55 protein-coding genes, 2 rRNA genes and 2 pseudogenes are annotated in these 54352 nt (G+C 40.5%); 17 read left to right on the top strand and 42 right to left on the bottom strand.

The genetic code is table 11. The annotated features are described in order from the left end of the window. Positions 1–804: 804 nt before the first annotated feature. From M3221_RS22285 to M3221_RS22270, 4 genes and pseudogenes are all read right to left on the bottom strand, one after another. Positions 805–1560, bottom strand: a pseudogene (locus M3221_RS22285) (DUF421 domain-containing protein); the annotation flags it as partial. 420 nt (positions 1561–1980) lie between these two features. Beyond that, a complete protein-coding gene (locus M3221_RS22280) occupies positions 1981–2403 on the bottom strand; it encodes an SPOR domain-containing protein (RefSeq protein ID WP_251273857.1) in 423 nt (140 codons plus the stop codon). A 7-nt stretch (positions 2404–2410) separates the two neighbouring features. Then, entirely contained in the window at positions 2411–2845 is a 435-nt protein-coding gene (locus M3221_RS22275) for a peptidoglycan-binding protein (protein ID WP_251273856.1), read from the bottom strand. Beyond that, complete coding sequence (locus M3221_RS22270; protein ID WP_251273854.1) at positions 2842–3150, bottom strand: phage holin family protein; 309 nt, start codon at positions 3148–3150, stop codon at positions 2842–2844. The genes M3221_RS22275 and M3221_RS22270 overlap by 4 nt, the downstream gene beginning before the upstream one ends. Before the next feature lie 829 nt (positions 3151–3979). Here M3221_RS22270 and tnpB (M3221_RS22265) point away from each other — a divergent pair. After that, positions 3980–5194 carry an IS200/IS605 family element RNA-guided endonuclease TnpB gene (tnpB, locus tag M3221_RS22265; protein ID WP_251273852.1) on the top strand — a complete coding sequence of 405 codons (1215 nt, stop codon included), beginning with the start codon at positions 3980–3982 and terminating at the stop codon, positions 5192–5194. Between the two features lie 108 nt (positions 5195–5302). Here the strand turns inward: tnpB (M3221_RS22265) and M3221_RS22260 are convergent, their stop codons facing one another. From M3221_RS22260 to M3221_RS22245, 4 genes are all read right to left on the bottom strand, one after another. Continuing rightward, the gene (locus tag M3221_RS22260; RefSeq protein ID WP_251273850.1) at positions 5303–5791 is read right to left on the bottom strand and encodes a hypothetical protein; all 489 of its coding nucleotides are present in this window, start codon (positions 5789–5791) and stop codon (positions 5303–5305) included. Between the two features lie 108 nt (positions 5792–5899). Then, positions 5900–6115 carry a hypothetical protein gene (locus tag M3221_RS22255; protein ID WP_251273849.1) on the bottom strand — a complete coding sequence of 72 codons (216 nt, stop codon included), beginning with the start codon at positions 6113–6115 and terminating at the stop codon, positions 5900–5902. 8 nt (positions 6116–6123) lie between these two features. After that, on the bottom strand, positions 6124–6357 hold the full coding sequence (locus M3221_RS22250) for a hypothetical protein (RefSeq protein WP_251273848.1): 234 nt from the start codon (positions 6355–6357) through the stop codon (positions 6124–6126). A gap of 94 nt (positions 6358–6451) precedes the next feature. Then, entirely contained in the window at positions 6452–7507 is a 1056-nt protein-coding gene (locus M3221_RS22245) for a RelA/SpoT domain-containing protein (protein WP_251273847.1), read from the bottom strand. Between the two features lie 373 nt (positions 7508–7880). Between M3221_RS22245 and M3221_RS22235 the strand changes: the two genes are divergently transcribed. Next, positions 7881–8003 carry a YjcZ family sporulation protein gene (locus M3221_RS22235; protein ID WP_311316162.1) on the top strand — a complete coding sequence of 41 codons (123 nt, stop codon included), beginning with the start codon at positions 7881–7883 and terminating at the stop codon, positions 8001–8003. A 533-nt stretch (positions 8004–8536) separates the two neighbouring features. Here M3221_RS22235 and M3221_RS22230 read toward each other — a convergent pair. Continuing rightward, a complete protein-coding gene (locus M3221_RS22230; protein WP_251273845.1) occupies positions 8537–9097 on the bottom strand; it encodes a DUF2238 domain-containing protein in 561 nt (186 codons plus the stop codon). 721 nt (positions 9098–9818) lie between these two features. Here M3221_RS22230 and M3221_RS22225 point away from each other — a divergent pair. Then, positions 9819–9989 (top strand): hypothetical protein, encoded by a 171-nt coding sequence (locus M3221_RS22225; protein ID WP_251273844.1) that lies wholly within the window; start codon positions 9819–9821, stop codon positions 9987–9989. A gap of 529 nt (positions 9990–10518) precedes the next feature. Here M3221_RS22225 and M3221_RS22220 read toward each other — a convergent pair. After that, positions 10519–11121: an HNH endonuclease gene (locus M3221_RS22220; RefSeq protein ID WP_251273843.1), complete on the bottom strand. Its 603-nt coding sequence runs from the start codon at positions 11119–11121 to the stop codon at positions 10519–10521. Between the two features lie 709 nt (positions 11122–11830). Here M3221_RS22220 and M3221_RS22215 point away from each other — a divergent pair. The 4 genes and pseudogenes from M3221_RS22215 to M3221_RS22205 all read left to right on the top strand — a co-directional run bounded on the left by M3221_RS22215 (position 11831) and on the right by M3221_RS22205 (position 14241). Next, positions 11831–12085, top strand: a complete 255-nt coding sequence (locus M3221_RS22215; RefSeq protein WP_251273842.1) for an Arm DNA-binding domain-containing protein — start codon at positions 11831–11833, stop codon at positions 12083–12085. 12 nt (positions 12086–12097) lie between these two features. After that, positions 12098–12265: pseudogene (locus M3221_RS26915) on the top strand (tyrosine-type recombinase/integrase); the annotation flags it as partial. A 291-nt stretch (positions 12266–12556) separates the two neighbouring features. After that, positions 12557–13771: an IS200/IS605 family element RNA-guided endonuclease TnpB gene (tnpB, locus tag M3221_RS22210; RefSeq protein ID WP_251273841.1), complete on the top strand. Its 1215-nt coding sequence runs from the start codon at positions 12557–12559 to the stop codon at positions 13769–13771. A 149-nt stretch (positions 13772–13920) separates the two neighbouring features. Beyond that, positions 13921–14241, top strand: a complete 321-nt coding sequence (locus M3221_RS22205) for a site-specific integrase (RefSeq protein ID WP_251273840.1) — start codon at positions 13921–13923, stop codon at positions 14239–14241. A gap of 172 nt (positions 14242–14413) precedes the next feature. Here M3221_RS22205 and M3221_RS22200 read toward each other — a convergent pair whose 3' ends face one another. From M3221_RS22200 to M3221_RS22190, 3 genes are all read right to left on the bottom strand, one after another. Further along, a complete protein-coding gene (locus M3221_RS22200) occupies positions 14414–16039 on the bottom strand; it encodes an amidohydrolase (RefSeq protein ID WP_251273839.1) in 1626 nt (541 codons plus the stop codon). 182 nt (positions 16040–16221) lie between these two features. Beyond that, the gene (locus M3221_RS22195) at positions 16222–16569 is read right to left on the bottom strand and encodes a hypothetical protein (RefSeq protein ID WP_251273838.1); all 348 of its coding nucleotides are present in this window, start codon (positions 16567–16569) and stop codon (positions 16222–16224) included. Positions 16570–16920: 351 nt separating this feature from the next. Continuing rightward, a complete protein-coding gene (locus M3221_RS22190) occupies positions 16921–18189 on the bottom strand; it encodes an ammonium transporter (RefSeq protein WP_251273876.1) in 1269 nt (422 codons plus the stop codon). A 756-nt stretch (positions 18190–18945) separates the two neighbouring features. Here M3221_RS22190 and M3221_RS22185 point away from each other — a divergent pair. The 5 genes from M3221_RS22185 to M3221_RS22165 all read left to right on the top strand — a co-directional run bounded on the left by M3221_RS22185 (position 18946) and on the right by M3221_RS22165 (position 22253). Next, positions 18946–19929 (top strand): heme-dependent oxidative N-demethylase family protein, encoded by a 984-nt coding sequence (locus tag M3221_RS22185; RefSeq protein ID WP_251273837.1) that lies wholly within the window; start codon positions 18946–18948, stop codon positions 19927–19929. After that, a complete protein-coding gene (locus M3221_RS22180; RefSeq protein ID WP_251273836.1) occupies positions 19926–20477 on the top strand; it encodes a dimethylamine monooxygenase subunit DmmA family protein in 552 nt (183 codons plus the stop codon). Before M3221_RS22185 ends, M3221_RS22180 begins: the two co-directional genes overlap by 4 nt. Positions 20478–20499: 22 nt before the next feature. Continuing rightward, positions 20500–21453: a PDR/VanB family oxidoreductase gene (locus tag M3221_RS22175; protein WP_251273835.1), complete on the top strand. Its 954-nt coding sequence runs from the start codon at positions 20500–20502 to the stop codon at positions 21451–21453. Positions 21454–21559: 106 nt separating this feature from the next. Then, on the top strand, positions 21560–21877 hold the full coding sequence (locus M3221_RS22170) for a DMT family transporter (RefSeq protein WP_251273834.1): 318 nt from the start codon (positions 21560–21562) through the stop codon (positions 21875–21877). Positions 21878–21890: 13 nt separating this feature from the next. Further along, on the top strand, positions 21891–22253 hold the full coding sequence (locus M3221_RS22165) for a DMT family transporter (protein WP_285881816.1): 363 nt from the start codon (positions 21891–21893) through the stop codon (positions 22251–22253). Between the two features lie 194 nt (positions 22254–22447). On the opposite strand, the gene M3221_RS22160 is transcribed toward M3221_RS22165, so the two are convergent. The 15 genes from M3221_RS22160 to M3221_RS22090 form a co-directional block, all read right to left on the bottom strand. Continuing rightward, positions 22448–22816, bottom strand: a complete 369-nt coding sequence (locus tag M3221_RS22160; RefSeq protein WP_251273833.1) for a winged helix-turn-helix transcriptional regulator — start codon at positions 22814–22816, stop codon at positions 22448–22450. Positions 22817–22958: 142 nt separating this feature from the next. Further along, entirely contained in the window at positions 22959–23537 is a 579-nt protein-coding gene (locus M3221_RS22155) for a hypothetical protein (RefSeq protein WP_251273832.1), read from the bottom strand. A 63-nt stretch (positions 23538–23600) separates the two neighbouring features. Further along, positions 23601–25571 carry a primary-amine oxidase gene (locus M3221_RS22150; protein ID WP_251273831.1) on the bottom strand — a complete coding sequence of 657 codons (1971 nt, stop codon included), beginning with the start codon at positions 25569–25571 and terminating at the stop codon, positions 23601–23603. Positions 25572–26047: 476 nt separating this feature from the next. Further along, the gene (locus M3221_RS22145; protein WP_251273830.1) at positions 26048–26323 is read right to left on the bottom strand and encodes a YciI family protein; all 276 of its coding nucleotides are present in this window, start codon (positions 26321–26323) and stop codon (positions 26048–26050) included. 11 nt (positions 26324–26334) lie between these two features. After that, positions 26335–27777: an aldehyde dehydrogenase family protein gene (locus M3221_RS22140; RefSeq protein WP_251273829.1), complete on the bottom strand. Its 1443-nt coding sequence runs from the start codon at positions 27775–27777 to the stop codon at positions 26335–26337. A gap of 30 nt (positions 27778–27807) precedes the next feature. Next, positions 27808–28107 (bottom strand): hypothetical protein, encoded by a 300-nt coding sequence (locus M3221_RS22135; protein ID WP_251273828.1) that lies wholly within the window; start codon positions 28105–28107, stop codon positions 27808–27810. Between the two features lie 10 nt (positions 28108–28117). Next, entirely contained in the window at positions 28118–28543 is a 426-nt protein-coding gene (locus M3221_RS22130) for a riboflavin kinase (protein WP_251273827.1), read from the bottom strand. Between the two features lie 12 nt (positions 28544–28555). Further along, a complete protein-coding gene (locus M3221_RS22125) occupies positions 28556–29104 on the bottom strand; it encodes an NADPH-dependent FMN reductase (protein ID WP_251273826.1) in 549 nt (182 codons plus the stop codon). 43 nt (positions 29105–29147) lie between these two features. After that, positions 29148–30668 (bottom strand): aldehyde dehydrogenase, encoded by a 1521-nt coding sequence (locus M3221_RS22120; RefSeq protein ID WP_251273825.1) that lies wholly within the window; start codon positions 30666–30668, stop codon positions 29148–29150. After that, positions 30625–31476 carry an alpha/beta fold hydrolase gene (locus M3221_RS22115; protein WP_251273824.1) on the bottom strand — a complete coding sequence of 284 codons (852 nt, stop codon included), beginning with the start codon at positions 31474–31476 and terminating at the stop codon, positions 30625–30627. The genes M3221_RS22120 and M3221_RS22115 overlap by 44 nt, the downstream gene beginning before the upstream one ends. Beyond that, positions 31476–32054, bottom strand: coding sequence for an amino acid synthesis family protein (locus M3221_RS22110; RefSeq protein ID WP_251273823.1), 579 nt, complete (start codon positions 32052–32054; stop codon positions 31476–31478). The genes M3221_RS22115 and M3221_RS22110 overlap by 1 nt, the downstream gene beginning before the upstream one ends. Beyond that, on the bottom strand, positions 32054–33205 hold the full coding sequence (locus M3221_RS22105) for an LLM class flavin-dependent oxidoreductase (protein WP_251273822.1): 1152 nt from the start codon (positions 33203–33205) through the stop codon (positions 32054–32056). Before M3221_RS22105 ends, M3221_RS22110 begins: the two co-directional genes overlap by 1 nt. Next, positions 33202–33888 carry a GntR family transcriptional regulator gene (locus M3221_RS22100; RefSeq protein WP_251273821.1) on the bottom strand — a complete coding sequence of 229 codons (687 nt, stop codon included), beginning with the start codon at positions 33886–33888 and terminating at the stop codon, positions 33202–33204. Before M3221_RS22100 ends, M3221_RS22105 begins: the two co-directional genes overlap by 4 nt. A 274-nt stretch (positions 33889–34162) precedes the next feature. After that, entirely contained in the window at positions 34163–34549 is a 387-nt protein-coding gene (gene pcaC, locus M3221_RS22095) for a 4-carboxymuconolactone decarboxylase (protein ID WP_251273820.1), read from the bottom strand. 109 nt (positions 34550–34658) lie between these two features. Next, positions 34659–36068 (bottom strand): purine-cytosine permease family protein, encoded by a 1410-nt coding sequence (locus M3221_RS22090; protein ID WP_251273819.1) that lies wholly within the window; start codon positions 36066–36068, stop codon positions 34659–34661. Between the two features lie 1335 nt (positions 36069–37403). Between M3221_RS22090 and M3221_RS22085 the strand changes: the two genes are divergently transcribed. Continuing rightward, entirely contained in the window at positions 37404–38222 is an 819-nt protein-coding gene (locus M3221_RS22085) for a helix-turn-helix transcriptional regulator (RefSeq protein ID WP_251273818.1), read from the top strand. Positions 38223–38372: 150 nt separating this feature from the next. On the opposite strand, the gene M3221_RS22080 is transcribed toward M3221_RS22085, so the two are convergent. Further along, positions 38373–39134 carry an IclR family transcriptional regulator gene (locus M3221_RS22080; RefSeq protein ID WP_251273817.1) on the bottom strand — a complete coding sequence of 254 codons (762 nt, stop codon included), beginning with the start codon at positions 39132–39134 and terminating at the stop codon, positions 38373–38375. A 334-nt stretch (positions 39135–39468) separates the two neighbouring features. Between M3221_RS22080 and M3221_RS22075 the strand changes: the two genes are divergently transcribed. After that, positions 39469–39900, top strand: a complete 432-nt coding sequence (locus M3221_RS22075) for a cupin domain-containing protein (RefSeq protein ID WP_311316163.1) — start codon at positions 39469–39471, stop codon at positions 39898–39900. A 516-nt stretch (positions 39901–40416) separates the two neighbouring features. Here the strand turns inward: M3221_RS22075 and ssuE are convergent. The 9 genes from ssuE to zwf form a co-directional block, all read right to left on the bottom strand. Beyond that, positions 40417–40977 (bottom strand): NADPH-dependent FMN reductase, encoded by a 561-nt coding sequence (gene ssuE / locus M3221_RS22070; protein WP_251273815.1) that lies wholly within the window; start codon positions 40975–40977, stop codon positions 40417–40419. An 83-nt stretch (positions 40978–41060) separates the two neighbouring features. Then, positions 41061–41849 (bottom strand): hypothetical protein, encoded by a 789-nt coding sequence (locus M3221_RS22065; RefSeq protein WP_251273814.1) that lies wholly within the window; start codon positions 41847–41849, stop codon positions 41061–41063. Positions 41850–41869: 20 nt separating this feature from the next. Further along, a complete protein-coding gene (locus M3221_RS22060) occupies positions 41870–42751 on the bottom strand; it encodes an FAD synthetase family protein (protein WP_251273813.1) in 882 nt (293 codons plus the stop codon). Positions 42752–42848: 97 nt separating this feature from the next. Next, positions 42849–44201 carry an ammonium transporter gene (locus tag M3221_RS22055; RefSeq protein ID WP_285881799.1) on the bottom strand — a complete coding sequence of 451 codons (1353 nt, stop codon included), beginning with the start codon at positions 44199–44201 and terminating at the stop codon, positions 42849–42851. Positions 44202–44368: 167 nt separating this feature from the next. Next, positions 44369–45589 (bottom strand): acyl-CoA dehydrogenase family protein, encoded by a 1221-nt coding sequence (locus M3221_RS22050; RefSeq protein ID WP_251273812.1) that lies wholly within the window; start codon positions 45587–45589, stop codon positions 44369–44371. Positions 45590–45680: 91 nt separating this feature from the next. Further along, entirely contained in the window at positions 45681–46094 is a 414-nt protein-coding gene (locus M3221_RS22045) for a cupin domain-containing protein (protein WP_251273811.1), read from the bottom strand. A 465-nt stretch (positions 46095–46559) separates the two neighbouring features. After that, positions 46560–47333 carry an IclR family transcriptional regulator gene (locus M3221_RS22040; protein ID WP_251273810.1) on the bottom strand — a complete coding sequence of 258 codons (774 nt, stop codon included), beginning with the start codon at positions 47331–47333 and terminating at the stop codon, positions 46560–46562. A 156-nt stretch (positions 47334–47489) separates the two neighbouring features. Beyond that, positions 47490–48389, bottom strand: a complete 900-nt coding sequence (gene gnd, locus M3221_RS22035) for a phosphogluconate dehydrogenase (NAD(+)-dependent, decarboxylating) (protein ID WP_251273808.1) — start codon at positions 48387–48389, stop codon at positions 47490–47492. Positions 48390–48422: 33 nt separating this feature from the next. Then, a complete protein-coding gene (zwf, locus tag M3221_RS22030; RefSeq protein WP_251273866.1) occupies positions 48423–49898 on the bottom strand; it encodes a glucose-6-phosphate dehydrogenase in 1476 nt (491 codons plus the stop codon). Positions 49899–50225: 327 nt separating this feature from the next. Here zwf and M3221_RS22025 point away from each other — a divergent pair, with 327 nt between their 5' ends. The 3 genes from M3221_RS22025 (at position 50226) to hxlB (ending at position 51950) form a co-directional block, all read left to right on the top strand. After that, positions 50226–50600: a winged helix-turn-helix transcriptional regulator gene (locus M3221_RS22025; protein ID WP_251273807.1), complete on the top strand. Its 375-nt coding sequence runs from the start codon at positions 50226–50228 to the stop codon at positions 50598–50600. Between the two features lie 148 nt (positions 50601–50748). Continuing rightward, positions 50749–51390, top strand: a complete 642-nt coding sequence (gene hxlA, locus M3221_RS22020) for a 3-hexulose-6-phosphate synthase (protein ID WP_251273806.1) — start codon at positions 50749–50751, stop codon at positions 51388–51390. A gap of 2 nt (positions 51391–51392) precedes the next feature. Continuing rightward, complete coding sequence (gene hxlB, locus M3221_RS22015; protein WP_251273805.1) at positions 51393–51950, top strand: 6-phospho-3-hexuloisomerase; 558 nt, start codon at positions 51393–51395, stop codon at positions 51948–51950. A 152-nt stretch (positions 51951–52102) separates the two neighbouring features. Here hxlB and M3221_RS22010 read toward each other — a convergent pair whose 3' ends face one another. From M3221_RS22010 to M3221_RS21995, 4 genes are all read right to left on the bottom strand, one after another. After that, positions 52103–52396: a MerR family transcriptional regulator gene (locus tag M3221_RS22010; protein ID WP_251273804.1), complete on the bottom strand. Its 294-nt coding sequence runs from the start codon at positions 52394–52396 to the stop codon at positions 52103–52105. Between the two features lie 288 nt (positions 52397–52684). Next, the gene (locus tag M3221_RS22005; RefSeq protein ID WP_251273803.1) at positions 52685–53479 is read right to left on the bottom strand and encodes an SDR family NAD(P)-dependent oxidoreductase; all 795 of its coding nucleotides are present in this window, start codon (positions 53477–53479) and stop codon (positions 52685–52687) included. Positions 53480–54048: 569 nt separating this feature from the next. Beyond that, a 5S ribosomal RNA gene (gene rrf / locus M3221_RS22000) occupies positions 54049–54164 on the bottom strand. Positions 54165–54238: 74 nt separating this feature from the next. Next, positions 54239–54352, bottom strand: a 23S ribosomal RNA gene (locus M3221_RS21995); the annotation flags it as partial.

Raw genomic sequence — 54352 nt, 5'->3', positions numbered from 1 at the left:
TAAGTAAGAATCGGCAATCGATGTAATAAAGAATATATAGAAGAACAAGGAGAATAAAGACCTTAGCGCCTAACCCCCACTAAATCGGAGATTTTGAAGGGGAATGCGGCGCTAATTTTTTGTTCAAGATGAATAACTGCCTGTGCTTTTCCGCAGATTCAAGAGATGCAAAAGACACTAGTCACTCGGAATGCAAACAAAAAAGCAATCACTTTGAACCAAGTGATTGCACAATTAAATATATGGGGACCAAAGGTTCTCTAATTCACCTTTGTAAGAAAAACTTATGTTTAAAAAAGTCAGCATATGTAACGGCTGCTAAATGAAAAAGAGCAGCCATAAATTACAGGCCACTCAAGCAAGGATAAAGAGAAATTCGGAGGCATGCTAAACCATTGTCTTAATCAGTATATGGCTTCTTATCTAAGCTGCTTGATTTGTTTGCCGTTAGTCATTTAAGTAATTTAAGGCACTTTGATCTGGGTGTTATTCCTATTTCAAAAGGTGTTTCGTTTACTCATATCCTGTTTTTAACTTAACCAGACTTTTTGTTTTTTTATGCACTGTACGATTTGATTTTTGGATTATAGCTTATGTTCACTGCAATAAACGCCCATTCTCCTTCTGCAGACTCAAGCGATATAAATATAAATGATCGTGCAGAACGCACAAAAAAAGCAATCACCTTCAACGAAGCGGTTGCTCAATTAAATGTATATATTAGCGGGAAAGTATAGAGGTAGGCTAATCGCCTTTGTACAATACAAGATATGCTTAACCAGGTCAAGTAATGTATACCTTGATTAACTTTAAATCTGCTTGGCATTTTTTCATTGTGGCAAGCAGCTAAGATTTTTACTGAGAAGTCGGGACCTTGCGTTTATCATCAAACAGATCCACTGTTAACTGCTTGTTAGAATCCACCTGTCCAAGAAAGACATCATTAATAGTAACTCCCTGCTTGTCTAACTCTGTTTTTAACCATCCTCTGTTTAAATTCATGGCTGACAGCGGCACATCGAGTATTTTTCCGTCCATAATGACTGTCTTTGGCTCTTTAGCTGGAGCTAATTTGATACCCAAGTCCTTTGCGGTTAGAGGCTTATTTTCTTTTTTAAGCAATACGCTTAAATCACTAGATGCTTCTAACACGGCAAATTCTACATCCGCTACTTGAAAGACATTTTTTTGTCGAAGTAATTCCAGCAATTCATCTGCTGTGTATCGTTCCTTTTTTAGATTCTCTTCCATGATCTTTCCATCTTCAATAAAAATAGTTCCTTTTCCTTCCATAAAATCACGGAATTTTTTGCTCTTTAACGAGAGTACCTCAGCTAAAAAGAAGATGACTGTAACAACAGCAATTGCCAGGATTCCATGTATAGCGGGTCCCTCAAGTCCCATTATCACTTCTGACGCAATGTCTCCGATCATAATACCTGAAACATATTCAAAAAAAGACAACTGGAAGATTTGTTTTTTGCCCAGTATTTTTGTCGCCACAAAAAGAACTATTAAATACATTAGGCTACGCACCGCGATTTCTAACCACTCTGGCACTGCTTTACACCTCCTACAAAAGAATTGCACTTTAAAGTGAATTTCTTCCTGCTCTGGTCCTCCAACTCGTCTCTTCAAATCGGTTATCATTTTACTGACTTTAATCATCGTTTCATGCTTGTACGCTTCGCTTTCTTACTCTGCGTTCGTGCTCTCAGTTCGATAAACTGGCTTCTACACCTTTTAAACTGAATAGCCTCCTCGACCAAGCAGGTCCAGCCACCGAGGACAAACGTTATCTATGCAATTCCTAACAATAGGTCTTTTTGTTTTCCTTTACTACTGAATTGCCTGATACGCCTACTGAACCAGCGTTAAGTACTTCCCTTCATTACTTAAAATTGCTGCACTACTTTCCATCCGTATGTTCTTTGATGGTTCTTAGTGTTTTAAATGCTAATAAATTCATTATTAATGTCTTTAGACGTGTAACCTTTCACTTGTAATATGATCTATTTTGATAAATTGAATACTGTCTTTTTCCTGACTAACTTCAGAATTTGAAGGAGCTGCGCGCATTAATAACTGAGCTTTAAGAGGCACTGCAGCAAGGTGATGAATAAAAAAGAAGCCCTGGACGCACATGCAACGGTTCCAAGGCTTTTTGTTATGCACTCTTGCTATATAATTTGATTTTTGGGTTGTAGCCATGTTCAACAGCAATAAGAGCCCCCGCGCTTCTTCTGCAGACTCGAGCGACGTAAACATACCCGTATATACCCGTGTGTCGTTTTCTCCCTTGAAGGCATTGAAGCCGATCTCTTTCGCTGCTTTTTCTGCCGCTTCTGGAAATCCGAATGTGCCTATATAGACACGGAATACGCCTGGCGTTCCGACAAGCAATTTCTTTTTAAGCAGCTCGTCGATCTTGGCCAGGGTTACTTCTCCTGCTACACCATCGATCGATCGTTAAGCCGGTACGGCGCTGCAAGATCCTGACGGCATTTGTTGTGCCTTTGCCATAAATACCATCGACGCCGTTTGTATCCAAGCCCAGCTTTGTGAGCTTTTCCTGCAGGGCAAGAATTTCTTCTTTGCTCATGACGTTGATCGGCGGTGCAGGTGCTATAGTCAGTGCCTTATCAGTGCCGTAACCTTTGTAATTGTATTGCAGGTGAGGAGCATCCCAGCCCCAGCGGTACCCGGATTCAAAGCCCAGCTTCTCAGCATATTGAATCGCCGCGTAAAAAGGGAATTTACCATAAGCCGCTTTAGCCCATTGTGCCTTGCCATCTTGGATTGGGACGAAATCCAAAGCTTGTCCCGTTAAGTGAAAACTTTTCAAGGTTTTTGAAGCGCCTTGGAAATATAGAAAAGGACGGTCCCTTTTGCTAATGCGCCATCTAAGCCCAGCACCTGGTCTGCAATATTGGCTGCAATAATCACGATGAACACGCCCACTTTCCTGGCATATCCATATAACGCTGTACGGCTGCGCAGACGCCCTTCTTTCCAGGCGCACATGATGCCTGTCACAATGTCACAGACCATCATTAAAAGCAGCAAATCAATAAATTGAGTGCCGCCAAACAAATAAATTTTTACTATCTCTAAACCTTCGCCACGGACTAACACATGAAATCCCTCCATTTTGTTGTCAGCTCCTTCCAGTGAGATGACCCCCTGCAGAATATTTTCTCTATAAAAAAATGCCGCCCGGAGGCGACACTTATCTTGCTATGCTTTTTATTTAATCGTCACGCCGCCTAAAACCAGTTGCATAGAAAGCGGTCCGGGGGCTGAAGATTGATATAAGTATTTTAGGTATTTACCTTTGATGAAAAAGCCCCTTGCATTGTTTTTGTATGCATATAATCCGACACTTTTTTCAACGCCCCGGTTTGGAAGTCGCCTATTATAAACGAGTTGTTAGTCATTGAATAGACTTCATTATCCGCTAGATTAAGCCCTAACTCGCCGCTAGATAAAGTCATATAACTAACTACAGCAGCCGGTAACGTACCCAGCTGCGTCTAGGAGCTCGAACCGGAAAGGACGTCATACACACGAATCGGATTTCCTTCGCCGTTTGTTTTGGAACAAAGAAAAAGCACCTTTTGGGTGCTTATAAAAAACGAAATTAAATTCATGTCATACGTATAACTTCTAATTTATCTTTACTTATATTCAATTTCTTGCTTAACGCCTTCTGGTCCTGATTCATAACGCCGTACGGCGTTCATTTTGTCTTCTATTGAAAACCTAACCATAAAAAATACACCTCCAATTGTTAGATGGTGTCTAACAATTGGGGTGCACTTCAGAGGATTAATTTTATCATCTTCGGTGAGAACACCCCCACTTCAAGCTTGCTAAGTGGGGGATGAATCGCTGCTCTTTCAGTCATTCTTTTTCCTTGAACGCACTATTGCTAAAATGGTATAATTAGGTATAGAACAAACGTTCAGGGGTGGGGAAAATGATGAAAACCAAAACAGATGAAACAAAGAACCTTCATTTTAAAGCCTTTCGGTTTAAAATCCATCCAAGTGACGAGCAAAAACAACTGATTAACCAAACGATCGGCTGCTGCCGGTTTGTCTACAATTATATATTAAATGAAAACATCAAGAGTTTCGAAAAAACAAAAAAACGGTATACAGAAACAGCCGCTAAAAAGCTCCTTCCTGGGCTAAAAGAAACGTTCAAATGGTTGTCTGTTTCTGACAGTATTGCTCTTCAGGCAAGCATCGAATATCAGTACGAAGGATTCAAAAAATATAAGGATCAGCCAAAAAAAGAATTGAAAAAGCGAGCCGCTAAAAAATGTGCAGAAGGCTATACGCCAACGGCGTATGATTTTAAAGGCCATCCGACATTCAAAAGTAAGAAAAACCCAGTCCAGAGCTATACGACCAAAATGACAAACAATAATATTAAAATTACAGACAACCGCATTCAGCTGCCGAAACTCGGCTGGATTCGTTTTTCCAAGTCCCGAAACATCGAAGGCGACATTAAGCGTGTCACGGTGCGCCGCAGCAGTACCGGCCGGTATTCTATTTCGGTCATTTGCGAGATGCCTTATTCCCCGTACAAACCAAGCACCAACGATGCCGTTGGCATTGATCTGGGATTAAAAGAGTTTGCCGTGCTCTCCAACGGTGAATCCATTGCCAACCCGAAATACTATCAAAAATACGAAAAGCGATTAGCCTTTCTTCAGCGTGCGTTTGCACGTAAAAAAGAAGGTTCGAAATCGTGGGGAAAAAATAAAGCCCAGATTGCTAAACTGCACGAAAAAATCAAACACACAAGAGAAGATTTTCTTCACAAGCTGACGACCAGGCTCGTTCATGAAAACCAAGTGATCGCAGTGGAGAATTTGTCAGTGAAGAATCTCGTCCAAAACAAAAAGCTAAGCAAGGGGATTCACGATGTGTCATGGTCGAGGTTCAACGAAATGCTCGCTTACAAAGCGAAGTGGTACGGACGGACGATCATAAAAGTCGATCCGTTCTTCCCATCAAGCCAGCTCTGCTCAAGATGCGGGCATCAGCATAAGGATGTAAAAAATCTCGCTGTACGGGTGTGGGAGTGTCCTTCCTGCGGCGTACATCACGACCGGGACCTGAATGCGAGCTTGAATATTAAAAAAGAAGCCCTTCGACTTCTTTCACTTCAGTCTAGTTAAGCTTGGTCATAAAACCGTTGGAATACGGGGTTAGCCTGATTACTGGGGGTCGAAGATCCCCTTGCCCAGGAATCCCCCACTTCAACCGTCAGGTAAGTGGGTGGTAGTTCAATTGAATAATTGATCTATTACATCTTTAGGATTTGCAAACCTTCTACCATCTGCTCTTATTGTAAGGTAAACAAATGGGTTTTCATAATTTTCTGTATTACGCATAGCAGCTTCAATCTCTTTTTGTAGCCTTATAATTTCTCGATCTGCTTCACCATCAGGAAGTCCATAGCCACTATGGGTAAAGTGATTATAGCTTGCGTAAATAGACCATTTTTGTTGTCCATTTTCTTCAATACTTATATTATTCTCTTGTCTTCTAATTAAAAATCCATGATTTTTATACTTTGCAGTTATTCCATCATTGGTTTTATTAACTTTAAAATCTTGTTCTTTAAAAAATTCAACTAATTCTTCAATGAATTCCTTTGTTAATTCAACTGCTTTTGGTTCTATATTTTTTTTAAATAACTCTTTATTTTTTTGCTTCAAATCACTTAATTCTTCTTTTAAATCTTCAATCTGTCTAATTTTTTTGAAATCCATTCAAATTCCCCCCTCTTACTTTTAATTTCGACAATTTTTGAAATTATTCTTCTATTTTCTTGAAAATAAAACAATATTTATCAAATAAATTATCTATAAAATTGTATGTTAAGAAACAAGAAAAAGACTTCTTCTCTTCTGGTTTTCAATTTTCCGCTCCGCTCGTTCTAAGTATGTCTGTACAGAAGATTTAGTAATCCCAAGTAATTTTGGCACAACCGCCTCAATTAGCTTCGGATCTAACGTATAAGTCCCTGTCCGATCTGCTCCACGCCGTGCCTCAGGATTCCGCCCCGACACCATCCATTGAATCGCAAATTGCATTTCGCTGATCATGCTGTTAATGAGCGTCTTATCTTGGAGGTTTTGCTCAGATATTTGTATGCGCCGCCACGGCCACGGCGAAGTGTTTTCATACTTGAGTTCATCAAGTAACGTAAATCCTGATCAGTAAACGTTTCTGTTCGTTTGGAAATCTTTTTCTCTGGTTTTTGTCTACTCTTTTTCGGAGCTGACATTGTATTCACTTCACGCCACAACTGCAGCTGCTCTTTCATTGTTTTCATCTTCACGCTCCTCTTTTGGCAAATAAAAAAGGACACCAAACAGCACACAAATTTTCGTATCTGTTCAGTGTCCTTCAGATGGCTGAGAGAACATTTATTCGCTTTTCTTATCTACTTGTGTATTAATAATGCCATTACTATAACTTATTTTTGGAGTTACTGATCCCATCGAGTCTTTTAGACTGTACAAATCGGTATTAGGTAACCATTCATAATCTTTTGAAGATAGATACAATCCTGCACTACCTGTAGATAGCTTCATGTAAGACTTCTTTTGCGCTTCTTCAAGTTGAGCTACTTTCTTTTCAAGAGATTTAATAGTACCTTCCTGAATTTCTTTATTTTTAGAAAGCCCTCTTATCTCTTGTTTAAATTCTTCAATGAGCTTATCTTGTTCCTTTTTATCTTCTTGAAGAGCTTTTAGATTAATTTTTGTCTCACGTATAGAACTCACTAATTCATCAGCACTACCAGCTATTCGGTTTAGAACTAGAAGCTGGTTATTCAATAATTCATTATCTAACTCATATGGATAGCGCAGCTGGTGATCTATTTCACTCCAGCCTTCTTCAAAAATTGTTCTCACTTGAATTTCAGCTATATTTTCCGTTTCTTTTACTTGTGTTTTTATTAAATAATGCCATGAACGATAGCCTGCCGGATGCTCTTTATAACCAAAGCTTTCAGCATCATTCTCTAATTTTTTATCTCTTAAATCGCCCTTTCTTTCATATTTAGTTGGAGTTTCCTCTAACTCCCACATTTCTCGAATAAGGTGATCAATTTGAAAAGCTTGATCCTTGTATAAATGAAGGACGCGTATACCGATTAAATCTGGTACTTCTTGTTTATAATTATTTAATGTAATTTGATACCCGTTTTCTGTTTCCTGTTTCCGAATTGTTTTTCTTATTATTTTTTCAAGCAAGTGTTCAGGACTTTTAATTCTTGATCTAACAGTGTGAACATCTGGATGCTCCCTTAAAATATCTGCAACAGTTCTAGAGATTTCCTCTAAGATAGGAATATTTCTCAAATGATCCTCGTATATAGACGAGAGTGCATCCCAGTTAATCGAAGCTTGTTGGAAGGCAGTTTGATCAATCTTATATTTTTTGAAAAACGCATTTTTTTCTAATTGGATAGTCATTTATATTCCCTCTGACCTATATTTTTCCTCACCCATAACATCTGTAATTTTGTAAATCCTTATTTAAAAATTCTTTTATTAATTTTAAGTAGTTACAGGCCCTTTTCGAATTTATTTTAGATTTGATAAAATGCACTATTTTCCACCCTTAAAATTCTTCTCCCTCTTCCCGCCTCATCCGCTTCACTTTCTGACAATCTTATATTCACCATGCATTGGCAGCTCCCTAACCTTAACCTTACCGTCACAAACCACTAAAACACATGTACCTGCTATTTCCATTATATCCAATTCCAGCTTCATTGTGGAAGGATCAATTATACAGCCCTTATCTGAACTTCCCCATACTATGTAAAAGTGGGAGGTGATAATTGTGAGCTGTGAAAACAATGGTGGATACGGATCTGGTTTTGCACTAATTGTTGTCTTGTTTATTCTTCTGATCATTATTGGGGCCTCTTATGTAAAAGGTGAATATAGTGGTGGATACTGTTAAGTGTCCAATACTGGTCTGCAAGAATTAATCTAGCTGCCTCCAGCTGCCTTCTTTAGCCCCTATTCGATGTAAAGTTGACTGTACTAAGTAAATACAGTCTTTTTTTATTTTTTGTATAAAATTTCTTGTGAGGGGTCATAATGGTACTGTTAATTCTAAGCCCAACTCCTGAAAACTTTTTGCTCTTCAGTCAGGCTCTCCTTGCCTGGCTGCTTTTTTATTTTGTCTGTATAAAACTTTCTGAACTTGTTCATACTGTTTGTTAACGTCGAGGGGGCTGGCCCTCCCAAGTTTACATTTCCCATTTCCAAAAAGCAGTCAGAGTCCCCTCTGGCTGTCTTTTTATGCAAATCCCCAACGCTTCTTTACTTCCTAGAGCCATCCAATCGCAAAGTTAGGATAACACTGATCATTATCTGTAGATTAAAGTAAGTCCGCCATTACCTTTGGTTTTCCTTTCGCTTCCTCTGCTGATTAGTCTTTAATATCCATAATGTCACATTCACATTCTTACAAAATAAAACTTATTTGTTTCAGCCAGACTTTTTTCTAAGCCCTGCATACCTAGCTATGATTAGTGCTCCCGTTAAACCAGCCAACATATCTGTCATCGTATCCTTATTGCTTTCTCCTTGCAAAAAACCTATAACAGCCCCGGCAAACTCAGCGCTTTCCCACAGAACACTGATCGTTACTGAAAATGATAAAGCAAACAAAAAGATCATCCATCGCGAAACTCCTCTTTGTAACCTCTTTGGCAGAAGAAACTTGTAAATCGCTGTGCCAATGAAGCCTGAAAAGGAACCTCCAAAGAAATGAAGCATTGTATCCCACCATAAAAAGCGATCATAAAATTTTAGGACGGCTCCCAAAAAAAGTGTGAAAAATAAGAAAAGATAGTAGCTGATAATCAAAGGCAGGTTAAAAGGATGCTTTTTTAAAAATAAAAGGAAAATAGGCAGCGCACTGCAAAAAATCATACCAAGTCCAGCCGGCCAGGTAGAGAAATTTCCATTTAACATGTCTCGAATCACCACTACTGTTACTAGGACAGCAAATGTAATACTTAGAAACAAAATAACTTTCTTTTTCAAGCCATCACCATCTAAAAAGTTTTTCTTAGTATGTCCTATAAAGGTCGTCTCAACTCGATAATTAGAGCAGCTGTCCCTTTATTCAACTTTTAGGCATCCTAAAGTAATAATTTTTTAAATAATTCCTTTGAAACAGCTCATGATATTACAGTCAGCTTTGAACCCACAATCACAGATGACACACTCTCTATGGCAGCCTAGCGCAAGCTTGGCTGCATTTTTATGCAAGCTCCCATCGCTTCTTCTCCTCCTGCAGCCACCCTATCGGCAAATGAGGATACAAGTTTACATTTTCCATTTCGAAAAAGCAGTCAGGTTCCCGCCTGGCCGTTTTTCGTTTTCACGTATATTCTATTTTTTAATGAAATACGCTTTATTAATGCTTATTTTCAGCAGATACCTCTGTTCACTATGCTAACTCTAAACCCGGGCGTATCCCGGGATTTTTTTATGCACACCCCCACCACTTCTTTGCCTCTTGCAGCTAGCCAGATGGCAACTGTGGATAGCGCGTAATAATGTTTCCTTCAGTTAAACCTTGTTTGAGATACCGCTCGTATCTTGCTTCTTTGCTCCTGTCAAGCAACAAGCCAATTTTCACAGTTTTTAGAAAGAGAACTGCATCACTCCCCTCCACTTTTTCATAAACAAAATCGTTTATTCTTCAAAAAATTGGGCAACTTAAAATTGCGATGTTTGTTTGTCTGGAGGTTTTCTCGTTATGACTTCAAATGAACTCTTTTTGTGGTTATTTTTAACGATTTTAGAACTCGTTCTTATCTTTCCAATTATTTTAAGAATGATAAAGTTACAAAGCTTTTCAGAATCAAAAAATAGATTTCCGGATAAGAACACTCGAAAGCTTGAAAAAAAAGATAAAGCATCTAATTAGGGTGCGTTTATATTTGTTTTACTACTCTCACGCTGCCACCCCATTATTCGATTTTCGGAACATATTATTAGTTTGATGAATTATATTTTACCATTTGTTATATAAATTGTTTCGCCATCATCTGAGAAGCTATCAATATAGCCGAGATACCAATGACGACCGATACCTGCTAAAACCCAATCGCCCACTTGCACAGCAGCCACCCCTCTTGTTCAGTTTTTTAAACGAACTACTAAGAAAGAGGAGAAAAATTTCGCTTAAAAAGAAATTATTTAAACCAGTTGCCGTGTCCCTTCTGTCTGTTTTATTGCTCGCTGGATCATTTATATCGGTATTTAACGATCTATCATCTCAAACTGCTGAAGCTGCTATCTGTCGTGTTGACCCGTTGGAACCCGCAAGAAGAAATCTGGCGTGCAATGTTTTTAATATAAACTCATATGAAACCTATCCCTCATTCAGCGGGGATACGTTTTACACAAATGAAAAAAAGAGAACTCTAAGCAGCTCCCTCTCTATAATTATTCAATTAACTGCTCAACTCAGAACTTAGCTCATTTACCTGACTTAAATACGTTATGATTCTTTGCTCTCTTGTTTCGTCGTAAAACAGCTGATTTCGATACCAAACAGAAAAGTCCATATCGTTCTTGCTGGAGTTGCATACGGTACATGCTGGAATAATATTTTTCTTGTCAAAGCTGCCGCCTTTTGAAAACGGAACAACGTGTTCAAAGGTTAATTTATTTCTTTTTCCGCAATACGCACACTTATTGCCAAAATGATGGACGGCTTTCTCCCATTCAGAATCTGTTAAAGAAAAATCCCCTCGCTCGCGGTGTCTTCTCTCCTGCGCCTCTTTTGCTCCATTCTGCATTCTCTTTTGCTTTGCTGCAGCATATTTGTATAACTCCTGAACGTCGATCAGTTCTTCGAAGCCGGTCAGCTTTTCCTTAGGATGGATCATGGAAATAAAATACGCCGCTTTTTCTCTTTCATGATTATCATTCGCTTCTAAGTACAGAACAACGAATACTTCAACCATTTGTTCAACGGTTGCAATCGCATTTTTTTCACCTAAGGTGGCATAATAATGACTGATGAACGACTTTTGCTTTTCCGTTAAGTTCATTTCACCTCACCTGCCTTTAAGTTATTTTTACAAATACGATTAGCACTTATTCGTTTTTTTAAATTCCCGCTTGAAAATGTATCTTTACCTGCATTAACACGGTATACAATCTCGGTTATGCCTGCATGATGAAACATCTCTATATGACCCCTCTGTGGCGAATCGCCGAAAAAAAGCATTCGGTAAAATGCTTTTTGTTTACTGCGTATATACTCAATAGGATTTGCAGACCAAAAAATGGATTCTATTTTCCGTTTTTAAAAAAATTCCCTTAAATAAAACTGCTGCTTAAATAAAAAAGCATACAAAAGAAACCTTATTCATCTTCTTCTGGCCCATACGGAAGCTCAATTGTCTTTTCAGTAAAATGTATCTTAAGGTTCAAGCCGTATCCTACTTGCAGAAAGTCCACCTCATCATCTTCATTCCGAACAATAACCTCTAAGTTGAAGTATCTAGAATATTATTAACTTTAAAATTTTTATCCCTGCGAAACCTGTCCCTTTATAAGACAGGTTTTTTCTTTTATAATATCTAAGAACGTATATTCTTATAAATAGACTTACCGGTCTGTAGCTCTCCCCTATGTCGGACAATTCGTGCTGACTAACTCAATATTTCCGCACTTCTTGTCCGAAGCTATAGCATTCGAAAGACGGTGATGTCATTCTTCTTATATAGCGTCTGTCCACGCAAAAAGGAGAAGAACATGACAACGAAATCAAAAAAATCGAAAAAAGAGCCGGAAGTTTCATTCTACACAAACAAAAAGGGTGAAAAGAAATGTCGGTTTCGTCATCGGTATTATGATTCGCTTGGATATCGTAAAGAAAAACCTGGCCAGGGCTTCTCTTCTGAAAATGCAGCCATTCAAGCTTTGCTGCAGGTTAAGACAGAGATCGCCAATGACAACGTTAAAAAAGTGGAAGCTGATCAATTAACGGTGGCCGAGTGGATGGACTAGTGGTATGAAACGCATAAAAACGATTGGAGAATTACATCTCAGATTCATCGAGAACAGATTATCCGAATGCACATAAAGCCGCTTCTCGGTAAGTATCGCCTTCAAAACTTGGAGAAAGCCACGTACAAACGCGTCTATATTAACAAATTATTAGAAACACACGAACCTGGTTCAGTCTAGTTATTCTACCGAATCTTTAAGATAGCAGTAAATGCAGCGGTCGATAATGAGATGCTTCCGCGTAACCGTTTTGCTAACGTAATAATTCCAGAGGTGGGTAAAAAATCTAAAGACAATCTTTTAACAGCTAATGAATTAAAAGTTTTTATCATCTTCGGCGAGAACACCCCCACTTCAAGCTTGCTAAGCGGGGGATGAATCGCTGCTCTTTTAGTCATTCTTTTCCCTTGAACGCTCTATTGTTAAAATGGTATAATTAGGTATAGAACAAATGTTCAGGGTGTGAGGAAAATGATAAAAACCAAAAAAGATGAAAAACAGAACCTTCATTTTAAAGCCTTTCGGTTTAAAATCCATCCAAGTGACGAGCAAAAACAACTGATTAACCAAACGATCGGCTGCTGCCGGTTTGTCTACAATTATATATTAAATGAAAACATCAAGAGTTTCGAAAAAACAAAAAAACGGTATACAGAAACAGCAGCTAAAAAGCTCCTTCCTGGGCTAAAAGAAACATTCAAATGGTTGTCTGGTTCTGACAGTATTGCTCTTCAGGCAAGCATCGAATATCAGTACGAAGGATTCAAAAAATATAAGGAACAGCCGAAAAAAGAATTAAAAAAACGAGCCGCTAAAAAATGTGCAGAAGGCTATACGCCAACGGCGTATGACTTTAAGGGCCATCCGACATTCAAAAGCAAGAAAAACCCGGTCCAAAGCTACGCAACCAAAATGACAAATCACAATATTAAAATCGTGGACAATCGCGTTCAGCTGCCGAAACTCGGCTGGATTCGTTTTTCAAAGTCCCGAAACATCGAAGGTGACATTAAGCGTGTCACCGTGCGCCGAAGCAGCACCGGCCGGTATTCTATTTCGGTCATTTGCGAGATGCCTTATTCCCCGTACAAACCAAGCACCAACGGTACCGTTGGCATTGACCTGGGATTAAAAGAGTTTGCCGTGCTCTCCAACGGTGAATCCATTGCCAACCCGAAATACTATCAAAAATACGAAAAGCGATTAGCCTTTCTTCAGCGTGCGTTTGCACGTAAAAAAGAAGGTTCGAAATCGTGGGAAAAAAATAAAGTCCAGATTGCTAAACTGCACGAAAAAATCAAACACACAAGAGAAGATTTTCTTCACAAGCTGACGACCAGGCTCGTTCATGAAAACCAAGTGATCGCAGTGGAGAATTTGTCCGTGAAGAATCTCGTCCAAAACAAAAAACTAAGCAAGGGGATTCACGATGCGTCATGGTCGAGGTTCAACGAAATGCTCGCTTACAAAGCGAAGTGGTACGGACGGACGATCATAAAAGTCGATCCGTTCTTCCCATCAAGCCAGCTCTGCTCAAGGTGCGGGCATCAGCATAAGGATGTAAAAAATCTCGCTGTACGGGTGTGGGAGTGTCCTTCCTGCGGCGTGCGTCACGACCGAGACATGAATGCGAGCCTGAATATTAAAAAAGAAGCCCTTCGGCTTCTTTCACTTCAGTCTATTTAAGCTTGGTCATAAAACCGTTGGAATACGGGGTTAGCCTGATTACTGGGGGTCGAAGATCCCCTTGCCCAGGAATCCCCCACTTCAACCGTCAGGTAAGTGGGCGGTAGTTCAATGTTGAAGCTAAACAGCTGAAGAACAAAACAAATTACATGATCATTCTTTTGCTGGCTTATACGGGGCTTCGTGTGGGTGGATCGATGGGCTTGACGTGGAATGATATTGATTTTGAGAAAAAAACGTTAACCGTCAACAAAACACGAGATAGACACGGAACGAGAGCACCCAAAACAAAGCGGAGTTACCGGACTATCTTAGTGGATGATTTTATTTTCATCTCACCTTTCAGTGGAGAACCAAGTATAGATAATGTCTTACAAACCTGCTTTCAGCGGATTTGTGGGAAAGCGGGTTTAAAACGAATTGCACCGCACGGTTTACACTATACTCACGCGACCCTTTTAATTAGCTAACGGATTCCAGTTAAAATCATTGCAGAACCTCTAGGTAACACGCCAAGAATGATTTTGGATGTATATGGACATTCATTTAAAGAGCTCGAAAAAGAATCCGTACAAGCTTTTGGGAATCTGATGAATATGTAAAATGGGGAGCTTTTGGGGGAGCTTTTTAAAAAAGCCCCCTTTAAGCCTTTATCTTAAGGGATTCTGAAGCTTCCCATACTTTATTGCCCTTAATCCACGTTTCCAAGACTTGAATATTCTTTAACTCCATAGGAGCCACTTCTTTCGGATGATGGGAAAGGAAAAGAAAATCAGCTTCATACCCTTCCTCCAGCTTTCCTTTTTCCTTCTCCTTAAATTCGAGATAGGCAGGTGTCTCCGTATAAGATTTATAACAGGCATCTATCGAAAGTTTTTCTTCCGGCATCCATCCGCCTTTAGGATTCCCTTGTTGATCGGTTCGATTTACACCAGCAAATATATTGATATGCGGATCCATTGAACTGATAGGCGCATCTGAGCTGCCTGTGTAGGGAATTTGAAGGCTGTCAACGGTCTTCCAGGCATTGCAGTATTTCTCCTGCTCTTTTCCGACCCACTTGGCTGTTTTATTGTATTCAGACATCAAAAAGCCAGGCTGGATTTCAAGATAAGGCTTGATCTTTTGCAATCGCTCCAACAGATCAGGCGCCAGCACCTGGGCATGAATGATTCGGTGACGCAAATCCTCAACTCTTACTTTTTCCAGCGAATTTAACGATTGCTCTACCGTTCGGTCCCCAATTGCATGCATCGCAACCTGCATTCTATTTTGATGGGCAAGCTGAACCAACTCATCCAGTTCTTTCTGAGAATAATTCAAGACGCCGCTTGTTTCCGGTTTATCATGATATGGCTGTCTTAGAGCGGCCGTATGAAGGCGCTGTGTACCATCGAGGAACAGCTTAATGGCGCCCACTTTCACCCTTTCGGTTCCATCACCCGTTCTTTTGCTGAAACTGCTTAAAAAGTTCTTTAAGTCCTCAAGATTATAAATAAAAACATGCAAATGAACAGTTATTTTCAACTCGCCTTTTCTCTCCAGCTCCGTATAAGCGTTCCATAAATCCGGGAATGAAGTAGAAATATTGAGGTCGTCTGTGTGGACAGATGTTATGCCGACCTTTAATAAGTGAGGAATGGAGTCCTTCACGGCTTCGTACATGTCCTGCTTCCCTTTTTGACGAAAATGAAATTTAATTAAATGAAGAGCCGTATCATTAAACCGGCCTGTCCAGTTTCCATTTTCATCTTTCTGAATACATCCTTCATGCTTTTCCTCAAATATATTCTCTTCTCTTATGATTTCCATTGCTTTTCTATTGACCAGGCATTCATGGTCATCGTTATGAAGGAAGAACATGGGCTTGTCATAATCGAATTCTTCCAAGTCTTCTGCTGTTAAAAGATGGTCTATATCCTCAAACTGGCTGTCATCGATTCCATTGCCGACAATCCAGTCATGGTCCTCAAGATCATGCTGATGAAAAGCATGATGGACCGTTTTCTTCATTTCTTCCCATGAAATAATATCACGAAAATCAATTTCTTTTTTCATAATGCCATATCGAAGCAGGTGCATATGCGAATCATTAAAAGCGGCACTCATTACTTTTTGTTTCCCATCAATTACATGTGCCCCTTGTTCTTCTGATAATCCTTTATGAATGGCAGTAATTTTTCCATCTTCTATTTTCACATGGAATAAATCATTTATTCCATCATCCTTAAATGGTCTATACAGTCGGATATTATTAATGATTTTCATCTCTGTCTAACCCCCTCGAAAACCAAATACCCTATTCAGAATATATTTAAAATAAAATTTTTTGGTAAATAACTTGATTGATTTTCCTTTATAGAAAAACAGACATTTAACATAACAAAAGCATCCATGAATTTCTTCATGGATGCTTGATCATTTTCTAATTTTCTTTACATACAGTATTTTTAACTGTCCTGTCCTCTATCATAGTCGTCTCCGCCGCCAGAATACCCACCTGACTGGCCTCCACCGTAGCCATATCCGCCGCCAGAATATCCACCTGACTGGCCCCCGCCGTAGCCATATCCGCCGCCGTATCCAGGGTACTGAGGGTAGCGCGGATAGCGCGGATAACGAGGGTACGGGTAATACGGATAAAATGGAAACAAAGGGAACAATGGAAAGTACGGGTAACGCGGCTGCCGTGGTCTTGGATAGTAGTGATACGGCTGCTGTACCTCTAGTGCTTCATCAAACTCGCCCTGTTCGTGAGAGAAAAATTCTTCCGGATATACATTTTGATCTTCCAACATTAAACCCTCCATCCATTTGACTTTCTCCTTACTGTATTCAAATGGATGACAGCTGGTATGGGCGTTTGTTTAAAAAAAGAATTTCTTTGCATTTCTTTATAAAGAATTTTCATGAATGCCTGTACATATGAAGGATCATGCAAAATATTTTTTTCGTAAATTCACGTTGGCATTTCGGTGGATAACCTAAAAAGTATTCTTTCCACTAACAGATCTAAAGTGAAAATACGGTTTAGGCTCAGCGTTTTATCCATATATTCACATATGATGCCACAAAAAAGCCCGCAGGCACCCTTCAAGGTGAAGAGTAGCTGCAAGCTGGAATCGGACACTATGGAGTACATTTTTTCTTCACATACCTGAGATATTTTTATGTTCCTCCACTTTTTCTAGGTTCTCGTTGTTATACGCAGGTTCTTCATGGAAGCTTAAATCAAGTCCCATCATTTCTTCTTCTTCGCTTACACGAAGCTGCATGAACATGCCCATTACCTTTAAGATCACAAACGTGCCAATGCCGGATAAAAGTACGGCCGTGCCCACCCCCGTCAGCTGGTGAAGAAGCTGCTCCGGATTTCCGTAAAACAAACCGTTATTGCCCGCCGGGTTCACTGACTTGGTTGCAAAAAGCCCAGTAGCAATGGCTCCCCAGATCCCTGCCATACCATGTACGCCAAATGCATCCAGTGTGTCATCATATTTTAAACGGGCCTTTAAAAAGTGAATGCTGAAATAACAAACAGGTGCTGCCAGCAAGCCAATGATTAAAGCGGAAGGAACCGTAACAAATCCTGCTCCAGGCGTAATGGCAACCAGCCCGGCAATCGCCCCTGTTGCTGTTCCAATTAACGTCGGACGCTTGCGCAGCGACCACTCGATGATTAGCCAGCTAAGACCGGATGCTGCTCCTGCAGTATGTGTCGTGATAAAAGCAAGTGATGTAATGCCGCCTGATGCAAGAGCGCTGCCCCCATTAAAGCCAAACCAGCCGAACCACAGTGTCGCGGCACCAAACAAGAACAATACGATGTTATGCGGACGCTGCTCCTCTTCTAAATACCCCCGTCTTGGGCCAATCATCAACGCCGCTACAAGCGCTCCGACACCCGACAAAATATGAACGACCGTCCCGCCGGCAAAGTCAAGCTCTCCCATTTGAAACAGCCAGCCGCCTCCCCAAACCCAGTGAGCCATCGGTGCGTAAATAAGAGTCGGCCACACCGCTGCGAAAACGACCCATGCTTTAAAAGAAATTCTGCCGGCAATACCGCCTGAAATAATGGCAACAGTGATCGCTGCATATACAATCTGCAGCATCGCAAACAAGTAATGCGGAATGGTCAAGCTGCCGAGGGCTGCTTCCCCGCCTACATCTTTAAAACCGAGATAATCCAAGCCGCCAATTAAGCCGCCGCCAAGATCTGTTCCATAGCTTAATGTGTAGCCCCATAATACCCAGACGATACTGACAATCAGCAGGCTGACAAAGCTGTGCATCATGGTCGATACGACATTTCGTTCACTCACAAGCCCGCCATAAAAAAGCGCAAGCCCTGGCACATGCATAAAAAGAACAAGAGCTGTTGCAATTAAAACCCAAGTCGTATCCCCCGTATCTATAGCCGGAGTTTCGGTTGCCGCAAGCGCATTACCCGGAATCAACAACAGCAAAAGAAAAAATAAATAAGTACATTTTGATCGTTTTCCGAAAAGATTCATAAAGAAAACCCCTTTCTATTTGATTGAATTTTCAGAAATTTTACTGCCTTCTTTTTGACGTTTCACCTGATTAGCCTGCTTCTTTTAACATTCTGCAGGTACTGATACAAGCCCATCTGTTTTTACCAATATGGAGAACTTGATTGTGTCTTCTAATATCTCTTCTAGCAGTCTCTTGGCAAGCCCAATTCAGCCAAGTTTTTTGGAAACGTTCCAGGCTGCTTTTTTGATTGATTCAACCAAACCATTCAATTGGTCACTAGTCAAACAGTCAATATACAAGCGATCGTCATCACCATGTGCATTTTTTCTATCCACTTTCTTTTGGCCAAACAGCTTCTGGTGAAAACAGGGGGTTATGGAGTGCTTCAGACCATCTTCTCTCCTTTCTTGTTATATTTCCTCCAGAATAATTCTTTTTTTCTTTTATCAATTGTACAAAACGAAACTAAATTCTTTTTTCAAAGCAAATTGGAAAATTATCTGACAATCTTTTTTCTCATTTTCTTTTTAATGATATATTTTCTTACATAAAAATATCGTTTTTCCCGATAGTCAAGAAAAGGTCCTGGCTTGATTTTTGCGTTTTATGACATGATCGGCGTACAGGTAAATCGATTAAATACCGCTATCTTATTTCATTGGAGGGATAAAATCATGTCAAACCATACGGTCCATATTCCAAACAGCCCTTTGGTCAATCGTTTTCCGTTTCCGTTCAAAGAAGATTCATACCGCTATTCTAATAATTCCGAAACGCTAGCTTCCTCACCCGCCATTACGATCACGCCAGAATATTATGAGGAAATCCAATTAAAACGGAGCATTTTATCCCAAACACCTGAACGAGCTTTTCAATCTTTCTCTCATTCTATCGATGCTCAGTGGGAAATATTAGAGCTTGTCATCAACCAGCTTACCGCCCATTATCCCGATTACTTTCATGTAACCAAAAAAGAAGATATCTGGACGTTTCACAACTATTTGCTTCAGGAAAAAGAAGTGTTTCGTTTTGGAGATGCTTCCACCCTCCCTTATGAACCATTGGACTTTATCGGCCGCCATGTACAGGAAGACTTAATTTACATCTCACAAAAAGACGGTGATCTTTTTATGGATGCCGGACAGCTTTGCTTTCCTGCCAACTGGTCTATCCACTTTAACTTGGGGATGTCTTACCTGGAATTCCATTCCCCTGTCCCTGTTTTTTCTGACAGCGGGTTAGCGGAAAAAGTACGGTCGTTTCTGATGCGCATGGAAGCCGGAAAACCCTGGACACGGCTGAACTGGACGTTAACAGTTGAACCTATCCTTGATACATTTCCAGAAACATTCAGTGACTGGGGCAGCAAAAAAGAAGCAGTCACGGCCGAAACAGCTGGAGAGCTCGTTTATCTGCGTACAGAAGACCAGCGTTTATTTCGCCTCCCTGAAAGCAATGGACTTTTGTTCAGCATTCACAGCCACTTGATTTCTTTAAATGATCTTCTCGAAAAGCCCGAATGGACCGAGCGCTTTTACCGGGTATTAAGTGACCTGCCGGACTACATTGCTGAATACAAAGGCTTTATTTCCTATAAAGCGAGTTTGCTAGCCTTTTTGGAGAAACACCTATCCATTCGAGAGGAGGCAGTGAAATGATTCCTTTATCTGAAACAATACAAGCAGAAGAAATCAATCATTTTTCCATCCCGTCCCATACAGCCAAACTGCTTATCGTATTAGATGAAGCAGCCCTATTAGAGGGCGGTTCATCTTTACAGCCTTTTTTTTCAACTGATATCCGGTTACATTTTATCGTTCAAACAAAACAAACAAAGAAACACATTCTTTATTCTTATCCAGAGCTTTCCTCCTATTCTCTCGATTGCCTGGTAACCGTTTCTTCGGAAAGACTTTTATCCATATTGCGTATTCAATTTATCGGCACCCGCTTGGTGGTGGCCGGAAGTGCGCCTTTTGTTAAAACAGTTCGAAATCATGCAGAAACAGCCGGATTTTCAGATGAAGAAATGCAGCTAAAAATCATTGGTTCTCAAAAAGATACTGTCTTCTGTGTAAAATGCTATTCACGCCATGACCGAAATGAAAAAGATTTTTTTGTTTGTCCAAGCTGCCGCACTGAATTGGATGTTTCTTCCCACTACTCCAAACGGCATGATGCTTATTTAGGATATATTCGTGTTTGACTTTTTTGAAAGGATGATGATGATGAATACTTTAATCGATGTTTTTGTGACTGATATTAAAGAAGAGTCGCCTTCTGTTAAAAGCTTTACACTTGTACCAGCAGGAAACGTTTCCCTGCCAAGATTTAGTGCAGGTTCGCATATTACGACGTTTCTGCCCAAAGAAGATGAAGTGCTGGAGCGGCACTATTCTTTAACAAGCCATCCGGCTGATACGTCAGCTTATCAAATTGCGATTCGGCATCAGGCCGTTTCAAAAGGAGGCTCTGTTTACTGGCATAGCAAGGTCAAAAAAGGAGCACGGCTGCAGATCAGCTATCCTAAAAATCATTTTCCGCTCAGTTTCCAGGCAAAGCACCATGTCTTTTTTGCAGCCGGCATCGGCATTACCCCTTTTTTAGCGATGACAGCAGATTTAAAACGAAAAGGAAAATCGTTTGAATTGCATTACGCTGCGCCTTCAAACAACCAGTGCGCGTTTTATTCTTTTTTAAAACAGGCTTATCCGGAACAAACGCATTTTTACTTTTCGGACCAGCAGCAAAGAATGCAGACCAGCTTATTGAAACAGCAGCCGATCGGCACGCACGTTTATTTTTGCGGTTCAGAAGCCATGATGAACGAATTTGCGGAAGCAGCCAAAGAATACGGCTACCCGGACAAAAGCATTCATTTTGAACGTTTTTCTCCTCCCGATTTTGGTCCGTCCCATCCTCTTCAGGTAAAGCTGAAGCGAAGCGGGGAAACGATCCCTGTTTCTGAAAACGAAAGTGTACTCGATGCGCTGCTTGCTCATGGGGTGAAGGCTCCCTATTCATGTAAAGTCGGAGGCTGTGGAAGCTGTCTTGTTCCTGTGAGCGGCGGAGAAGTAGACCACCGTGATTTCTTTTTAACCGACTTAGAAAAAACAGAAGAAAATGTGATGCTCACTTGTGTATCCCGTGCTAAGACAGACTGTCTTGTTTTGGACTTATAACGAGATAAGGCCAGCCCGGCGTTTTACCTTTCATGTGAGAAGCCGGGCTGTTTTCTTGTTTTCTTTTATTTCCTTCCTTATTTTTTAAACAGAAAGGACATTACGTATGCTGCCTTATTTGTTCTTAGTAACAGCCGTCATTTTTGAAGTATTTGCTGCCGCGATGCTGAAATATTCAAACGGATTCACCAAATGGCTGCCGGCTGCGGGAACCATTGCCGGCTATACCATTACGTTTTACTGTTTATCGATTACGATGAAATCAATTCCTCTCAGTATCGTTTACGCTACCTGGAGCGGACTTGGCATCATGTTAACCGCTTTAGCTGGCGTTTTACTGTTTCGGGAAAAAATCAGCCAGCAAGGCGTTGCAGGCATTGGCCTGTTACTTATGGGGCTTGTGCTGCTGAATATCACTGAATAAAGGAGGAAGTACCTTGAAAGGAATGATGTTTTTAGGAGCCGCTATTTTGTTTGAAGTTTTTGGTTCTACTATGCTGAAGTTGTCGAACGGCTTTACGATTGTATGGCCATCTGTCGGGGCTGCAGCCGGATTTCTTGCTACATTTACTTGTTTAAGTTTTGCCCTTAAAACAATCCCCTTGTCCATCGCTTACGCAACCTGGGCAGGCATTGGGACAGTCTGTACAGCTGTTGTAGGAAGCTTATTGTTTCACGAAAGCATCCATAGCTTAAAAGCGGCGGGCTTGCTCTTTACGATTGCCGGTATTGTTATATTAAACACTTCTCAAAGCAAGCAACAAGGAAAAAAGCAGATCTTCATTAAGAAAACCAGTTGACTATGTAACATGACAGCTGGTTTTTAAGAGGAGCCAAACTGCCGGCTGTTAAGAGCGGGTGTGCTTTCCTTGTTCATCAGTGTATTATACCTCACCCGGCTTCGTATAAATTGCTTCATTAATTAGTAATGACCAAATATTCATATCCGAAACAAAAAAAAGCACCCTGACAGGAGGATGCTTTTTTGATTCCATTATTGTGAAATGGAGGTTAACGAAGTCGTCTTTTGTTGAGCTATTGTTGCCCGATAATTTTTCCCCCAGTCGTACATTAACTTCAAAATAGGCATTAAGCTGTGACCGATTTCCGTTAAAGAGTATTCAACTTTCGGAGGCACAACAGGGTACACTTTCCGCTGAATCACTCCGTCTGCCTCGAGTTCCCGCAGCTGATTCACCAGCATACGCTGCGTAATGGCTGGAATCAGCCTTCTCATTTCATTAAAGCGAACCGTTCCTTTATCATTCAGTGTCCAAATGATAAACATCTTCCATTTTCCACTGATTAGGGATAAGGTTAATTCTTTGTCGCAATTCACTTCTTTTTCATAATTTTGGGTCATGTTTCTTCCGCCTTTCTTATTCATCCGTTTTCGAGCTTCTTTCTTTATATGCCGTGCAATAAAAAAGGGATAAGGACTCACCCGTTATGTTTTTCTTTTATTGAAGCTGTCTCCTTCTTCCCAGCCCGTCCTGTTCATCCATTCAATGGTTATGGTGATCATCGGCCTGTACGTTTTCTTCCGTTTCACTGCCAGCTGCTTTAACACTGTCAAATAAAGCGGCACCGCCTATAATGCAGATTGATAAAGTGGTCAGCAAAGCAAATGGAAGCCGGCGCGTACTGAACAATCCCTCTTTTTGTGTGGGAACTTCCCGGCGGATCATCGTAATAATCACGGCTGCTGTAAAAAAATAAAAAAGGTCCATAGCAGCTATCATGATCGTCATTTGATTTACAGGAATCATTTCACCAAGCATGGCTCCCATCATGCCGCCCATAAAACCCGACATCAGTGCTTCAGTGATCCCCATTAAGCCGAACGGGCGCCCAATGATATATGCAAAAATGCCACTCATTACAATGGATAAGATGGTAGAAGCCGCCAGCTGCCCCTGCATGGAAAAAGCAAGCAGCAGCCCGATAAGGGTAGCGGTCACCATGCTGAAGGCCATGACAATACATTTTCCGGACACCGCGCTTACCTGCTGCTTGACCGGGTAAAGGCTGAGAGCAAAAAAGACGGTATACATAAGGACAATAAAGCCGCTGATCAGGATCATTTTGCTGCACCTCCATTTTTTATAAAAAAGAGGCAGGCTCAAGAGCCCGCCTCCAAAAACGATTTAAACCTCTGTTGAATGCCCGCAAGAGGAAGAAGCACTTGTGTTTGATTGACACTTGGTTTTTGATTCCGGCCGCGGCAGGTCAAGCGCTGGATTATGGTCAAAGAATCCAACCGGCTTCAGCTGGAAGTTCGTATACGCAGTCGGCATAACCGGCCAGTCTTCCGGACGAGTGATATGATGGTGGCCCATTGTGTACCAAACGACAATATCTTCATTTTCAATATTACGGTCTGCTTCAAGGTATTTCGTCAAGCCGTCTCCACCTCGATGCTGATTCGGATAAGCGCCTGATGCAAATTGCTCGTTGCGGTCAAATTTCGTTACATGAAGGTGGTTTTTCAAGAAACCAGCACGTTTAATCAAGCTCGAATCGTCATTTGCAAACGGAAGGCAGTTTTCGCCCGTTACAATTTTGTAGCCTACCGGCTGTCCGACAAAATTCTTTGATTCTGGGTTAATAATTTTCCATGTGCGTACGGTTTCCAAATTCATTTTACGGACCGCTTCTTTTTCCGTTTTAAACGTTTTGGATACAGGGTACCATCCATTATTAAACGGATTGTGTTCCCCTCTTTCTTCCGCCACGGTTTCCGTTTCTACAACAGAATTTTTCGCACCATCAAGCTCCATATCGAGACGGAAGTTAAAGAAGTGCTGGTGGAACGTTGCATTTAACTGTGGCGCTACTAAATTTCCGTATTTCGGAACTTCGCCTTCATCAAGCGCACCGGTATTCAGCATTCCTGTCAGCTTCACTTCCTGTTCAATTGTACCATCTTGATAGAATGACCAGAAGAATCCATAATCATAGTTAGCTACAGTCGAGAAGAAGGAAACGACCAAACGGCGTGAACGGCGCACTTCCACTTCATTTGTTCTCCAGTCCGTATGTTTCCAGGCAATGCCGTAATCTTCTTCATGCAGGCAAATCGCATTTGGAATCGTGCGGACATCTCCTTTATGATCGGCCATGACCGCATCAAAATAATGAATATGCCCAACGCAATCGCAGCCTAATTCTAATGAATTCGCCAGCTGGCCCATTCCGTACTCTCCAGCATCAAACGCATTTTGACGGCCGTGCATTTCCGATGTATCTGCATATGGAACAACCATTTCAGACAAGGAGGCTCTGTATAAAATCGGTCTTCTTTTTCCTTTATCTTCGAATCCAACAGAGTGAATGACAAGCCCTTCACGTGGCGTAAAGCTGATGCGGAAATCCCATTTCTGCCACTTGATATGATGGCCGTTGATTTCAAAGCTCGGGCCTTCCGGCTGAATGATATCCAGCGGCTTTACGTCTGTACGCACCTGAATGTTTTCATTTAATTCCGGCACGTAATTGCCAGCTGTTGGTGGCAGCGGTTTTACGCCGTAATCTTCAATACGGACAATTTCTTTTTTATTTAAATCTACGATTGCGTAAAGACCCGTTAATGGATATGCATAGCCATTGTCTTTTTCCGATTTGCGAACCCAGGCAAGCGCTCGTGTTACACGTGTGTCTGGATTATCCAGTTCATTGAAGTGGCCGGCTGACCAGGGGTCAATCATGACTAGGCTTGGATCGGTAACGCCTCTTTTTAAAAGGGCTTTTTGATATTCAGGATCATTTTTAATCAGCTCTTCAATTTCAAAATCATCAAGCAAGAAGTTTGGCTGTACATCTGGAATATGTACATAAGAGAGCACCTGCTCATTTGTAATCGATACAATCGCTTCATATGTTTTGTTTTCAGCGCTGTCAAGCAGAATAATAAATGCCTTACGGTCGATTGGGTCGCCTTCTTTAAAGCTGGCTACTTCTTCTTTCAATGGTTCATACAACACCACCTGAACAAATTTATACGTTTCTGTCAAACTTTTATCTTGTCTAATCAGCGCCACCGCTTCTCTTATTTCTTCAGCTGTCAGGGGCTCAAGTGGATGTAAGATTGTTTGAGTTTTCAATTCAGGTGTTTGCATAAATAAATCCTCCTTTAATTCGTTCCGAATATTTTTCTTTCAAAATGACTAATTGTTCGCTTGTCACTTTGCTTATCCATAGAATACGCCGTTTTTGGACTCGTTGATTGTAAAAAACGAAACAAATTGACTAATTTAAGGGAGATTGTTAACTTTTCTGACAGAGAAAATAGACTTTCAAGTAATAGATAAAAACCTCTTTTTTCCCGACTGAGACATCATCCTGGAAGTTTTGCTGAACATAGAGATAGGGCTTGGCGCTGATCAAGGCAAAAAAATAAAGACATGAACCTGGAGATACTCAGGCTCATGTCTTTATCTGCTTGCTTTAAGCTGTGCTGTGTTTAAGCTGCATTAAAAGACTTGCGATCATCATGGAGACTGTGAAGACCGGTCGTATTTAAAACAACACGAAACAGCCAGCTGCCCGTTAGTATCGGGCAGCTGGCTGCTAAAAACAATGCTGTTTCCTTTGTTTAAGCCCTATCAGGCGGTGTCCAGACTTTCCATTCTTTTAGTTCAAGCCGACGTACTTTTTCAAGCACATGCGGATCTTTTTCCGCAAGCACCGCTGCTTCTTCAAAAGAATCTGCCTGATAGATAACAAGTCCGCCAGAGCCGTCTCCAAAAGGGCCCCTCGCCAGGATTTTTCCTTCTTTATCAAGATGGTTTAAATATTCAATATGACGCGGGAGTACTTCTTTATTTTTCTCTGGGTCCATCATATGAAGCAAGGCCGCATAATAAGCCATAATACTCCTCCTTACTGCCGGTTCCAGACAACCAGTTTCATTTCCGTCATTTCTTCAATCGCGTATTTTAATCCTTCCCGTCCGGTTCCGCTTTCTTTCACTCCCCCATACGGCATATGGTCTACCCGAAATGTAGGAATGTCATTGATCATTACGCCGCCAACATATAATTGATCTGCTGCAGCCAGAGCGGTTTGCACATCATTCGTATAAATGCCTGCTTGCAGGCCATACCGGGAATCATTTACCTTTTTAATCGCTTCTCCTATTGTTTTTACTTTATTGACAATCACGATTGGAGCAAAAACTTCCTGGCAGGAAACTTTCATGGAATGGCCTACTTCTAACAGGATCGTTGGCTGAAGCACCGTTCCTTCAACCTCTCCACCCGCTGCTAGTTTTGCCCCACTCTTAACAGCTTCCTTAATCCAGCTAAGTGCACGTATCGTCTCGTCCGGCGAAATGAGAGCAGAAATATTGGTTTCTGAGCAAAGGGGATCGCCAAGAACCAGCCCTTTTGTTTCAAGGATTAGTTTTTCAACAAATTCTTCATAAACCTTTTCATGTACATAAATGCGCTGAAGTGATATACATACTTGGCCCTGATTGGAAAATGCCCCGGTAACACAGCGGGAAGCAATTTGATCAAGTGGTGTATGCTGATCAATTATAACAGCAGCGTTAGATCCGAGCTCCAATGTTACTTTTTTCAACCCTGCTCTATTACGGATGCCAATACCAACAGCTGGACTTCCCGTAAACGTAATCATGCTGACTCTTTCGTCTGTTACAAGCTGATCCCCAACGATACGGCCGCTTCCTGTTACAACGTTTAACACGCCTGCCGGAAGCCCTGCTTCTTCAAAAAGCGCTGCAATAAAAAAAGAAGAGAGTGGTGTTTGCGAAGCGGGCTTTAAAACGATCGTATTCCCACTTGCGATAGCCGGACCCACTTTATGAGCAACTAGATTCATTGGAAAATTAAACGGTGTAATCGCACCTACTACCCCAATTGGTTCACGAACTGTATAAGCAAGCTTGTTTTCTCCACTGCGCGCCGCATCGAGCGGTATCGTTTCTCCATGAGTTCGTTTTGCTTCTTCTGCCGCAAATTTATATGTTTCTACAGTTCGTGCTACTTCCTGCCGAGCTGTATTTAAAGGCTTGGCTGCTTCTAACGTAATGATGTTGGCAGCTTCTTCTGTCCGATCCTTTAAAAGCTGTGCTGCCGTTTCTAAAATTTCTGCACGCTTCCAGGCTGGCATAGATGCCATCGTTTCACGTGCCTTATAAGCTGCTGTTATGGCTTGTTCTGTTTCGATTTCTGTTGCAGAGGCAATTTCTGCAATAGCTTCCCCTGAATAAGGAGCGTAAAGCGTTGTATACTTCTCTGTTTCAATTCGTTCTCCATTAATGATTAAATCTTTTTTTATTAAACTTTTAATGTTTGGCATCGTAGATACACACTCCTTTCTCAGCAGAGATTAAACGGTTACTGCTTTCTTTAAGACTTCTTTTTCGCTTGAGATGTATTCCTGCAGTTTTATCTTTAAGCCTCCTTTTCCAAACTTACACCTACCGTTTTTATTTTCCTGTTTTTCTTTGATAAACCTGAGACATAAAAGGATTTGTCGGCGGCGCTTCATTACATGTTCAACGCCCTGCTCGTAGAACCAGGCATCAATAGTGTTATAAACGCCCCTATTAATGCCATAGTAGTCACAGCAAAAATGAATAAATGCCAGATCGGGCAAATGAATAATTTCTTCTACATGCCGATTCATTTTATCTCTCCTAACCCCAAAAAATATTTTCTATGTCATGCTTTATACTAAATTTCCATTTGGTATATTGAACATCTCGGTTAATTTGCCGGACAAGCTTTTCAAGAGACTGAAAAGACATCTCTTTTCTTACAAAAAAGCATGTTTCCACCGTTAATTCCTGACCATAAATCTCTTCACAAAAGTCAAATACGTGCACTTCATAATGAAGATGAAGATTTTCTTTATTAATCGTCGGACGATTTCCGGCATTCATAATTCCGTAATAATCCTGATCCCGGTACTTTACTTTGACACCGTAGACACCTTTTTCTAAGAACGGGGTGCTCGAATCAATGGAAAGGTTAGCCGTTGGAAACCCGATCGTTCGTCCGATTTGATTTCCAGAAACCACTTTGCCGCAAAACGTTTTGGAAATGCTGCTTTGTTTTTTCATATTGAGCCACCTTTAGCTGTATTGAGGTTCTTTCAGCATTTTTTGCATGAAAACCAATTCTTCACTAAGGCTGGCCATTCGTTTCAACACTTCTGGATCAACAATTTCATTTTGAGCATTAAAATGGTCATTATGGGCGTAGACAGAGCCAGGTGCCACAAAAGCACGGAAATAGCCGGCAATCGGCTTTAACTGATTCTCGATAACGAGGTAATGCTGGTACGTGCCCCCTGTGGCTGCGAAACCCATGACTTTATTGCGAAAATGTTGAGGCGGAATTAAATCAAATAAATTTTTTAATGCCCCAGTGATAGAGCCTTGAAAAATCGGTGTGCCGATCAGATAAAAATCAGCTGAGGAAACCATTTCAATGACTTTTTTTGTATCGCCTGTGTAATCTGCCGGATTGCGCCCGTCACAAAACTGAAGATCATATGCTTTTAAATCCAGCAGTTCAATGTCAACCTCCGGATGGCTGCACTTAATGTCTTCCAGCATTTTTTGAATGACAACCCGCGTTTTTGAGCCCGTAATCGTTCCTGAAATGCCCAGCAATTTCATGACTTCTTCCTCCTTTAATAACTCGTTGTGTTTTCTTATCTAATTACCGCATAATGAAAGGATCGGGCATTGACTCTTGAGATAAATTTATCCAAACTGTCTTGCTTTGCGTGTATTCATAAATCGCTTCACAGCCGCCTTCTCGTCCGTACCCGCTTAGACCTGATCCACCTATTGGCGCCATTGGTGAAATGCTGCGGTATGTATTCACCCAGACGATACCCGCCCGAACCTCTTTCGCAACACGATGGGCTTTCGCTACGTTGCTTGTCCAAATGCCGGCTGCAAGCGCGTATTCTGTATCGTTTGCAAGGGCAATGGCTTCTGCTTCATCCCTGAAAGGAATGACACTGAGAACAGGCCCAAATATTTCTTCTTGTGTCAGGCGGGAAGTTTGATCCGCATATTCAAAAACAGTGGGTTCAAAATACCAGCCATTCTGTAAATGCTCTGGTCTTTTGCCGCCATACAGTATTTTTCCGCCTTCTGCCAAACCAAGCGCAACAAATTCTTCTACACGCTTTAGCTGAGCTGGAGTGGCAAGAGGGCCCATTTCGCTGTCATCATGAAGCGGGTCACCAATTCTAATGCGGGAAATCCGGTCAATCAACTTTTCTATTACTTGATCATAAATGTCTACGTGTAAAAGTGCTCTTGATCCCGCTACACAGCTTTGTCCAGAAGCGCCAAAAATGCCTGCAATGATACCCATGACCGCATTATCTAAATCAGCATCCTCAAAAACAATATTTGGCGACTTACCGCCAAGCTCCAAGGAAAGCTGCGCAAAATTTTCCGCTGTATTCCGTACCACATGGCGGGCCGATTCAGCACCTCCGGTAAACGCTACTTTTCGAACAAGCGGATGAGCAGTTAACGTATTTCCTACAGGCATCCCAAACCCAGTCACAACGTTTACGACTCCGGGCGGGAAACCTGCTTTTTGGACAAGCTTAACAAGTTCTAGTAATGAAGCAGATGTCATTTCAGAAGGTTTAATAACAATCGTATTTCCCGCAGTAAGTGCAGGAGCCAGCTTTAAGGTTGTTAAATATAGAGGCGAGTTCCATGGTGTGATGGCCGCAACGACTCCAAGCGGCTCTCTTGATGTGAAGGTAAACATATCTTGTTTATCAATCGGCAGTGTATGGCCGTGAATCTTATCGGCAAGTCCAGCGTAATAGTAGAAAAACTCTGGTAAATAACGGAGCTGGCCGCGCATTTCCCTGATTAATTTACCGTTATCAATAGATTCATAGCGTGCCAATTCTTCGATATTTTCGGCAATTAGCTCCCCCAGCCTGTAAACAAGGCGTCCTCTTTCAGTGAACGTCATGCTTGCCCAGTCCGAATGCAAAAAAGCATGGTGAGCTGCCTGTACAGCTTTGTCAACGTCTTCGGCTGTTCCTTTTGCGACTTCACACCATGCTTCACCTGTTGCAGGGTTATAGCTTGGGAAATATTCATGACTCGCTGGCTCCACCCATTCTCCGTTGATATATAAATTGTATTTTTTCAAGTCAGTAGAACGATCGAGGCTCATTCCCTTTACTGTCTGTTCCATGAGACTCCTCCTTTATTTTACTGCTGCTTGTGAATGAATAAATGAATGAAGAAAGCGCTTCATTTACAAGAGCTACGCCTTCTACCGGAAGCATATGCTTCATGCCCGGTACAATGGTAAGCTTGGATTGTGATAATTTTTCATGCATTTGCTCTGACATCTGTGGGTTTGAACCAACATCTTCTTCTCCCGTTATGATGAAAACGGGGACATTTATTTCATGAAAATTTGTCCATAATTCCTCGTCAGCGGTTGCGAAAAGTGTATATGCTGCCAAGTATGATTCGGGGTTATTATGTTGAAGCCTCTGTCTTATTTGGTGAACTATGCGTTGGTTTTGCTCTTGAAACGCTTTGCTGAACCAGCGTTGGATAGCTGGTTCAATCGTAGCTGAAGGCCCTTTGGCTTTTAGTTCTTGAACTCTACTTAATATTGCTGCCCGTTGCTCGTCCGTTCGGTTTGCCACTGCACTCATAATCGTTAATGTTTTGACTTTTTCAGGATACGTTAAAGCAAAGGCTTGAGCCGTCATACCGCCCATTGAAAACCCGACAATATGACTTTGTTCAATGTGTAAGTCATTCATTAGATCAGCTAGCTGTTTTGCAAATTGGGTAATAGAATAAGGGCCCGGAGGATGCTCGGATCCTCCATGCCCTACCATATCGTACACAATGACACGAAATTCATTGGATAAAGTGTCAACCTGCTTTTCCCACATAGAATGGTCTAAACCTACTCCATGAATAAGAATAAGCGGTTCACCCTGCCCTTTTTCTTTATAATAAGTAGTCCCTGCTATAGGCATCAGACAAGCCCCATCTCAATCATATCCTGGTGACGGTTTCCTGTTCTCGGATGAGGGCGCCCGCCTGTGGAAGCACCGATGGCTACTACAATTTCATCAGCTCGTGGCGCATCAGGAATCGCTGCCTCAAATGTAATAAAGTGAGACCGTTCTGATTCATCAGTTTTATGCACCATTGGGATCGTTACAGCTGTTCCCGGTCCGCCCCGCTTATTAGTGAAACTTAAAATACTTGTTCCTTCCACAGCATCCCGAAATTTATTTCCAAATTTCAATGTATGGATAAAAGCCGAGGCATGCTCCATTTCTCCATCCGCACCTACGACAGCCGCTTTTCCAAATGCCTCTACATCGGCTGCAGAATCAATATGCTTGAATAGTTCCGACACTAAAATTTCACCGATTTCAGGAGCGTATGCATTAATTTCCGGCATCAAATCTTCCACATACCCTCTGCCTGCCCAAGGATTTTTCATCACCAGCATTGTGGTAATCATTTTAATTGGAGTATCAAGTTTTTTTCCGCCATCGATCCGAGTTTCTTCAACCGCTGTGTACACTTTTCTCACTTCTAGCATTATAGGTATACCTCCTGATTTGTATTTGTAAAGTTCGGCATTACTTGCTCTGTAAATAATTTCAAGCTTTTCATTACTTTTTCATGAGGCAGGTGACTGTGGTTCACCCATAACAAAAGATTTTGCAAGTTTAATTCTTCCTGCAACTCTTTGATTTTCTCTGTTACATACTCTGGTGTTCCAAATAATAAGTTACGCGGATGAAGAAAATCATAGTTTAATTCCTGGCCTTCTTTCACAGCTTCACCTGGATCCATTAAGTTGCCCAGTCCACGCCAATGACAAATCCAACGATACGTATTGAGTACAGCCTCCGCCGCATCTTCTCTTGCCTGCTCCATCGTTTCCGCCACATACACATCCCGCACAAGTGCAATACCCTCCCCAAGCGGTACATCATATCCACGTGCTGCAGATGCTTTTTCCCGGTACAATTCAAAACGGCCTTTTAATTCCTTCACGGTAGGCATCCAGAAAATTCCCTTAATGTTGTTTTCAGCTGCCAGCTCAATGGACCGCGGTGAATCAATTGTTTGCCATAGTTGTGGAAATGGTTTTTGATACGGCTGAGGTACTAAAGAAATTTTGCTGATTTCGCCTTTTTCCATATCCATATATTCTTCAGAAGGAGGGCTCATTGGATGATTCCACTTTAATCCTTTTGGCGGGAATTGATAAATATCTCCTTCGTGTGAGAAGAATCGATTGGACCAGGCTTTTTTCATAATTTCAACTGTTTCTTCAAACAAAGCTCGATTTTGCGCTTGATTGGTTGGATCAGAAAGTGTGTTTAAATTAGCCGCTTCCCTTCCATATAATCCACGCGCCAGCCCAACTTCTACACGCCCTTTGCTTAACTGGTCAAGCATGGCAATGTCTTCTGCTAAACGAAGCGGATGCCAAAATGTTGCGACATTTGCGGCTTGTCCAATTCGAATGTTTTTCGTCCGGGCTGCAATATCTGCCCCCATTAAAATAGGGTTGGTAATTAGTTCATTTCCTTCATGTCCAAAATGATGTTCTGTGTACCAGATAGAGTCGTAACCGTTTTCATCACAGTATACCGCTTGCTCGCGTGCTTCATCTAGCACTGTTGCATAGTCTTCAATACGACCAGGTCCTGCCAAGTTAGCAAAAATTCCAAATTTCATATATTTTCCTCCTTTAGATTGATCTCTCGCAATTTTTGACTGATTCCTTTTTGAAGCTGCATAGCGCTTGCTCTTACATGCTCTCGCATAGCTTTTTCTGCAGCTTCCCGGTTTCCACTTAGAATGGTTTCAAGGATAAATTGATGCTCCTTAAGTGACTTTTCCAAGCGGTTCGGCACCTCAATACTTAAGTAAACATAGCGATTATATGGAATTTGATTAATCAACATATTGAGCATAAAGCTTAATTTTGAATTGTTTGCTCCGTTAATCACTGCTTCGTGAAAAGCATTGTTGGCTTCAACAAATTGCTTATGATCAGAAAACTGAACTGCTTTTTCCATTGATTGAACCGCTTTTTGAAGATCATCAATTTCCTTCACATGTCTGTTTTCAGCCAAAAGGCCGGCTGCGAGTCCTTCAAGCACTTCTTTTACTGTAAATAGCTCTGCAATCTCTTTCTCTGTAGGTTTTGTCACGCAAGTGCCAACCCGTGGAATAATTTCTACAAGACCTTCTCTTTCCAATTGCTTAAATGCTTCTCTCACAGGAGTTCGGCTTACTTTATAGTGTTCTGATAGTTCAAATTCTGATAATTTTCTGCCTGGCTCAAATTCTCCGGTCACAATTGCTTCACGGATAGCATTTGTTACTTGTGTGGTTATACTTGTTGTTAAAATCATTGTAGTTGTTTCCGCCTCCCTATTTGGTACATGGTACAATGGCGAATAATATAAAAGTTCTTAAAATTTTATATTTATTCTTTCTCTTGTACCATGTACCATGCAAGATGTTTGTTGGCTTAATTCTACTTATATTAGTAATCTTTGTCAATAAAAGTTACAGAAAATTTAGAAAATATTTTATGTTTTTTAGAAATCATAGATTTCCTTTTAGACAACACTCATTTTTATTTTCATACAATCAAGAAATCAGAATTCCTTCCTCTGCCGCATATTAAACTTCACTTTGCTCCATTTCCTTTAATACTTCCTGTGCTGTCCTGAAGCTGTCAATAGCCGCTGGTACACCACAGTAAATGGCACATTGCAAAAAGACCTCTTGGATTTCTTCAATAGTTAAACCATTAGTAATTGCTCCACGTATATGCAGTTTAAGTTCATGCGGACGATTTAATGCTGTTATCATTGCAAGGTTGATCATACTGCGACTCTTCCTTGACAGCCCCGGTCTTGTCCAGATCTCACCCCAACAGTACTCGGTTACTAATTCCTGTAAAGGCCGGTTGAAGTCTGTAGCATTATTAATAGAATGATCAACATAGTCAGCGCCCAGAACGGCCCTGCGAACCTCGAGCCCCTCATCAAATTTTTTTGAGTGCATTCTTTAAGCTCCTTATCATATATTTTGTATGATTTCAATATAATTTAAATATTTTGTTTGTACTAAGTTATGTTTATTTTTAGCAGCAGCCCACATGAACTGAAGCCAACTAGGATTTACTATTCAAATTATCCAAGTTTTCTACAATAGCTGTTTCTTGATTTTCACTAATATACTTAGAGTTATTTAACTTCCGTTTCATTGGGAAGTAATACAAAACTGCAGGGACAACCAATCCAACTAACCAAGCAATATCCGCCCCTTCTAAAGCTCTGGCTATAGGTCCTACGTAGAAAGAGGTGTTTATAAAAGGAATTTCTGCAATGACTGATACAAGAAATGCAATAGTTGTGATCCAATTGATTTTTCCGTATTGGCCATTTATGTCAAAAATATCTTTTACATTGTATTGACCATGGCGCAGCAGATAATAATCAACAAGATTAATAGAAGTCCATGGAATTAAGAAATAACTAATAAAAAAGATGAAATTTAAGAAAAACGCAAGAAAATTACTTTGTCCTAACAAGCATAGTATAGTGCCCATTACGGTGACACCAAAAATCATTCCCACGCGCACCCTTGGTGTAACCTTCAATTTAACGAAAGGTTCTATCGTTGTAATTGTTGACATAAATGCACCATACAAATTAAATACATTAATTGAAAGCTGTCCGAAAATGATAATGAGATACATTACAATGGCAAAGCTTCCAAACAACTGTCCCAAATTGCTCCCTGAATGATCAAGAAAGTTTGGAATCGCAACAGTTAACGTTGAACCTAAAACCATCATCCAAATAGTTCCGACTACTGTACCCGCATAACTGTACCAAAATGTTTGAGCCGTCGAGGTTGTAACCGGAAGATAGCGGGAATAATCTGCAACATATGGGGCATAGGCTAATTGCCACGTAGCTACAATACTAACCGCTAATAAAAATACAGGCCAATCTACGCTCCCAGCTGACCAAATGCCCGATGGAAGTGGCAACTGGAAAATAATAATCGTCGCCACAAGATAAATGACAAGTGATGACCAAGAAAGTATTTTTTGCATTTTGTGAATTAAGTCATGTCCAAAAATAGTTACTACAAAACAAAGAATATTTAAAATTAAAATGCTCCATGTTTGATCAATAGATACTAAACTGCTTAAGGTTTGAGCCGCAAGCAAACCGCTACTAGCAAAAAAACCCAAATAAACAAACATAACAAGAAACAACGGGAAAATAGCGCCAATAACTCCAAACTGCGCTCTGCTCTGAATCATTTGTGGTATTCCTAGCTTAGGTCCTTGAGCAGAATGGGAAGCCATAAAAATGGCGCCTAATAAGGTACCAACAATGATGGCTGCAAAGCTCCAAAATAAGTTAAGCCCTAAACTGATCGGCAATGCCCCTGTTACAAGGGTTGTAATATGCATGTTTGCTCCAAACCAAATTGGAAATAAATCTTTAGCTTTTCCATGCCTTTCTTCCGCTGGGATATACTCAATAGTACGCGTTTCAACTTTCACTGAATTTCCCCCTTTAAGTGAATTTGTAATTAGAAGTATTTCGGTGGACAGGTGTATAAGGCTATATGAAATAGTTTGCTAAGTTTTTATAAACTTTTTTACTCACCAATTATTTCAAACTAAACGCTCCCTATTAATCGGCAATGTGACAGTAAATACAAACAAAATATTACGAAATATCAGAAAACTTTTAACCTAGTTATTTTTCTTTGATCCGTAATTGTTACATTGTATGACTTACTTAATGCAAGAGGAACACTGCCGTATCTTAAAAGGGATGCTGTTCCTGTTTAGCTACCTGCCTTTTCAGCATAATAACCTGCACCTTAATGAAACAACTACTTCAACACTGTGCTGGATTAGACATATTCTAGTGAAAGATGAGTTTTGATACTTACGGATAACAGTTTAAACTTTAGGTCCTTAAGGTGTATGACAGCTTTTCATACTTGTTAATGAACATGTTTTATGTGAATAACACATTCAATCATAACTACCCTCCAAGTTGCTTTTTGATAATTTTCCTCAATGTCCTTTTTATTTCATTAAGTGAAATAGAAATGGAGACATCATTTTCGGCCAAGCTAATTACTGTTAAACTTCTTGTTTCAATACTTTTCATTGATCTCTCATTAAAAATTCGTTGCCCTGAAATTAGTGCCCCTTGTATAAACACCTGTGTTATTAAAACAACCTATTTCGATCATCACCTCACATCTTATTTGTTGCATGTACTATGTACCATGCAAGATTTAAAGCAATTTTATCTGTAAGCGCATACATATGTCAATAATTTCTTAAAAAATTAAATCGCAAATTTTTTAATTTCTTGCAGAAAGAGATCAGACTCCGCAACTTTTTCATTGTAAAATTCATTTATACATGCTTCTTGCTGCTTAAATAATATGTCAGAACAACTTCTTATCCCCACTTTTACCATGTACCATGTAAGTTGACTGAAAATTGATGACCTTATTTCTTTTTATTGATTTTAATCGCCAAATCTATTATATCTTGTTCTCAATACATAAAGCGATTCATCCTGGAAATTAAACGTCAACTATTAGGATTTTATTCTAAAGATATGCTTATTTTATAATCCTCCCCTCTTTTAAATCGCTAAAGGACTTATCTTTAAAGCATCAAATCTGTTTCTTTTCGATTTGCCTACCCATAGAGTAGTCAGATTTTTAATATTTTTATTGTAAAAAACGAAACAAAGTTTAAATTTTCAGAAAACTTGTTACATTATCTTACAAACAAATTGTTTTTACCTCATAATCCTCTTCATAATGTTACTATTCCTGACAAATTAAAAGTAAAGGGGTAAACGTTATGAAAGAAACCATCTACTTTCCTTTTCAGCCTGAAATTCAAATGACCACAACCGGCTATCGAGAATTGATGCCAGCTGATTACTCTAAAAGTAAAAATATTGCGCTTTTTTATCAATTTGAAACGACAAAAGGACAAAAAACGTCCCTTTCACTTATCCCGGATGGATGCTTTGATATCATTTTTTGCTGTGATGCCAAGACTCCTTCAGCTTTTCTTTGGACAAGCCCGGTCTCGAGGCTGAAACAACCGGAATTTGTAGATGGCTGCGACTACTTCGGGGTTCGTTTTTTTCCAGAACAAAATCTGCTGAAGCTGCGCTACCCGATGAAAGAGCTTTTAAATCAGCTTATTCCGCTAGCGGATGTTTTACTCTTTGAGCCATGTCTTATTGAACAAATCAGCTTAGCAGCATCATTTGGCGAACGAATCAAGCTGTTTAAACAATTCATACATAAAAGTGCAGAGATGTCGGGCAATGGGCTTGAGCTCATCGATTATTCAATTAAAAAAATTTACCTATCTGGAGGAATGCTGAATATCAAGCAATTATCTGCGGAAATCGGATATTCGGAGCAGTATATCCGCCGGAAATTCGAAGAGTATATCGGTTTTTCACCAAAACAGTTTTGTAAAGTCGTCCAGTTTCAAAATTCTTTGAGCTGCATTTTAAAAATGGATCATGTAGATGTGCATGACGTCATACATGAAAATGGCTACTATGACCAGCCGCATTTCATAAAAGATTTTAAAAAACTAATGAACGTTACCCCAAAGCAGTATAAAGAAACACTCGCCATGTACTCCAATCTTGCTTAACAGAAAGCACAATTGTTATTTTTTAATGGATAAGATCCGTTTCAGTTTCACGATGCAGCTAAATAAAAACAGCCTCTCATCTGTACAAAAAATAAATGAGGGGCTCTCTTTTCATTTTCGAAATGATGAAACAGTTTGTGCTGTATGAGCTTAAAAAACTTGCCGGATGTTTTGGATCCATCCTAATTCTGATGAAATTTCTTCTGCTGCTTTTTTTATACTCTTGATATTCGTTCCTTTTGTATCCTCTGCAAAAGCTTCTTCCCAAACCATCATACTTACAGAAGCTACAACCTCATTTTCCCAATTAAAAATAGGAGCTGATATGCAGGCTGTTTTTGGCTGAATCTCATTAAATGACACAGCCCAGCCCTCTTTTTGAATGATCGTTAACTCATCCTCCAGTTCTTTTAATTTGTTACTTTCTTGCGTTACAGAGAGCATTTCAAACATTTTCAGCTGCCTCTGTTTTTTCATAAAAGCTAACATCACTTTGTTAAAAGCCCCTTCAAACAGAAAAAATCGAGTTCCTGTCAGTTCTTTCGATTTGGGCGTGCCTGGACTTATATATTCAATGAGCACTCCTTCTTCTCCCTCTGGGACAGTAAGAAAAACCGGATTCTTTGTTTTCCTCACTAACTCCTGCACTATATCAACAGATTGCTTTCGAACAGACAAATTGTTTTTTCCAGCCAGGCCTAATTGTAAAATCAGCAGCCCCATCCGGAATTTTCTCGTTTCAGGACTTCTATATACTAAACCCTGTTCTTCTAAAGAGGAAAGAAGCCGATGCACAGTTTGAACGGGAATGCCTAAATCCCTGCTTAATTCTGTGGCACTCCATTCTTCTCTTTCTTCCGTTGGCTTCATAGCGTGCAGCAATAAAACAGACTTTCTTATCACTTCAGACACTTTGTTCTCCCCTTTCCAAAGCCTGTATTAAACCAGCTTGGCAGCAAGCTGACTTTTCATAAATGGGTTTCTTTTAAATAAAGGAACATACAATTTTTATCATCATAATGCCTGCTTATTAAACTTTTATTGTAAGAAACGAACCTTTCTTTAAACATAATTTTCATACAAAAAATAACACGTAAGATTATATAACAAATTTTTCTGATTTTTCTCACTATTCGGGATACCAATCTAGGTTTCATCTTGTATCTATGTGATTATAGAAATCGAAATACATATAAAGTTGATTGAGTTACACCAAAAGTGACGTCAATTGATTTTATAAAAAATAATTTATGAGGTGAAGAAAATGAGTGAAAACACAATGATCCAAACAGCGTACACTTTTTTAAGTCAAAAGCCAGGTGTTCAGTTAATTAAAGCCGGAACATATAAAAAGAAAGAATTAAATGACGCATTAAATATACCTGCATTAAAAAGTCAAATTATTGATGTTCCTATTACAGACAAGGAAAATGCTGTGCAATTGGGCTATTTCTCCATGCAGCCATCCGAGGAATTTGAATTTACTTATACGTACCTGGAAATCAAAGTCGTGATTAAAGGAAAAATTATTGTAAGGGATGATCAGGGTACCAGATATGTAGCCGAAGCTGGAGATGTATTAGTGTTTACTCCTGATACAACCGTTATATTTGATAAAGAAAGTGATGGAGAGGCCATTTACACAGGGCACCGCCTTCCAGAACCCATGTTTATGTAGGGGATAATTGATGAAAGGAAACTCAATTAAGATATTGTAATGACTTATCAAGCATTTTGGGGAAAGAACTTATTCTCTCCAGAATGCTTGATATCATTTGAAGAAAGGTAACTACGTTTATCAAACTTCTTCTCTTTATATTTTTCGAATAAAACATGAAAATAATAAGTTATTCCATTCATCAGATAGATGAACGCAATTCTAAACCTCTAACAATGTCCACCTTTAAATTGCCTTAAGTTATTTTATCTTCAATATTTATATACTTTTTTCCCTCTATTCTACCTGCCAAAATTCCCCTCTCTTTTAATGAAAAGAATTAAATTAAAAAAATTGAACAGCATAAAAAACGCCGAATCTCATGGATTGTTTCATCCAATAATACGGCGATGTTTTTAAATCTACAGTGTTGATTCCTGCCCTGCCTTCCCATTCTGTTCGACAAATCGGAAGCAATAAATTTTATTACTGCTACCATGTCTACGTTCAAATTGGTCAGCTGCCAATATGTTGCGACTAGCTCACCTCAATGGAGCAAACTGCTTCGTCTTTCATTAATTTGTTTAGAAATTGATCAATAGACGCAGTTAATCGAGCTGTAATCTCTTCTGAAATTATTCCTTGCTTTTGCTCATTCCAGATAACCTGTGTATTCTGAATAAAAATCCCTTTTTCAATCTGAGTTCCTCCAAGCACTGATAACAATGGTTTAAGATTGTATTCCAGCATTAAAAGATGAGCCATGGTCCCTCCGACAGCTACTGGTAAAAGAAGTTTGTTTTCCAGTCCTTTTTGCGGCAGCAAATCCAAATACGTCTTTAAGATCCCGCTGTATGAACCTTTATAAACAGGAGTTCCAACAATGACTGCATCTGATTCTGCCAGCAGAGCATTCACTGTTTGAATACTATCGCTTTCATAACGTGCATGTAGTAAATCTTCTGCTGGCAAACCACAAATTGAAACAAATTCCACCTGAACTTCACTTTGCTCTAGCTGGATCATCATATATTTTAAAGCCTCATTTAGTTTAGAGATCGTGGATGGACTTCCTGATAAAATTGTCACTTTTTTCATTCCAAACTAACTCCCCTAACATTCAGTAGTTTTAAAAAATAACACGTTCAAGTGTGTTGCATGCGAAAGGGCTATGAACGATTTTAGCTTTCCAGCATGGAAATATATTGTTGTGTAGCCTCACTTACTCGAGTAGTCTGAGTTAACATACAGAGAGCATCGGCTACCTTGATGCGCCTAAACGTTTCTTTGATGCGTCCATCCTTTTGAAGGGCCTGCCGGTTAAGCCATAGCTTCTCCTTTATTTCTTCCGTCAGCATGTTTGAACTTTCCAAAGAGGCCGATAATAACTTTTCTGCATTGCGACAACTAAAAAAAGCAACGTCTGGCTGTTCCACTCTTCCTGTATGAGAATACGCCAAGGCCGTGATGATCCGCTGCTCAGCACTGGCCAATGTCTCCCGTAAAAAAATAGCCGTTGACGAAGGGATATTATGAAGGGGCATCGGCCTATTTAGTTCGATCTTGGACACAGCAGGAAGGTCTTCAACGATTAAACGAGTAATTCCCCGGTCATTTACTGCTTCCAAGATTTGTTCTGGGTCGTCTTCTACAACTACTTCTTTATGAGGGGGCCATACATCCAGCCAGTAATGGTTTAAGTGCTGCGTTCCTATATGGAACATAAATATTTCGGGGTAAATTCTCAGCTGTTCTGGTCCATCCCCCAGCCTCTCCCGGTAAAATTCATAGAATCTTGTGACTGCAGCTAACAAGAGAGCACTTGCACCTACACTCCCGCCAGCTTGATGCAAAATAAATCCAATCCGGTCTTTCTCATTCAACCCAGGGAACAAGTCATCTATTGAAGCTCGCTGATCTTGAATTTCTACTGAAAAATCAGAGCAGGACAACATCGTCGTTGAATGCATCAGGACACTCCTTTCAAGTTTTAAATAAATATTGTTTGCTCCTGTACTTGATTTGAAATGGATTGATCATCAGCTATTTTTTTCAACCATCTAATTTGAATATGTTCTTCTTTTTTATTTTCAAGATAATGAAACAGCTTAACGGTTAATATATTTTTTTCATCACATTGGTCAATTTTTAAGCAAATGCCTTGTAATCGTTTATTGTCACTTTCAATCTCAATTCGATATACACCTGTTTCTGGAAGGATGTATTTTTTATTTGTTGAAATTTTATAGAGAAAGCTTTCTTCTCTCTCAATCATTTCTTGTTCGACCTTACCCATGACTTCATAATAATCACCAAGGTAGTTCGGAATTACATGAACACTGCCCGTTGAAATACAACGACGAATGAGGGTAGAACTGACTTTTAACCCGTTCCGTTCTTCTTTCGGTACAATAGATACATCAAATTTGCCACCTGAGGCTTCTTCCTTCATTTTTATCACATTTCCAGTTCCTTTGTAGCCATAGGTAAAGTCAAATCCTGCTACTACATGCTTACATTTTATTCCTACAATATATTGTTTAATAAATTCTTCAGGGGAAAGCCTGGAAAAAATCCGATCAAACTTCACCACAAATAATTTTTCTACACCCAGTTTTTCAAATTTCTTCTGTTTTACTGAAAGGGGTGATAAGTATTTAATAGGTTCTAAACCCTGTATCACTTCACTAGGATGAGGATAGAAAGTCATAACAGCCAATTTCAACCTTTTTTCTTTTGCTATTTTTCTTGCAGTTTGAGTTAAACGCTGATGGCCGGCATGCACTCCATCAAAGAAACCTAATGCCATAACAACAGGCTCGTCTGAAACATACTGTGGAGCATCTGTGTGACAAAGATAGATCGTTTCCACCTTTGGCCGCCCCTTTCCTGGCATTTTTAGTTACGCCTTCATTCGCTTATTTGGAATGAAGGCGTCTATTGTACCCATTGAACATGGACTCTAAAGCTTAAGAGTTTTCCATTTGAATTCGCCCAGGCGGAACCTCTTCTTCTTTCAGATACGCTGACTCGTCATGAATACTTAAATCAAGTCCAATAATTTCATCTTCTTCACTTACACGCAATGGAACAAACAAACGTATCACCTGTAACACTACATACGTTCCAATAACAGCAAGCAGAACTGTAACCCCTACTCCAATAGCCTGGCTCACCAACTGTTCAGGGTTGCCGTACAACAAGCCATTGTTTCCGGCTTCATTTACTTCTTTTGTAGCAAAAATTCCGGTAGCCATAGCGCCCCAAATCCCACAAATTCCATGGATTCCAAAAGCATCTAACGTATCGTCATATTTAAACCGTGTTTTGATAAAGCGAATAGCGTAATATCCAATTGGGCCTGACAGCAGACCAATAAAAGCAGCGGACAAAACCGTCACATAACCCGCAGCTGGAGTTATAGCCACTAGTCCTGCAATCGCTCCAGTCATCGTTCCTACTAGTGTCGGACGTTTTCTGATTGTCCACTCAATTACAAGCCAGCCGATCCCTCCTGCACATGCCGCAATGTGTGTATTCATAAAAGCGAGAGAAGCTAATCCGCCAGCTGCCAAGGCACTGCCGCCATTAAAAGCCAGCCAGCCAAACCAAAGAGTAGCTGCCCCAATTAAAAAATACACAATGTTGTGCGGTGATTCTTCATTTTTTAAACGTCTCGGTCCAATCATGAGAGCAGCCACTAGGGCACTCACACCTGCCAGAATGTGAACAACTGTTCCCCCGGCAAAATCAAGCTCCCCTATTTTTGAAAGCCAGCCTCCTCCCCATGCCCAGTGCGCCATTGGAGCATAGACTGCAGTAGGCCATAGAATACAAAAAAGAATCCAAGCAGGAAAAGAAATGCGGCCTGCAATTCCCCCGGAAACAATAGCTACAGTAATGGCTGCAAAGCAAGTTTGAAAAACAGCATAAAGATAATGCGGAATGGTTAAAGTCCCAAATGCAGCTTCTTCACCTACATTTTTAAACCCTAGATAATCCATACCGCCAATAAGGCCGCCAATATCAGTACCAAAAGTAAGACTGTAGCCCCATAATACCCAAACGATACTTACAACAAGAAGACTGGAAAAGCTGTACATCATTGTAGAAAGAACGTTTCTATTACTCATCAGCCCGCCATAAAAAAGGGCCAGCCCGGGAATAAGCATAAAGACAACGATAGCATTCGCAGACAAAATCCAAGCAGTATCTCCTGTATCGATTGCAGAAGTTTCCGCGGCAAATGAATTCAAGGGAAAACCTATCAAACATCCAATTACTGCTAAAAACAAAGCGATACTATTCATTGTTCTGCTCATTGAAATCCTCCTCCGGTATGATGAGAAAAGGATAAAGATTATTTTGGATTGACCAATACTTTTAGCCAATCCAAAATGGTTTCTTTTCCATCTCAATTCTTTCTAATGCTTTTTTATTAACTGTTTACAAATTTCTACTGCCACATTATCTCAAGCCAGCCCTTCGCTTATTCAAACCACGGAACTTCAACCAAGGTGCGGCCAACCCATTCTCGCAGGATTTCATTGGTTGGGCCCATTAGTGCTCCAGCCCGGCCATCACGAAGGTACTTTTCTACCTGTCCTGTCAGATAGCCCCTGCCACCCGATACCTGTAATGCTTGATTTGTTACTTGAATAACAATATCCGCTGCATGTGTTTTCAGTTCCCATAAAGGGTAAAGGCAGCTTGATAAAGCAAGCCCTTTTTCGCTGCATTCATCCATTCCCTGAGCTGTGCGGTACAGCATGTTTCTAGCGCTGTCAATTAAGATCTGTGCTTTTGCTAATTCATGACGAATAACCTGGTAACCTGAAACAGACTTTCCAGTATCCTGATGAACTTTTTTCTTTGCACCGTCAATAGCCGCGTTCAGCGCTCCCTGCGCAATTCCAATCCAGCAGGCACTGGTTCCTAACAAAAATAATGGGTCAATGACATTATCATTATAGGAATTCATGCCGCCTTCACTGCCGAGGCGGTTTTCAGCAGGAACAAACACATCGGTAAACTTCATAGGACCGCTTGAATTGCCGCGCAATCCCATTGCAGAAAACGGGAAGCTTTCAACACCCTCCTGGTTTTTTTCTACAAGTAAAAACATAAGTTTATCTGTTTCAATACTGTCAGGATAGTTTGTACAGACGACATACCAGTCTGCCTCGCCGCCGCTTGTCACAAAAGACTTGCTGGCGTTTAAAAGATAGCCCTCGCCGCTTCTGGGAGCTGAACTTACCACATTCCAGAAATGGCTGCCCGTTGCTGGCTCACTAAAGGCAAGCGCACCAACCTCTCCGCTTAATACACCTGGTATAAAACGCTGGCGCTGTTCAGGTGAGCCTGCTGAATACAGCGTCTGCACGGCTGCTGTATGCATGACCCAGCACATTGTGGAAGACGAACAGTAATGAGCAAAACTTTCTGCCAATACAGCAAAGCCCATATATCCTGCTCCGATGCCTCCTTCTTGCGCAGGGATCGTAACGGCTCCATAGCCGGCTTGTGCAATGGCTTTAAGGCTTTCACGCGGATACCGGCTTTCCTGATCAGAAAGAGAAGTACGTGGAAGCAGTTCTGCTTTTCCAATTTCATGAGCCTTTTTTTGTAATTCCTCATATCCTGGTGGACATTTCCACCAGCTTGGGATTTGCATAACTCCTTCATCTAAGACCGCTTGATTAATTGTCATGATTGCTTCACTCTCCTCTATTCTTTAAATGAGAACAGGCGCTATTAACTCTCAGCTTCTTTCCTAGCCTTAATCCAGCAAGTAATTACTTTTACATAAATACAGGTTCAGGCAAACGGTGAGCTGTGTAAATGGCGTCTCCGTCACTTTCTTTATCAAATACAACGGTTGTTTCTGGCGAAAAAATTAAAACATCGCCGGCTTCAGCTACAAATTTAGTTCCCTGATCATCCCGAACAACAATTTTTCCCCGTATAACCGTTTTAAGCTCCAAATACGTATAAGTAAATTCAAATTCTTCTGAAGGTTGCATTGAAAAGTAACCCATTGACAGTGCTCGCTTATTCGTACAGACCGGAACATCAATAATTTGACTTTTTAACGCTGGAATTCCAAGGAGGCTGTTTAATTCTTTTTTTTGATACGTACCAGCTTTTAAAAGCTGTACACCTGGTTTTTCGTTTAAATAGTTAAACTCTGTTTTGGTCAATGTTTCTTTACTCATGTTCCTCACCTCAGCGTAGTTTTTTAACCCACAGTTTCCTAAACGTTTAATTCTGAATATTCAATCTGTTTTAAAGGAGGAAATGGGGTTGAATACATCTTTACATAACGAATGTTCTATTAAAATATGGTTTTCCTAACTAATGAGAGAAAATGATATTTGTTGTAAACATTCCTTACAAATAACTATGTTCGTCTGAAAACTGTTTTTGCCGCATTTTATGAATACTGACAGGCCTTTTTTATTTCGGCAGCCTGTTTCAGTACAATTGATCTCCCCTTTTCTCTTTTTTTATGAAAAAGCAACATGGTATTGGCTATAGCCTGACGACTCCCTTCCTTTTACTTAATATGAAAACAGACATTAGTAATGAGCAGCTGTTTTTAGAGAATAAAAACGAAAGAGCCACCTTAAAAGATGGCTCTTTTGCTTTTTATTAAAAATCAATAACAGTCAGTATAACTTTTAAATAGAAAAAACTTTATGTTCTTTTGCTCTCCATCCTAAATTTCTCGAAGCTTCCTCTGCAGCATCTTGAACATACTGTATAATCATATAAATTTCTTGTTCGTCCAACCTAGATGATGGACTGATCACGCTTATAGACGCAGCAACATCATTATCCCAGGAAAAAATAGGTGCAGCGATCTCTGCATTTCCTTCTTTTATTTCTTCAAAACATATAGAGACACCGCATTTTGCTATGATGTTTAAGTTTTTTTCAAATCGGTTTAAGTCACTGATTTCTCCTTTTTTATAAAGGTTCTGTATGATTTTTTGACGCTTTTCTCTGCTTTCATGGGCTAACATTACTTTATTGGCAGCCCCCAGGCTTAAAGGATTTCTTACGCCAATATACTCATCAAGCGCTGTGAAGCCTGGCTGAACACAGTCAATAAAAACTCCTTCATTACCTTCAGGAAGTGTTAAATATACCTTTTCCTTTGTCTGGCTCATTAATTTTTCCATAACCGAAATTGCACTATTTCTAATCGATGAATTTTCTTTGATGGCCATTCCTAACTTTAACAGGGAGAGACCTAATCTGAATTTTTTTGTCTCCGGGTTTTTCGCGACAAAACCATACTCTTCTAAAGAGGAAAGCAATCGATGCACAGTTTGAACACTCATATTAAGCCTGCAGCCCAATTCGGTGGCGCTCCATTCTTCCTTCTCCATATAATCCGCGGAACGAAGCACATGAAGCAGCATAGCAGATTTTCGAATTACTTCCGACAAATGAGTCCCTCCTGTTCAAAGCCCCCTAAGCTCATGTACTTTGGCAAATCATCCGATTATAAATCTATCAAATATCTATTATTTTCAAATATAAAACATCCTTTTTTGCTGGAAAAAATATTTTCTTACTCAATGCCTGTAAACCAGGATAGGATCTTACACTTTTACTTTTTCTACCGCATGGCCGCCGAATTCATTACGAAGAGCTGCTACTACCTTTCCTGTGAAGGTGTCATGGCTTAAAGATCGGTAGCGCATGAGTAAAGACATGGTAATGACAGGTGCAGCGGCTTGCAAATCAAGCGCTTCTTCCACCGTCCATTTTCCTTCGCCCGAGGAATGCATAACGCCTTTTATTTCATCCAAATGGGCATCTTTTGAAAAGGCATTTTCGGTTAATTCCATCAGCCAGGAACGAATAACAGACCCATGGTTCCATACACTAGCAACCTTTTCATAGTCATAATCGAATTCGCTTTTTTCAAGGATTTCAAATCCTTCTCCAATCGCTGCCATCATGCCATACTCAATACCGTTGTGAATCATTTTTAAATAGTGGCCGCTGCCTGCTTTTCCTGCGTATAAAAAGCCTTTCTCAACGGCTGTATCCCTGAAAATAGGTTCTATTATTTTCCATGCCTCCAGATCTCCTCCTGCCATATAACAGGCTCCATGACGAGCTCCTTCCGTACCGCCGGAAGTCCCGACGTCCATAAAATAAATGCCCTTTGTTTTCAAATCATCGTAGCGGCGAATCGATTCTTTATAATGGGAATTGCCCGCTTCGATCACAATATCCCCTTTACTTAGCAGCGGCGTCAGTTCGCCAAGAACAGAATCTACTGCTGAATGTGGAACCATGAGCCAGAGGATCCGGGGCTGGGGCAGAAATGCTACAAGTTCCTGCAAACTGGAAAACGCATCAGCCCCGTACTTTCTCATTTCATCGGTGGCATCCGGATTAAGATCAAATGCTGCGACTTCATAATCATGATCAATAAGATTTTGACCAAGATTTATCCCCATTTTTCCTAAACCAACTAAACCTACTCTCATATTCATATCTCCTCTTTTTTACCGAATTCTTTATTACCAATTAGCTTTTTCCGGCTGCCACCAATGAAAACCGTCTGTTTCTAGCAGCTCTTCTGAAGCATCTGGACCCATCGAACCGGCTGGATAAGTGTACAAAGGAACCCTATTCTCTTTAAATGCTTCCAATATAGGCTGAACCCACTTCCAGGAAAGTTCGACTTCCTGCCAATGGGCAAAAAATGTGGAGTTGCCCCCAATCGCATCAAATAGTAGCAGCTCATACGCTTCCGGCAGATTTTCATTGCCCGATGAAAGATCAATAGAAACAGGTTCAATCCGGTTTGTCAGCGGATTTTTCATATTTAAACGTAAGGAAACATTTTCACACGGATTGATTTCAATAGTTAAAAGATTAGGCGGCATTGTTTTCTTTTGGTCCGTGTCTGCTTTGGCTGGCTGATTTTTAAATTCAATCACAATTCTTGTTGATTTTTCTTTCATTCTTTTACCAGTTCGAATATAGAAAGGGACGCCTGCCCAAAAGTCATCATCAATCCATAAGCGGGCTGCAATAAAGGTATCGTTTTTCGATGAAGCATCGACGCCAGGCTCTTCGTTATAAGCCATCACTTTTTCACCAAGTATGCCTCCCGGTCCATATTGACCTCGGATTACATTAACTGCTACATCTTCCTTCTGCAGCGGCCGCAGAGCATGCATAATTTCTTTTTTCTTTTCGACCACTTCTTTTGCACTTACTTTTTCCGTTACATGCATGGCTGTCATCATCACAAGCTGCAATAGATGGTTTTGAACCATGTCTCTGATGGCACCTGCCTGATCATAATAGGCCGCTCTTTCTTCAACTCCGACCGTTTCGCTAGCCGTTATTTGAACGTTAGAAATATATTGATTATTCCATATCGCTTTCAAGATTGGGTTTGCAAATTCCAGTGATTCAAGACCTTGAACCATAGGCTTTCCGAGATAGTGATCAATTCGATAAATTTCTTCTTCTTTGAATGTCTGGCTTAATGTTTTGTTTAATGCTTGTGCAGAATCGGTATCGTGGCCAAAAGGCTTTTCTACAATGAGGCGTTTCCAGCCCTGAACAGCATCCAGTCCGCTTTCTTTAATATTTGAAGCAATATCATTATAGAATTCAGGCGATACAGACAAATAAAACAGCCGATTTTCCGGCAGATTCAATTCAGCTTCATACTTTTGAACGCTTTTAAGCAAAACAGCATAATCTTCTTTTTTCGTTCCATCAAGCTGTTGATAATGGCAGTAAAGAAGGAATTCGTTTAACTTAGCGTGATCCTGTACGGTTCTTCTCGAGAATGTTTTGACCGCTTTCTCTATATGAGCTTGAAAAGCCTGATCAGACCCTTCTTTTCTTCCTAAGCCAATAATCGAAAAAGTATTTGGCAGCTTATGATCTAAAAACAAATTGTACAATGCAGGGAAAATTTTTCTTTTGGCTAAATCCCCTGTTGCCCCAAACAAAACAAACGTCATTGGGCTCAACCTTGTTTCCTGAGTGGTTTCAAGAGCAGTTTGTTCGACTTGGAGACTAGCAGGCATTGTCATGGTTTTCATTCAATCCCCTCCTTGCATTTGATTCAATTGGTTTGTTCTTTCTACCCCCTTAGTATAGTGGCTCCATATCTCCGTTATAAGTACGCACTTTAAATTCATATAGTGTCCTAAAATATACTGCGGGGCTGCAACGAGTATCTTGAAGAAGCATTTATGATTAACGATCATTTATTTTTGTAAATTTTTTGCCACGACCTGCTTTAGAGTTATATAGTGAAAAGCATCGTTAGCCATTTACTTTAAGGAGGGCTTAAAATGGGACATACTTGCACAAAAGATTTTAATTGTGAAAAAGAACTCACGCTTCATGTGATCGGCGGAAAATGGAAGATGCTTATTTTATGGCATTTAGGCAAAGAAGGCACAAAACGATTTAACGAGCTGAAGGGATTAATGCCCGGTATCACCCAGCGCATGCTGGTGAATCAATTAAGAGAGTTAGAGTCCGACTATATTGTTCATCGCGAGGTCTATCCTGTAGTGCCGCCTAAAGTGGAATATTCTTTAACCGATAAAGGAGAAAGTTTAATGCCGATTCTTGAATCCATGTACAGCTGGGGCAGGGATTACAAAACATTTATCCAGAAAAAGCTGGAAGACCAAAATAAGCCAGCGTCTTCTTTGGACTAAGATACGATACAGTGCTTAAAACACACTTATCGACAATGACAGTATACATTTTGTGACTATCTGAATTTAAAGTGCGTACTTCCCTTATAAAAATTTTGTCTTTAGACTGAGCTTATACAAAATTTTAAATAAGGGAGAGAAACACATTATGAAATTACAATTGGCATTAGATCTTGTAAACATTCCGCAGGCGATCGAACTAATCAAAGAAGTACAGGAACACGTAGATGTTGTAGAGATTGGAACACCAGTTGTCATTAATGAAGGCCTTCGTGCAGTAAAAGAAGTTAAAAATGCCTTCCCCAATTTGACGGTGCTGGCCGACTTAAAAATTATGGACGCGGCAGGCTATGAAGTATCCCAGGCTGCAGCTTCGGGTGCGGATATCGTAACTATTTTGGGCGCTGCAGAAGATGCATCTATTAAAGGAGCTGTAGAAGAAGCCAAGAAACAAGGCAAGCAGATTTTGGTTGATATGATTGCGGTAAAAGATAAACAAGCACGGGCGCGTGAACTGGATGAAATGGGTGTTGACTATATTTGTGTTCACACGGGCTATGACCTGCAGGCGGTTGGCCAAAATTCATTTGAAGACCTGCGTACGATTAAAAGTGTTGTAAAAAATGCTAAAACAGCCATTGCCGGCGGGATTAAAATGGATACTCTGTCCGAAGTAATTGCTGCGCAGCCGGATTTGATTATCGTCGGCGGCGGGATTACAAGCCAGGAGGATAAAAAATCTGCAGCTGCTCAAATGCAAAACATGATTAAGGAAGCGGTTACTGTGTAATTATGCAGACAACTCAGTATACTGCAGAAATCTTAAATGAACTTCAGCGCACGGCTGCGTTAATGAATGGTGATCAAACAGAACAACTGGTCAATGGCATTCTGGAAGCCAAGAAAGTGCTTGTCGCTGGTGCTGGACGCTCTGGGTTTATGGCGAAATCGTTTGCCATGCGTATGATGCATATGGGGCTCGATCCATATGTAGTAGGGGAAACGGTCACACCGAACCTGGAGGACGGCGATATCTTTATTGTCGGCTCGGGCTCTGGTGAAACAAAAAGTCTTGTGGCGATGGCAGAAAAAGCAAAGTCCATTGGTGCAGTTGTAGCGGCCATTACCATCGCTCCAAATTCCACCATTGGCAGCCTTGCGGATGTTGTGGTAGAAATTCCGGCACAGACTAAATCAGGCGAAGACACCGGCAATAAATCGATTCAGCCGATGGGTTCCCTTTTTGAACAAAGCCTTTTGCTGACATATGATTCTGTTATCCTGCGGCTTATGGAGCGAAAAGGAATGAATTCAGAAACCATGTATGGCAGACATGCCAATCTTGAATAGAAATCAAAAATACCCGGCCTCAAGGCCGGGTATTTTTATCGAAAAAGCTTCAGCGAGCAACAGCCGCCGCCTATCGTTTGATTCGGATTGCTGAAGCAGTTTACAGAACATGTTTACTCTTCAAGAATGTCCTCATTTAGAAAGCGATTTCATTATTGTAGTCCATCTACAAGGCCGTATGCAGCTTCTGCCTTTCTTTCAGCTTGCTCCATCTCTTTTCTGATTTCCTTCGTTAAATAGCCTTCTTTAATTTTACTGGAGATTTCGATTAATTTTTCGATATCTGAAAACGAATACTTTCGGGTATTCGCTTTTGATTTTTGAGGCGAGATCAATTTTTGCTCTTCATAATAACGGATCTTTCTATAGGATAGGGCTGTTAATTCACTTACTACACCAATACTGATGGCTTTTATCTCTTTGTATGGTTCATTTTTAAACGACATAAGCTTCTTCCCCTTTACCCTAAGATTGTTGTGTTTGTTTAGTGAATAAAGCAATTCTTTCATCCGATGACCAGAAAAACGCTTTTTGGAACCTTGTCATTGATAATCTTATATTCACACAACTAACACATTTGCTAAATATTATTTTCTCATCTCACGAGATAAAATGGGATTTTGTGTTAAAATTTCTAACAAACAAATTTAATAAAATTTAAGTAAGGTCCAATTAAAAAAGAGACCGTCTGACTAGCACATCAAACGGTCTGTATACCAATTCCGATTTCTTACTTATTTCATTACACTGCCGCCCGATAGCAGAATTGATTCACCTGTTAAAGTCGGTGCAGCATCCGTCAGCAAAAAACCGATCGTATTTGCGACTTCAATGGGTGTCGTAATTCTTCCGGATGGAAGGCCTTTTAACACTTCTTCATATTTCTGTTCAAAGGTTTGTCCTTTTTCTTCTGCCCTTCTTTTAATAGCGCTGCGGCCCATTTTGGTATCCACATAGCCAGGACACACGGCATTCACCGTTATACGATGTGGTGCCGCTTCGACTGCAAGAGACTGCGTGAACCCGCGAAGTGCGAACTTGCTGGCTGCATAAGCACTGTTTCCCTGGGTGCCGCGAATACCGGACAAGGAAGATACATTGACGATTCGTCCAAATCCTTTTTCTTTCATCTTCGGGTAAACGAGCTTTGTCAGCATCATGGCTGATGTTACATTGACATGTAGCATGTTGGCGACAAATTCTTCCCCTAGTTCCTCGAGTACCTCTCCTCCCGCTACACCCGCACAATTGACCAAGCCCGAGACGAAACCAATTTCTTTCTCACATGATCTAATTAGATTTTCCCTCTCTTCCTGATTAGAGAGATCTGCTTTAACGAAGTGCACAGCCGTACCGTCAGACTTCAACTCATTTGCAAGCTGTTCAAGCTTTTCTTCATTTCTTCCTGTAAGTGAGATTTTAGCGCCCATCGAGGCTACTATTTTAGCTGTTTGGGAACCGATGTCACCAGATGCACCGGTTATTAATACATGCATGCCATCCAATGCTGTCTCTGAAAAAATAGCCATGATCCTGTCTCCTTTTCCACTATTAGTCTAAAGAAACTGTTCCCTCATTTGAGAAAAACATGCCCGATACAGCTATCTCAGAAAACGATTGATCCAGTTGACTGAACTGGTCGGTATTAGATGCATACAACAAACATATATGGTTTTATCTCAATATGTATTGACTAGCTATCTTACTCTAAAGAATAAACGAATAAAAAGAAACAACCTTAGTCAGCTAAGAGAAGTTTCTTTCTTTGTCTTTCACTTCATCGAATTGCATCTAATCCTTTACAAAAACGAATCACAATACAACCGCCACATTGAGAAATCCTGTCTACATACCTAATTCCATTTAAGCGTTCCTCATTTAGTCGATCTATTTCCTCAAGTGTAAGCAAGACTCTCGTGCCATTATTTCGGCCATGATGGTCTCCACATTGGCAGCAACATTTTGAGCACATGTCTCTATTCCCCCTCTCTATAAATATTGCATACTATTATTTATTCACAAGAAATGGAAATGGAAACGGCTAAAAACATAGTTTACAAGACAAAAAAGAGGACAGCTTCCGCTGTCCTCACTGTTTGCCTGGCGGCGTCCTGCTCTCACAGGGGGAAACCCCCAACTACCATCGGCGCTGAAGAGCTTAACGGCCGTGTTCGGGATGGGAACGGGGGTGACCTCTTCGCTATTGCCACCAGACTATATGGAACAAAATTGTTCCTTCAAAACTGGATAATCTCTGTAAAGTAACGGCATACCATGCCATGTTAATCTTGATTAAGTCCTCGATCGATTAGTATTCGTCAGCTCCATGCGTCGCCGCACTTCCACCTCGAACCTATCTACCTCGTCATCTTCAAGGGATCTTACTTACTTGCGTAATGGGA

Origin of the sequence: Domibacillus indicus (genome assembly GCF_023715895.1) — a bacterium.
GTDB lineage: Bacteria > Bacillota > Bacilli > Bacillales > Domibacillaceae > Domibacillus > Domibacillus indicus_A.
This window is presented reverse-complemented; position numbering and strand designations above follow the sequence as displayed.

Coding starts and splice junctions, on each gene's coding strand:
- M3221_RS22120 (WP_251273825.1), bottom strand. CDS start 30,668: ATGGAACAGACAGTAAAGGGAATGAGCCTCGATCGTTCTACTGACTTG.
- ssuE (WP_251273815.1), bottom strand. CDS start 40,977: ATGAAAAAAGTGACAATTTTATCAGGAAGTCCATCCACGATCTCTAAA.
- M3221_RS22155 (WP_251273832.1), bottom strand. CDS start 23,537: ATGATCCTGATCAGCGGCTTTATTGTCCTTATGTATACCGTCTTTTTT.
- M3221_RS22150 (WP_251273831.1), bottom strand. CDS start 25,571: ATGCAAACACCTGAATTGAAAACTCAAACAATCTTACATCCACTTGAG.
- pcaC (WP_251273820.1), bottom strand. CDS start 34,549: ATGCACTCAAAAAAATTTGATGAGGGGCTCGAGGTTCGCAGGGCCGTT.
- M3221_RS22115 (WP_251273824.1), bottom strand. CDS start 31,476: ATGCCTATAGCAGGGACTACTTATTATAAAGAAAAAGGGCAGGGTGAA.
- hxlA (WP_251273806.1), top strand. CDS start 50,749: ATGAAATTACAATTGGCATTAGATCTTGTAAACATTCCGCAGGCGATC.
- tnpB (WP_251273852.1), top strand. CDS start 3,980: ATGATGAAAACCAAAACAGATGAAACAAAGAACCTTCATTTTAAAGCC.
- M3221_RS22025 (WP_251273807.1), top strand. CDS start 50,226: ATGGGACATACTTGCACAAAAGATTTTAATTGTGAAAAAGAACTCACG.
- M3221_RS22130 (WP_251273827.1), bottom strand. CDS start 28,543: ATGAAAAAACAAAGCAGCATTTCCAAAACGTTTTGCGGCAAAGTGGTT.
- M3221_RS22005 (WP_251273803.1), bottom strand. CDS start 53,479: ATGGCTATTTTTTCAGAGACAGCATTGGATGGCATGCATGTATTAATA.
- M3221_RS22110 (WP_251273823.1), bottom strand. CDS start 32,054: ATGCTAGAAGTGAGAAAAGTGTACACAGCGGTTGAAGAAACTCGGATC.
- M3221_RS22270 (WP_251273854.1), bottom strand. CDS start 3,150: ATGGAGGGATTTCATGTGTTAGTCCGTGGCGAAGGTTTAGAGATAGTA.
- M3221_RS22185 (WP_251273837.1), top strand. CDS start 18,946: ATGTCAAACCATACGGTCCATATTCCAAACAGCCCTTTGGTCAATCGT.
- M3221_RS22180 (WP_251273836.1), top strand. CDS start 19,926: ATGATTCCTTTATCTGAAACAATACAAGCAGAAGAAATCAATCATTTT.
- M3221_RS22055 (WP_285881799.1), bottom strand. CDS start 44,201: ATGAGCAGAACAATGAATAGTATCGCTTTGTTTTTAGCAGTAATTGGA.
- M3221_RS22050 (WP_251273812.1), bottom strand. CDS start 45,589: ATGACAATTAATCAAGCGGTCTTAGATGAAGGAGTTATGCAAATCCCA.
- M3221_RS22010 (WP_251273804.1), bottom strand. CDS start 52,396: ATGTCGTTTAAAAATGAACCATACAAAGAGATAAAAGCCATCAGTATT.
- gnd (WP_251273808.1), bottom strand. CDS start 48,389: ATGAGAGTAGGTTTAGTTGGTTTAGGAAAAATGGGGATAAATCTTGGT.
- M3221_RS22170 (WP_251273834.1), top strand. CDS start 21,560: ATGCTGCCTTATTTGTTCTTAGTAACAGCCGTCATTTTTGAAGTATTT.
- M3221_RS22260 (WP_251273850.1), bottom strand. CDS start 5,791: ATGGATTTCAAAAAAATTAGACAGATTGAAGATTTAAAAGAAGAATTA.
- M3221_RS22100 (WP_251273821.1), bottom strand. CDS start 33,888: ATGATTTTAACAACAAGTATAACCACACAAGTAACAAATGCTATCCGT.
- M3221_RS22125 (WP_251273826.1), bottom strand. CDS start 29,104: ATGAAATTGCTGGGCATTTCAGGAACGATTACGGGCTCAAAAACGCGG.
- M3221_RS22145 (WP_251273830.1), bottom strand. CDS start 26,323: ATGGCTTATTATGCGGCCTTGCTTCATATGATGGACCCAGAGAAAAAT.
- M3221_RS22045 (WP_251273811.1), bottom strand. CDS start 46,094: ATGAGTAAAGAAACATTGACCAAAACAGAGTTTAACTATTTAAACGAA.
- M3221_RS22135 (WP_251273828.1), bottom strand. CDS start 28,107: ATGAATCGGCATGTAGAAGAAATTATTCATTTGCCCGATCTGGCATTT.
- hxlB (WP_251273805.1), top strand. CDS start 51,393: ATGCAGACAACTCAGTATACTGCAGAAATCTTAAATGAACTTCAGCGC.
- M3221_RS22245 (WP_251273847.1), bottom strand. CDS start 7,507: ATGACTATCCAATTAGAAAAAAATGCGTTTTTCAAAAAATATAAGATT.
- M3221_RS22105 (WP_251273822.1), bottom strand. CDS start 33,205: ATGAAATTTGGAATTTTTGCTAACTTGGCAGGACCTGGTCGTATTGAA.
- M3221_RS22175 (WP_251273835.1), top strand. CDS start 20,500: ATGAATACTTTAATCGATGTTTTTGTGACTGATATTAAAGAAGAGTCG.
- M3221_RS22160 (WP_251273833.1), bottom strand. CDS start 22,816: ATGACCCAAAATTATGAAAAAGAAGTGAATTGCGACAAAGAATTAACC.
- M3221_RS22085 (WP_251273818.1), top strand. CDS start 37,404: ATGAAAGAAACCATCTACTTTCCTTTTCAGCCTGAAATTCAAATGACC.
- M3221_RS22065 (WP_251273814.1), bottom strand. CDS start 41,849: ATGCATTCAACGACGATGTTGTCCTGCTCTGATTTTTCAGTAGAAATT.
- tnpB (WP_251273841.1), top strand. CDS start 12,557: ATGATAAAAACCAAAAAAGATGAAAAACAGAACCTTCATTTTAAAGCC.
- M3221_RS22195 (WP_251273838.1), bottom strand. CDS start 16,569: ATGTTGGAAGATCAAAATGTATATCCGGAAGAATTTTTCTCTCACGAA.
- M3221_RS22225 (WP_251273844.1), top strand. CDS start 9,819: ATGACTTCAAATGAACTCTTTTTGTGGTTATTTTTAACGATTTTAGAA.
- M3221_RS22250 (WP_251273848.1), bottom strand. CDS start 6,357: ATGAAAACAATGAAAGAGCAGCTGCAGTTGTGGCGTGAAGTGAATACA.
- M3221_RS22200 (WP_251273839.1), bottom strand. CDS start 16,039: ATGAAAATCATTAATAATATCCGACTGTATAGACCATTTAAGGATGAT.
- M3221_RS22140 (WP_251273829.1), bottom strand. CDS start 27,777: ATGCCAAACATTAAAAGTTTAATAAAAAAAGATTTAATCATTAATGGA.
- M3221_RS22220 (WP_251273843.1), bottom strand. CDS start 11,121: ATGAACTTAACGGAAAAGCAAAAGTCGTTCATCAGTCATTATTATGCC.
- M3221_RS22215 (WP_251273842.1), top strand. CDS start 11,831: ATGACAACGAAATCAAAAAAATCGAAAAAAGAGCCGGAAGTTTCATTC.
- M3221_RS22205 (WP_251273840.1), top strand. CDS start 13,921: ATGATCATTCTTTTGCTGGCTTATACGGGGCTTCGTGTGGGTGGATCG.
- M3221_RS22255 (WP_251273849.1), bottom strand. CDS start 6,115: ATGCAATTTGCGATTCAATGGATGGTGTCGGGGCGGAATCCTGAGGCA.